Source organism: Flavobacterium kingsejongi (genome assembly GCF_003076475.1).
GTDB lineage: Bacteria > Bacteroidota > Bacteroidia > Flavobacteriales > Flavobacteriaceae > Flavobacterium > Flavobacterium kingsejongi.
Window position 1 is genome coordinate 4149227 of record NZ_CP020919.1, and the last position, 57671, is coordinate 4206897.

At 38.9% G+C, this 57671-nt stretch carries 57 protein-coding genes, 1 other RNA gene and 1 pseudogene (1 of these 59 cut by a window edge); 32 read left to right on the forward strand and 27 right to left on the reverse strand.

Translation table 11 applies throughout. The annotated features are described in order from the left end of the window. Positions 1-3: 3 nt before the first annotated feature. Complete coding sequence (rpmH, locus tag FK004_RS18745; RefSeq protein WP_007136275.1) at positions 4-165, reverse strand: 50S ribosomal protein L34; 162 nt, start codon at positions 163-165, stop codon at positions 4-6. 261 nt (positions 166-426) lie between these two features. Here rpmH and FK004_RS18750 point away from each other — a divergent pair, with 261 nt between their 5' ends. Next, positions 427-942: a hypothetical protein gene (locus tag FK004_RS18750; RefSeq protein WP_108738629.1), complete on the forward strand. Its 516-nt coding sequence runs from the start codon at positions 427-429 to the stop codon at positions 940-942. Positions 943-1014: 72 nt separating this feature from the next. On the opposite strand, the gene FK004_RS18755 is transcribed toward FK004_RS18750, so the two are convergent. Together FK004_RS18755 and FK004_RS18760 are read right to left on the reverse strand one after the other, a co-directional pair. Further along, a complete protein-coding gene (locus FK004_RS18755; RefSeq protein WP_108738630.1) occupies positions 1015-1908 on the reverse strand; it encodes a lytic transglycosylase domain-containing protein in 894 nt (297 codons plus the stop codon). Between the two features lie 78 nt (positions 1909-1986). Beyond that, positions 1987-2652 carry an alpha/beta fold hydrolase gene (locus tag FK004_RS18760; protein WP_108738631.1) on the reverse strand — a complete coding sequence of 222 codons (666 nt, stop codon included), beginning with the start codon at positions 2650-2652 and terminating at the stop codon, positions 1987-1989. A 268-nt stretch (positions 2653-2920) separates the two neighbouring features. Here FK004_RS18760 and FK004_RS18765 point away from each other — a divergent pair, with 268 nt between their 5' ends. The 3 genes from FK004_RS18765 (at position 2921) to FK004_RS18775 (ending at position 4356) form a co-directional block, all read left to right on the forward strand. Next, complete coding sequence (locus tag FK004_RS18765) at positions 2921-3646, forward strand: pirin family protein (protein ID WP_108738632.1); 726 nt, start codon at positions 2921-2923, stop codon at positions 3644-3646. A 2-nt stretch (positions 3647-3648) separates the two neighbouring features. Next, positions 3649-3933, forward strand: a complete 285-nt coding sequence (locus FK004_RS18770) for a GNAT family N-acetyltransferase (protein WP_108738633.1) — start codon at positions 3649-3651, stop codon at positions 3931-3933. 84 nt (positions 3934-4017) lie between these two features. Continuing rightward, positions 4018-4356, forward strand: coding sequence for a hypothetical protein (locus FK004_RS18775; protein ID WP_108738634.1), 339 nt, complete (start codon positions 4018-4020; stop codon positions 4354-4356). Positions 4357-4359: 3 nt separating this feature from the next. Here FK004_RS18775 and mtaB read toward each other — a convergent pair whose 3' ends face one another. Further along, positions 4360-5694, reverse strand: a complete 1335-nt coding sequence (gene mtaB, locus FK004_RS18780; RefSeq protein ID WP_108738910.1) for a tRNA (N(6)-L-threonylcarbamoyladenosine(37)-C(2))-methylthiotransferase MtaB — start codon at positions 5692-5694, stop codon at positions 4360-4362. Positions 5695-6108: 414 nt separating this feature from the next. Between mtaB and FK004_RS18785 the strand changes: the two genes are divergently transcribed. The 4 genes from FK004_RS18785 to FK004_RS18800 all read left to right on the forward strand — a co-directional run bounded on the left by FK004_RS18785 (position 6109) and on the right by FK004_RS18800 (position 10364). After that, on the forward strand, positions 6109-7719 hold the full coding sequence (locus FK004_RS18785; RefSeq protein ID WP_108738635.1) for an ABC transporter substrate-binding protein: 1611 nt from the start codon (positions 6109-6111) through the stop codon (positions 7717-7719). Between the two features lie 86 nt (positions 7720-7805). Further along, positions 7806-8486 (forward strand): response regulator transcription factor, encoded by a 681-nt coding sequence (locus tag FK004_RS18790; protein ID WP_108738911.1) that lies wholly within the window; start codon positions 7806-7808, stop codon positions 8484-8486. 10 nt (positions 8487-8496) lie between these two features. Beyond that, positions 8497-9792, forward strand: coding sequence for a sensor histidine kinase (locus FK004_RS18795; protein ID WP_108738636.1), 1296 nt, complete (start codon positions 8497-8499; stop codon positions 9790-9792). A gap of 119 nt (positions 9793-9911) precedes the next feature. After that, the gene (locus FK004_RS18800; RefSeq protein WP_227871639.1) at positions 9912-10364 is read left to right on the forward strand and encodes a PepSY-like domain-containing protein; all 453 of its coding nucleotides are present in this window, start codon (positions 9912-9914) and stop codon (positions 10362-10364) included. Between the two features lie 98 nt (positions 10365-10462). Here the strand turns inward: FK004_RS18800 and FK004_RS18805 are convergent, their stop codons facing one another. Both FK004_RS18805 and FK004_RS18810 read right to left on the reverse strand, forming a co-directional pair. Beyond that, positions 10463-11638 carry a GlmU family protein gene (locus FK004_RS18805; RefSeq protein WP_108738637.1) on the reverse strand — a complete coding sequence of 392 codons (1176 nt, stop codon included), beginning with the start codon at positions 11636-11638 and terminating at the stop codon, positions 10463-10465. Positions 11639-11785: 147 nt separating this feature from the next. Continuing rightward, positions 11786-12043, reverse strand: coding sequence for a type B 50S ribosomal protein L31 (locus FK004_RS18810; RefSeq protein ID WP_108738638.1), 258 nt, complete (start codon positions 12041-12043; stop codon positions 11786-11788). Positions 12044-12291: 248 nt separating this feature from the next. Here FK004_RS18810 and FK004_RS18815 point away from each other — a divergent pair, with 248 nt between their 5' ends. The 5 genes from FK004_RS18815 (at position 12292) to FK004_RS18835 (ending at position 18168) form a co-directional block, all read left to right on the forward strand. Next, the gene (locus FK004_RS18815) at positions 12292-12834 is read left to right on the forward strand and encodes a DUF4199 domain-containing protein (RefSeq protein ID WP_108738639.1); all 543 of its coding nucleotides are present in this window, start codon (positions 12292-12294) and stop codon (positions 12832-12834) included. A gap of 3 nt (positions 12835-12837) precedes the next feature. After that, a complete protein-coding gene (locus FK004_RS18820; RefSeq protein ID WP_108738640.1) occupies positions 12838-13788 on the forward strand; it encodes a glycosyltransferase family 2 protein in 951 nt (316 codons plus the stop codon). 30 nt (positions 13789-13818) lie between these two features. Continuing rightward, complete coding sequence (locus FK004_RS18825; protein ID WP_108738641.1) at positions 13819-15546, forward strand: phospho-sugar mutase; 1728 nt, start codon at positions 13819-13821, stop codon at positions 15544-15546. Further along, entirely contained in the window at positions 15546-17372 is a 1827-nt protein-coding gene (locus tag FK004_RS18830; protein WP_108738642.1) for an ABC transporter ATP-binding protein, read from the forward strand. The genes FK004_RS18825 and FK004_RS18830 overlap by 1 nt, the downstream gene beginning before the upstream one ends. 94 nt (positions 17373-17466) lie before the next feature. Beyond that, complete coding sequence (locus FK004_RS18835; protein ID WP_108738643.1) at positions 17467-18168, forward strand: DUF2971 domain-containing protein; 702 nt, start codon at positions 17467-17469, stop codon at positions 18166-18168. Positions 18169-18223: 55 nt separating this feature from the next. On the opposite strand, the gene FK004_RS18840 is transcribed toward FK004_RS18835, so the two are convergent. The 3 genes from FK004_RS18840 to FK004_RS18850 form a co-directional block, all read right to left on the reverse strand. Continuing rightward, positions 18224-18946, reverse strand: coding sequence for a hypothetical protein (locus FK004_RS18840; RefSeq protein ID WP_108738644.1), 723 nt, complete (start codon positions 18944-18946; stop codon positions 18224-18226). Between the two features lie 158 nt (positions 18947-19104). Continuing rightward, positions 19105-21573 (reverse strand): carboxypeptidase-like regulatory domain-containing protein, encoded by a 2469-nt coding sequence (locus tag FK004_RS18845; protein ID WP_227871640.1) that lies wholly within the window; start codon positions 21571-21573, stop codon positions 19105-19107. 10 nt (positions 21574-21583) lie between these two features. Further along, positions 21584-23281 (reverse strand): M23 family metallopeptidase, encoded by a 1698-nt coding sequence (locus FK004_RS18850; protein WP_108738646.1) that lies wholly within the window; start codon positions 23279-23281, stop codon positions 21584-21586. Between the two features lie 186 nt (positions 23282-23467). On the opposite strand from FK004_RS18850, the gene FK004_RS18855 reads away from it, so the two are divergent. The 4 genes from FK004_RS18855 to rny all read left to right on the forward strand — a co-directional run bounded on the left by FK004_RS18855 (position 23468) and on the right by rny (position 25838). Then, a complete protein-coding gene (locus FK004_RS18855) occupies positions 23468-23758 on the forward strand; it encodes a hypothetical protein (protein ID WP_108738647.1) in 291 nt (96 codons plus the stop codon). Positions 23759-23768: 10 nt separating this feature from the next. Next, positions 23769-24062 (forward strand): cell division protein ZapA, encoded by a 294-nt coding sequence (locus tag FK004_RS18860; RefSeq protein WP_108738648.1) that lies wholly within the window; start codon positions 23769-23771, stop codon positions 24060-24062. A 53-nt stretch (positions 24063-24115) separates the two neighbouring features. Next, a non-coding RNA gene (gene ssrS / locus FK004_RS18865) (6S RNA) lies at positions 24116-24222 on the forward strand. Positions 24223-24272: 50 nt separating this feature from the next. Continuing rightward, complete coding sequence (gene rny / locus FK004_RS18870) at positions 24273-25838, forward strand: ribonuclease Y (protein ID WP_108738649.1); 1566 nt, start codon at positions 24273-24275, stop codon at positions 25836-25838. A gap of 143 nt (positions 25839-25981) precedes the next feature. On the opposite strand, the gene FK004_RS18875 is transcribed toward rny, so the two are convergent. The 4 genes from FK004_RS18875 to FK004_RS18885 form a co-directional block, all read right to left on the reverse strand. After that, on the reverse strand, positions 25982-26335 hold the full coding sequence (locus tag FK004_RS18875) for a response regulator (protein WP_108738650.1): 354 nt from the start codon (positions 26333-26335) through the stop codon (positions 25982-25984). Between the two features lie 30 nt (positions 26336-26365). Then, complete coding sequence (locus FK004_RS18880; protein WP_227871641.1) at positions 26366-27463, reverse strand: sensor histidine kinase; 1098 nt, start codon at positions 27461-27463, stop codon at positions 26366-26368. 9 nt (positions 27464-27472) lie between these two features. Then, a complete protein-coding gene (locus FK004_RS19540) occupies positions 27473-27892 on the reverse strand; it encodes a PAS domain-containing protein (RefSeq protein WP_227871642.1) in 420 nt (139 codons plus the stop codon). A 95-nt stretch (positions 27893-27987) separates the two neighbouring features. Next, positions 27988-28887: a site-specific tyrosine recombinase gene (locus FK004_RS18885; protein WP_108738651.1), complete on the reverse strand. Its 900-nt coding sequence runs from the start codon at positions 28885-28887 to the stop codon at positions 27988-27990. A gap of 91 nt (positions 28888-28978) precedes the next feature. Here FK004_RS18885 and FK004_RS18890 point away from each other — a divergent pair, with 91 nt between their 5' ends. Continuing rightward, entirely contained in the window at positions 28979-29608 is a 630-nt protein-coding gene (locus FK004_RS18890) for a porin family protein (protein ID WP_108738652.1), read from the forward strand. Between the two features lie 73 nt (positions 29609-29681). On the opposite strand, the gene FK004_RS18895 is transcribed toward FK004_RS18890, so the two are convergent. After that, positions 29682-30317 (reverse strand): outer membrane beta-barrel protein, encoded by a 636-nt coding sequence (locus FK004_RS18895; protein ID WP_108738653.1) that lies wholly within the window; start codon positions 30315-30317, stop codon positions 29682-29684. 393 nt (positions 30318-30710) lie between these two features. Between FK004_RS18895 and FK004_RS18900 the strand changes: the two genes are divergently transcribed. From FK004_RS18900 to FK004_RS18910, 3 genes are all read left to right on the forward strand, one after another. Then, positions 30711-31268, forward strand: coding sequence for a porin family protein (locus tag FK004_RS18900; RefSeq protein WP_108738654.1), 558 nt, complete (start codon positions 30711-30713; stop codon positions 31266-31268). A gap of 115 nt (positions 31269-31383) precedes the next feature. Continuing rightward, positions 31384-31797, forward strand: coding sequence for a type II 3-dehydroquinate dehydratase (gene aroQ, locus FK004_RS18905; RefSeq protein WP_108738655.1), 414 nt, complete (start codon positions 31384-31386; stop codon positions 31795-31797). 38 nt (positions 31798-31835) lie between these two features. Next, positions 31836-34319, forward strand: a complete 2484-nt coding sequence (locus FK004_RS18910; protein ID WP_108738656.1) for a DUF5686 and carboxypeptidase regulatory-like domain-containing protein — start codon at positions 31836-31838, stop codon at positions 34317-34319. Positions 34320-34396: 77 nt separating this feature from the next. Here FK004_RS18910 and murA read toward each other — a convergent pair whose 3' ends face one another. The 3 genes from murA to FK004_RS18925 form a co-directional block, all read right to left on the reverse strand. Then, a complete protein-coding gene (gene murA, locus FK004_RS18915) occupies positions 34397-35704 on the reverse strand; it encodes a UDP-N-acetylglucosamine 1-carboxyvinyltransferase (protein WP_108738657.1) in 1308 nt (435 codons plus the stop codon). 72 nt (positions 35705-35776) lie between these two features. Continuing rightward, positions 35777-36466 carry a DUF4290 domain-containing protein gene (locus FK004_RS18920; RefSeq protein ID WP_108738658.1) on the reverse strand — a complete coding sequence of 230 codons (690 nt, stop codon included), beginning with the start codon at positions 36464-36466 and terminating at the stop codon, positions 35777-35779. A 26-nt stretch (positions 36467-36492) separates the two neighbouring features. Next, positions 36493-36777, reverse strand: a complete 285-nt coding sequence (locus FK004_RS18925) for a DUF493 family protein (RefSeq protein WP_108738659.1) — start codon at positions 36775-36777, stop codon at positions 36493-36495. A 193-nt stretch (positions 36778-36970) separates the two neighbouring features. Between FK004_RS18925 and FK004_RS18930 the strand changes: the two genes are divergently transcribed. The 5 genes from FK004_RS18930 (at position 36971) to FK004_RS18950 (ending at position 41728) form a co-directional block, all read left to right on the forward strand. Then, positions 36971-37510: an AAA family ATPase gene (locus FK004_RS18930; protein ID WP_108738660.1), complete on the forward strand. Its 540-nt coding sequence runs from the start codon at positions 36971-36973 to the stop codon at positions 37508-37510. A gap of 205 nt (positions 37511-37715) precedes the next feature. Then, positions 37716-39608, forward strand: coding sequence for a RecQ family ATP-dependent DNA helicase (locus FK004_RS18935; protein WP_108738661.1), 1893 nt, complete (start codon positions 37716-37718; stop codon positions 39606-39608). 42 nt (positions 39609-39650) lie between these two features. Beyond that, a complete protein-coding gene (gene fmt / locus FK004_RS18940; protein ID WP_108738662.1) occupies positions 39651-40598 on the forward strand; it encodes a methionyl-tRNA formyltransferase in 948 nt (315 codons plus the stop codon). Positions 40599-40775: 177 nt separating this feature from the next. Next, on the forward strand, positions 40776-41051 hold the full coding sequence (locus tag FK004_RS18945; RefSeq protein ID WP_108738663.1) for an HU family DNA-binding protein: 276 nt from the start codon (positions 40776-40778) through the stop codon (positions 41049-41051). A 116-nt stretch (positions 41052-41167) separates the two neighbouring features. Further along, positions 41168-41728: a YqgE/AlgH family protein gene (locus FK004_RS18950; protein WP_108738664.1), complete on the forward strand. Its 561-nt coding sequence runs from the start codon at positions 41168-41170 to the stop codon at positions 41726-41728. Here the strand turns inward: FK004_RS18950 and FK004_RS18955 are convergent. Further along, on the reverse strand, positions 41725-42561 hold the full coding sequence (locus FK004_RS18955) for an aminotransferase class IV (protein ID WP_108738913.1): 837 nt from the start codon (positions 42559-42561) through the stop codon (positions 41725-41727). The genes FK004_RS18950 and FK004_RS18955 overlap by 4 nt on opposite strands. A 56-nt stretch (positions 42562-42617) precedes the next feature. Beyond that, positions 42618-43010, reverse strand: a complete 393-nt coding sequence (locus tag FK004_RS18960) for an START-like domain-containing protein (RefSeq protein ID WP_108738665.1) — start codon at positions 43008-43010, stop codon at positions 42618-42620. Positions 43011-43738: 728 nt separating this feature from the next. Here FK004_RS18960 and FK004_RS18965 point away from each other — a divergent pair. Further along, entirely contained in the window at positions 43739-44140 is a 402-nt protein-coding gene (locus FK004_RS18965) for a hypothetical protein (RefSeq protein WP_108738666.1), read from the forward strand. 18 nt (positions 44141-44158) lie between these two features. Here FK004_RS18965 and FK004_RS18970 read toward each other — a convergent pair whose 3' ends face one another. Continuing rightward, complete coding sequence (locus tag FK004_RS18970) at positions 44159-44530, reverse strand: nuclear transport factor 2 family protein (RefSeq protein ID WP_157956157.1); 372 nt, start codon at positions 44528-44530, stop codon at positions 44159-44161. Positions 44531-44714: 184 nt separating this feature from the next. On the opposite strand from FK004_RS18970, the gene FK004_RS18975 reads away from it, so the two are divergent. Next, positions 44715-45701: an alpha/beta fold hydrolase gene (locus FK004_RS18975; protein WP_108738914.1), complete on the forward strand. Its 987-nt coding sequence runs from the start codon at positions 44715-44717 to the stop codon at positions 45699-45701. A gap of 154 nt (positions 45702-45855) precedes the next feature. Here FK004_RS18975 and FK004_RS18980 read toward each other — a convergent pair whose 3' ends face one another. The 4 genes from FK004_RS18980 to FK004_RS18995 form a co-directional block, all read right to left on the reverse strand. Next, positions 45856-46662 carry a type 1 glutamine amidotransferase domain-containing protein gene (locus FK004_RS18980; RefSeq protein ID WP_227871643.1) on the reverse strand — a complete coding sequence of 269 codons (807 nt, stop codon included), beginning with the start codon at positions 46660-46662 and terminating at the stop codon, positions 45856-45858. Between the two features lie 28 nt (positions 46663-46690). Further along, on the reverse strand, positions 46691-47665 hold the full coding sequence (locus FK004_RS18985; protein WP_108738668.1) for a TIGR03571 family LLM class oxidoreductase: 975 nt from the start codon (positions 47663-47665) through the stop codon (positions 46691-46693). 2 nt (positions 47666-47667) lie between these two features. Beyond that, the gene (locus tag FK004_RS18990) at positions 47668-48882 is read right to left on the reverse strand and encodes an MFS transporter (RefSeq protein ID WP_108738669.1); all 1215 of its coding nucleotides are present in this window, start codon (positions 48880-48882) and stop codon (positions 47668-47670) included. A 211-nt stretch (positions 48883-49093) separates the two neighbouring features. Further along, positions 49094-49663 (reverse strand): Crp/Fnr family transcriptional regulator, encoded by a 570-nt coding sequence (locus FK004_RS18995; protein WP_108738670.1) that lies wholly within the window; start codon positions 49661-49663, stop codon positions 49094-49096. 221 nt (positions 49664-49884) lie between these two features. On the opposite strand from FK004_RS18995, the pseudogene FK004_RS19000 reads away from it, so the two are divergent. After that, a pseudogene (locus tag FK004_RS19000) lies at positions 49885-50277 on the forward strand (helix-turn-helix domain-containing protein); the annotation flags it as partial. Between the two features lie 553 nt (positions 50278-50830). Here FK004_RS19000 and FK004_RS19005 read toward each other — a convergent pair. Further along, positions 50831-51655, reverse strand: a complete 825-nt coding sequence (locus FK004_RS19005) for a S24 family peptidase (RefSeq protein WP_108738671.1) — start codon at positions 51653-51655, stop codon at positions 50831-50833. A 61-nt stretch (positions 51656-51716) separates the two neighbouring features. On the opposite strand from FK004_RS19005, the gene FK004_RS19010 reads away from it, so the two are divergent. Then, the gene (locus FK004_RS19010) at positions 51717-51935 is read left to right on the forward strand and encodes a hypothetical protein (protein ID WP_108738672.1); all 219 of its coding nucleotides are present in this window, start codon (positions 51717-51719) and stop codon (positions 51933-51935) included. Positions 51936-51947: 12 nt separating this feature from the next. After that, the gene (locus FK004_RS19015) at positions 51948-53534 is read left to right on the forward strand and encodes a kinase (protein WP_108738673.1); all 1587 of its coding nucleotides are present in this window, start codon (positions 51948-51950) and stop codon (positions 53532-53534) included. 139 nt (positions 53535-53673) lie between these two features. On the opposite strand, the gene istB is transcribed toward FK004_RS19015, so the two are convergent. Beyond that, on the reverse strand, positions 53674-54411 hold the full coding sequence (gene istB, locus FK004_RS19020) for an IS21-like element helper ATPase IstB (protein WP_056251131.1): 738 nt from the start codon (positions 54409-54411) through the stop codon (positions 53674-53676). A 16-nt stretch (positions 54412-54427) separates the two neighbouring features. Next, positions 54428-55975 carry an IS21 family transposase gene (gene istA, locus FK004_RS19025; RefSeq protein ID WP_108735486.1) on the reverse strand — a complete coding sequence of 516 codons (1548 nt, stop codon included), beginning with the start codon at positions 55973-55975 and terminating at the stop codon, positions 54428-54430. A gap of 789 nt (positions 55976-56764) precedes the next feature. On the opposite strand from istA, the gene FK004_RS19035 reads away from it, so the two are divergent. Beyond that, on the forward strand, positions 56765-57671 hold the 5' portion of the coding sequence (locus FK004_RS19035) for a phage portal family protein (RefSeq protein WP_108738675.1). The gene runs 830 nt beyond the window's last position; 907 of the gene's 1737 nt are visible here — the first part of the coding sequence; it begins with the start codon at positions 56765-56767; the stop codon falls past the right edge of the window.

Here is a 57671-nt window from a genome sequence, read left to right on the forward strand (position 1 = left end):
ACATTATTTTTTGTGTCTTGGTTCACAAGAAACAGTTAATTTGTGTCTTCCTTTAGCTCTTCTACGAGCAAGCACTTTTCTACCATTGGCAGAAGCCATTCTGTCCATAAATCCGTGCTTATTTCTTCTTTTTCTTTTCGATGGTTGAAACGTTCTTTTGCTCATTGCTTTGTATCTTTAAAAATCTTAATTAAATATCTTTTTATAGGTTCGAAATCAATGCTGTTCCAAAACCGAGTGCAAATATACAAAGACTTTTTTTCTGGCAAGTGCTTTTCTAAAAAATATTTTAAATCAATTTAAATATTATTCCCCGGGCTCAGGAAGGGCTAATTATCAGCAAATACCGCGTATTTCTATGCTAAACTTTTTTCTTCTGCTCATTGGATTTTATTACCTTTGCGAACTTAAACACAAAAACATACTATGTTTCATAAAAATATCAAACTTTTTATCGCTGCATTGATTATTGCTACAGCGATCTGGCAATTTACAGAAGGCAATATTGGTAACGGAATTTTCCTACTCTTATTCTCTTCTGTTTTTATCTTCCTGTATTTTAAAAATGAATTGATCCTATTGGCCTTTTTAAGCCTGAGGAAACAGGATTTTCCAGGTGCTTTAAGATGGCTGAACCTGATTAAGAACCCAGAAACTGCTTTGGTTCAAAAACAACAGGGTTACTACAACTACCTTAATGGATTAATGTTATCACAAACGAATTTGGGTCAGGCAGAGAAATATTTCAAAAAAGCAATTGCCCTAGGCCTTAATATGGATCAGGATCTGGCACTGGCCAAATTGAACCTTGCCGGTATCGCGATGACCAAACGCCGTAAACTGGAAGCCACAACATTACTTAATGAAGCGAAGAAACTGGACAAACAGAATATGCTGAAAGAACAGATCAAACAAATGAAAGATCAGTTAAAGAGAATCTAAATACATCCCCGTATAAAACAAAAAAGAACCGCCTGAAAGCGGTTCTTTTTTGTTACAGTCCATTCCAACGGATTAATATCCTTTTAAAGGGATTTCAATGGTATATTTTTTACCTGCTGTATTGGTTAGCTTCCGGTCTCTCAACCATGGGTTATGGATTTTCAAGATCTTATAATTAATGCCCTGGTCTTTTGCAAAAGCAGCCAGATCTTCTATTGAAGAATCAATTTCAACTTTCTTAGTAGGAATGACAGCGTACAAATCCTGCGGTGCCACATTAAAACTATATTGTACCGGATTTTTCATAATCTCTTTCAGCGCCAGGATACGGAACACATAACGGGACGTTTCCTCGGTCAGCAACAGGTCATAGTAATCGGTAACCCCCTGAATGGTGATTTGTTTGTTTACACCACCCATACCCCCATTATAAGAGGCAGCAGCCAGTGTCCAGGTACCGAATTTCTTTTTGGCATCTAACAGGTACCGGCAGGCAGCTTCGGTAGATTTCTCCAAATGGTAACGCTCGTCCACAACATCATTCACTTCCATACCGCGTTCTTTAGCCGTCTCGGGCATAAACTGCCAAAATCCACGGGCTCCGGCAGAAGAAACTGCATTGGTAAGGCTACTTTCGATCACCGCTAAATATTTAAAATCATCCGGAATTCCATTTTTCTTTAAGATCGGTTCAATTACCGGAAAGAAACGGTTGGCCCTTTTGATAATCAGTAAGGTTGATGCATCAAGATTGGCATTTACCAGCAATTCGCGGTCAAATCGTTCTTTGACATCTGTTATCGTTAACGGAGTCTCTTCTCCCGCAAAGTCAATCCTTGCTGAAAAATAAGTCCCTGCTTCATAGGTTTTCGTCTTTTCTAATCCTGCATTCGACGTCGCATGGATCAAAATCCCGCTGACAAATACTACTGAGGCAATCATGCCGGTTTTTTTTATCCAGTCCATTTTCTCTTTTTAATTTATTTAATTTTCTATTGGTACAAAAATCAGTCCAACATCAGTCCCCATTGATTTTTGCTTCTTTTATTTCCCCAGGATCAAATCTGGAAGGTGCTCATTCAGCCATTTGAACTTACTGATAATCATAATATGAGTCCCTGAAGGCACTGCTAAAAAATCACCTTTAATATATTTTGGCGGAAAAACTTCATCAGCATCTCCATGGATATGTATCACATTGGCATCAGCTTCTACCCGATCCCACATAATAATTTGCTCCAGCGCCCAATCTAAGTATTTTCGTTCCCGCATGGACAGAAATTTCTCATAGAGCTTAATCCGCTGTTGCACCTTTTCTCCCCGAAAAGGCAATTTCGCCAAAAGTTCAATATTGCCCATAAACCGTGTAGGAATGAGCTTATACGCCTTAGTCGTTTTGGCAAACCGCATCCGCCTTGGAAATTCCAGATTACTTTTGACACTTGAAATGATAATAATCTTTTTAGGCTTTAAAAACTGCGCCATTTCCTGGACCAGCACCCCTCCAAAAGACACCCCGACCAAAACCGGATTTTCCTGGGTAACCTGAGCTGCCATCCGCTTTGCGTATTGGCTGAGCGTCTCGCCTTCGAGCGGCAATGTCCATTCCAGAAGAATGGTTTCAAAAGTATCCTCAGGCAGCCTGATCCGTTCAAAAATAGCGGAACTTGCTGCTAAGCCGGGCATAAAGTATACAGGAATTCTGCTCATTACAAGTGTTTTAACGCTATTATAACAGGAATTACGGTTTTTTATTACGTAATTTGTATTAAATTTTCTGACAGTATCGGCAGGCCTCAAAGATATCCCCTTCCCGAATTTTAATGTTTAAAGTGGTAGTGCCAATCCAGCTATTTGACACAGTGCCCAAAATGCCATACTACCAACAACAGTACACTATCGTCTTAAAATTTAATACTCAAAAATAGTTTTTTTATTGTAAAAACATCTTCATATTATTTTAATTAATTGATAAAATATGCAATCACGTTTATTCCCTGAAAGCGAGAGAGGAAAAGCCGATATGGGTTGGCTGAAAGCCAATTTTTCCTTTTCGTTCGGCAATTATTACAATCCCGAAAGCGTACAATTTGGAATGCTTCGTGTACTGAATGACGATACTATAGGGGCAGGAATGGGATTTGGCACCCACCCGCATGAAGATATGGAAATCATTACCATTCCCCTGGAAGGTGGGCTTACCCATCGTGACAGCCTGGGCAATGAGGCCACAGTACGTTTTGGAGAAGTTCAGGTGATGAGCGCAGGTACCGGCGTCCGCCATTCCGAAATGAATGCAAGCGCCACAGAAGCCGCCAAAACATTACAGCTCTGGATTTTTCCCGAAAGAGAAGACGTCACACCGCGTTATGACCAAAAATCATTTGACCTCGAGCAACACCGGAACAGCCTCGTAACTATCGTTACCCCCGAAAATAAAAATGACGGCAATGCATTATGGATCCACCAGCAGGCCTACCTGCACCTGGGTATTTTTGATGCCGGAAAAACGACTACTTACACCGTAAAACAAAAAGAGAATGGGGTTTACCTTTTTCTTATAGCAGGAGAAATTGAAATTAATAATCAAACTATTCACCAGCGTGACGCCTATGGCATTGTTGATTTTGAAACTTTCGAAATTAAAACCAATGCCCTTTCCAAAATACTGGTGATTGAAGTTCCAATGAAGCACAGCAATTAATTATGGACATTAAAGACAATGAATTCTCAAGACAATTTGAAACCACTTCCGATGGGCATCTGGTTTCAATAGAATATTCTTTTCAGGAGCGCAAGATTTTCTTAACCCGGATTAATATCCCGGAACAATTTGAAAATCCCGAATTTATTAATGATTTTTTAAAAGAAATCATGGCTATTGCAGAGGAGCGGAAGCTAAAAGTGGTGCCGACACATCCAAAAATAGCCGCTTTTTTCCGTAAAAATCCGGTTTACAAAAACTTACTACCTCCCGGCATCCGGATTTAAAGTTTCAAATAAATTCTATTAAAAACGCCTGTAATTTGATTTACAGGCGTTTTTAGTTTCGAAAAACATTTTTATCTTTAGCACATGGATCAGGAAAAAAACACCCAAATCATTAGTTTTTTTGAAAATATCGAAAAATATTATGGCTCAAAAACTGAAATCACCGAAGGCTTGTGCACCAAAGCAGATGATTTTGACACCCATTTCACCACGTGGAACCTATCTGAATTTACACTTATCCGTTCCGGTTACCGGAAAAATGGAGACCGGATGATGCTGGAAGGTAAAAAGATGTATTATGAAATCTCCGCAGCGCGGATTGTCAATTTTGAGCAAAAGGGACGCAATGTTTTTGAGTTCATAGAAATCTATAGCGACTCCGTATTCCGGATCACGACTTTAAAATTTCATTACAGCCGGTAGCAACTAAGCTTTGACCAGCGCCTCCAAAAATTCCATACGCACCGATCCATCTTCATCAATACGCGTTAGGGTAACCCGATGCAACGTATTTACGAGTTCAGGATTCCATGGTGTTTTCACCTTTACATAGTTCTCTGTAAATCCGTGGATGTATCCTTCTTTATTTTCACTTTCAAATAATACTGTTCGGTCAGTTCCCAACTGGCTTTCATAAAATGCACGCCGCTTTTTAACCGAAAGGCCACGTAACATCTTACTTCTTTTAGCCCGGACATTTCCTGGCACTACCCCCTCCATTAAGGCCGCAGCCGTATTATCACGCTCTGAATAAGTAAAGACATGCAGGTAAGAAATATCCATTTCGTTGAGGAAATGATAGGTTTCTAAAAAGTGCTCATCTGTTTCTCCCGGAAAGCCTACAATCACATCCACACCAATACAGGCATGAGGCATTACTTCACGGATTTTATTCACCCGCTCTGTATAGACTTCACGCAGGTACCGACGGCGCATTAATTTAAGGATATCATTGCTGCCGGATTGTAGTGGAATATGAAAATGAGGTACGAAAGTGCGGCTTTTCGAAACAAATTCAATCGTTTCATTACGCAATAAGTTTGGTTCTATTGAAGAAATACGAAGACGTTCAATCCCTTCCACTTTATCCAATTCCTGAACCAATTCATAGAATGTATGTTCGTGCTTTTTATTTCCAAATTCCCCTTTTCCATAATCCCCGATATTCACACCCGTCAAAACAATTTCACGAATGTTCTTCTCCGAAATCTCTTTGGCATTTTTCAGGACATTTTGCAGCGTATCACTTCGGGAGATCCCTCTTGCCAATGGGATTGTACAATAAGTACATTTATAATCACAACCATCCTGCACCTTTAAAAAAGCACGGGTTCGGTCCCCGATGGAATAACTGCCTACGTAAAAGTCGGCTTCAGAAATCTCACAGGAATGCACTTCTCCAAAATCATTTTTAGAGAGGTCATTGATATAATCAGTAATATTAAATTTTTCCGTAGCCCCCAACACCAGATCCACACCATCAACAGCAGCGAGTTCTTCCGGTTTCAGTTGGGCATAGCAGCCTACAGCTGCCACAAAAGCTTTATCGTTATTTTTCAGGGCTTTCTTTACTACCTGCTTGAATTGCTTATCGGCATTTTCGGTAACCGAACAGGTGTTGATTACATAAATATCGGCTACTTCTTCAAAATCTACCCGATCAAAACCTTCACCCTCAAAGTTACGGGCAATGGTAGACGTTTCTGAAAAATTCAGTTTACATCCCAACGTATAAAAAGCTACTTTTTTTCTATTTTCCATATCATTAATCCTCTTTTCCATTCCTTAATTCCACTGTAAAAAATACCGGCATTAAATCCTTTTCAAAATACACCAACAAACCTACATTTCGACTGCAGCCCGGTTGGTATTGATTTCCTTGTACTTTACAGCTTCTTTTACCGAACCGCAACCATATTTCCAACAGTGGGTTCTCTTCAAAAAAGAGGATGCAAATTTACATACAATAATCAAGAAATAAAACCTAATGAATTATTATATTTGTATAGATTTCAAACCCAATACTGCATGCAACACACTCAAAAACAAAAAGATAATCCTGAATTGCACCTTTAGTGGTGTTGCACAAAACGATTTACCTGTTTCCCAAATTAATATGCGTTGCAAAATCCTTCCGAGTAACCTGCACCTTATAACACCATAGATCCAAATTAAATGCGCTTAGCCCTTTATAGTTTTTATTGTATCCTGACCCTTTCATTCGTTTCCTGTAACAAGGACACCACCACCGATCGTGATGATTTGGTTTTCCGCTATAACGAAAATGCAACGGTAAATTCGTTAGATCCGGCATTTGCAAAAATCCGTCCCTCCATCTGGATTTGCAATCAAATTTTCAGCGGACTCGTACAACTGGATGACAGCCTGAATATCAAACCTGAAATTGCAAAATCATGGACGATTTCGGAAGATGGCAAAACCTATACATTCACCCTCAGGAATGATGTTTATTTTCATAAAAGCCACTACTTTGGACCGGACAGCACCCGAACGGTAAAAGCATCGGACTTTGAATACAGCCTGAACCGGCTTCTTGACGAGGATATTGCTTCCCCAGGCCGTTGGATACTGCAGAGTGTGGCTCATTTTGAAGCTAAAAATGATAGTATATTCGAGATCAAACTCAATAAGACTTTTCCCGGATTCCTGGGATTACTATCGATGAAATATGCCTCGGTAGTCCCTAAAGAAGTAATCGAAACGCCTGGCTATGATTTTCGTTCACAACCTATAGGTACCGGCCCTTTCCAGTTTAAATTTTGGGAAGAAAATGTAAAGCTTGTCCTGAGAAAAAATCCGCTTTATTTTGAAAAAGACAATCATAATGTAGCACTTCCTTACCTGGAAGCCATCGCAGTGACTTTCCTTCCCGATAAACAAAGTGGTTTTCTGCAGTTTGTTCAGGGAAAGTTGGATTTCGTATCCGGTCTTGATCCCTCCTACAAAGATGAGATCCTCACCCAAAAAGGAGCATTGCAACCCAAATACAAAAATGAAGTAGACATGATTACCGGTCCTTACCTGAACACCGAATACCTGGGTTTCAAAATGGATAGTAAAGAAGGCCCGGTACTCGATAAAAGAATACGTCAGGCGATGAACTTTGGCTTTGATCGCAGTAAAATGATCCTTTATTTAAAAAATGGCATGGGAACACCCGCTGTAAATGGGATAATCCCAGCCGGACTACCTGGTTTCGCAGCTATTCCCGGTTATGATTACAATCCTGAAAAGGCAAAAGCACTGGTCATGGATTATAAAAAAAGTACCGGTAAAAATCCGGAATTAATGATGAGCACCACCAGTTCCTATCTGGATATTGCAGAATTCCTACAGCGGGAATGGAGCAAAATAGGCATCAGCACACAAATCGATATCAATCCCCCTTCTACCCTTACCCAGTCCATTTCAACCGGAAAAGTAAGTTTTTTCAAAGCCAGCTGGATAGCCGATTACCCGGATGCCGAAAATTACCTCTCATTGTTTTACAGCAAAAACTTTTCGCCAAACGGCCCGAATTATACCCACTTTAGCAATACCGAATTTGATCGTTTGTATGAACAGGCATTTTCCGAAAGCGATACTCAGAAGCGGTTGTTACTTTACCAAAAAATGGATGCTTTAATGATCGAAGAAGCACCTGTAATTCCGCTATTTTATGACAAAGCAGTACGTTTTACCCGAAAGAATGTATCCGGATTGGGCATTAATCCATTAAATTTACTCGTAGTCAAAAGAGTGCAAAAGAAACCCGAAGCAAAGTGATACAGGACAATTCCTAATTGTTTCCAAAATCAAATGCTATTTTGCGCTCCTATTCATACATTTGAATGGCAAAAAATTTGCACGTTATGAAAATCCTCCTCATAGAAGACGAAGCCGGTTTACGGGAAGTAATCCAGCAATCCCTTGAAAAAGAGCTCTATATTGTCACCACAGCACACGATTATATTTCCGGGCTGGACAAACTGAGCTCCTATGATTACGATTGCATCCTAATCGACATCATGTTACCCAATGGCAGCGGACTGGATCTCGTTGCCGAACTGAAAGCCCAAAAGAAAAAAGAAGCGGTTATCATCATATCTGCAAAAGATGCTGTTGACGAAAAGGTGAAAGGTCTTGACCTGGGTGCAGACGATTACCTGAGTAAGCCATTTCACCTCGCCGAACTTCATGCCCGGATTAAATCTGCTATTCGCCGGAAAAGCCATGATGGTGACAACGAAATCAAATGGAACAATGTGACCCTGGCACCAGAACAACGATCCGTTAGCGTTAACAAACTCCCCCTTACCCTCAACCGAAAGGAATTTGATCTTTTATATTATTTCGTCATCAACCCGAACCGGCTGATCAACAAAACGGCGCTGGCAGAATATGTCTGGGGTGACCATACCGATCAGGCGGACAACCTTGATTTCGTCTATTCTCAGATTAAAAATCTCAGAAAAAAACTCAAAGAAGCCGCTGCCGAAATTGACATACAGGCCGTGTATGGCATTGGCTATAAAATGATCGACCATTATTAGAAAAAGAACCATGTTTACACTAAAAAAAAGAGGCAGTTCCCTACAACATTACACGTTACGCTATTTAGCCATTGCACTGCTGGTCGTCATTGCTGTATGGGCAAGCCTTTTTTATGCTGTAATCCTGGACGAAGTCTATGACAATATTGATGACGGCCTGAAAAACTCTAAAATCATCATTACCCGTGAAGCGTTTGCCAACGAGCAATTGCTCAACACTCCAAAATTCGGGGTCAATCAGTTTATTATCACACCACTGCCCAAAGGAGAGTATTCCTATAAAGATGAGATTAAAACGACCTTTAAATTCATGGAATATGACGATGATGATGAACCTGTGCGTGTCCTAAAAACTGTCTTTAATGATGCCAAAGGCAATCCACACCGTCTGGAAATCCGGGCTTCTATCGTAGAAGAAGACGAACTGCTGGAAGACTTGCTTTTCGCATTGATTTTCCTGTATATCATGCTCGTGATAAGCATTTTAGCCATTAACAATATTATCCTCAAACGGGCATGGAAATCTTTCTACAAAATTTTAGACCAGCTTCGGCTTTTCAGGATCGGAACCGGAACCGCATTCAAATCCCCGGATTCCCATATTAATGAGTTCAAAATTTTAGGCAAGGAACTGGAAGAAATGCTACAGCGCAATGAGGTTATCTATTCGAGCCAAAAACAATTCATCGAAAATGCCTCCCATGAACTGCAGACACCATTAGCCATCAGCATCAACAAACTGGAACTCTTTGCAGAAAACAACCTGTTGCCGGAAGATCAAATGACTGAAATCGGAAAAATCAGTGATACGTTATCCAGGCTTGTCCGGCTGAACAAATCCTTATTAATGCTTTCTAAAATCGAAAATCAGCAATACCCGGATGAAGAACCTATTACTTTCAATGAATTACTCCCAGAGATTACCGATGATTTTTCAGATTTAGCTACATACAAACAACTGACTATTTCGATCGTTCCAAAAGCTTCTCTTGTTTTTAAAATGAACAAAGGCCTGGCCGTAGCACTGATCAACAACCTGCTAAAAAATGCCATTATTCACAATCATCCCGGTGGATTTGTTACGATTACGATTGCCCACAACAGCATCGAAATCACCAATTCAGGACCCGCAAAAGCCTTAGACACCAACTCTATCTTCAACCGCTTCTCCCGGCACACTACACAAGAGCAATCGACAGGATTAGGGCTGGCCATTGTAAAATCGATAAGCACTACGTACCGACTTGACATCCAGTACTCGTTTGATGCTAACCATCATTTTACAATTGTTTTTCCTGTCCGTTAAATTCGTATATTTAAGCTATCCGAACCTGTTTTTTTTGTTTTTTACAGAAAATAAAATCATTCCCAAATGTTTCCAGTTTCGGGATATAGCTTTGTATAGAATTTAAAAACGAATTGATTATGAAAACCATGGACACCCTCAAAAAGTACAGTATTATCGCCGTCTTTCTAATTTTTACAGGCCTTTCTGCAACAGCGCAAAAAACAAGTATTACCGCACAGCAATTGCCGGCGACTGCTCAGGATTTTTTAAAGAAACATTTTACCAACCAGAAAACAGCTTACATCCTGAAGGATGCAGAAACCTTTTCAACAGAATATAAAGTACAGTTGGAAAATGGTATCGAAATTGAATTTGATAAAAAGGGAAACTGGGAAGAAGTAGATGGAAATAAAAATAAAATTCCCTTTGCGATCCTTCCGAAAAATATAGCAACGTACGTAACGACTAATTACAAAAATACAGAAGTGGTTAAAATTGAAAAAGGAAATTGGGATTATGAAGTCAAACTTAACAATGGCCTGGAATTAAAATTCAACGCCAAAGGTGAATTTTTAAGACTGGACGACTAATCCACGCTATCTCAGCATAGCAGCATAGCAGCACTACAAAAAGGTTGACACAAAAAATCCACGAGGAATACCCGTGGATTTTTTTATATGTGAGAAATTTATTCTTTTCTGTATTTTTTTGTTTCTTCAAAAACATGCTCCAAAATGGCAGCATCTTCTGCTGAAAACACTACATCACGTCTTGCCATTACAATCCTTGCGGTTTCAAAAGCTTTTTTGGTAAGGTATGTGGTAAATCCGGAGGCCCCACCCCAGGAGAAACTGGGAACAAAATTACGGGGAAATCCACTACCAAAAATATTGGTACTTACTCCTACGACTGTTCCGGTGTTAAACATAGTATTGATCCCACATTTACTGTGGTCTCCCATCATAAGTCCACAAAACTGCAACCCTGTTTTAGCAAAGCCTTCCGTTTCATAACTCCACAATTTCACTTCTTCATAGTTATTTTTAAGATTGGAGTTATTGGTATCAGCTCCAAGATTACACCATTCGCCCAGGACAGAATTTCCCAAAAAGCCATCATGCCCTTTATTGGAATAGGCAAACAACACCGAATTACTTACCTCTCCTCCAATTCTGGAATACGGCCCTACAGTGGTTGCACCATACACTTTAGCGCCCATTTTCACTTGCGCCCCTTCACACAAAGCAAAAGGCCCCCTAATGATTGAGCCTTCCATTATTTCGGTATCTTTTCCGATATAAATCGGTCCGGTGGAGGCATTCAGGGTTACAAATTCCAATTTGGCACCTTCCTCAATAAAAATATGCTGCGATGCAATCGCATTCACACTGGAAGGAATCGGTTGTGAAGTCCGGTATTCTGTCAGCAATTCATAATCTTCCCGTATTGCCCGGTCATTTTTGGCAAAAATATCCCAGGTGTGCTGAATTTGTATGGCACCTTCTTCATAGGAGATCACTTCATATTCATCAAAATCTACTTCTTCCTGCGATTCCTGAGTATAAAAAGCAATTATTTCTTCTCCCTGGAAAATAGCCTGCATGGGTTCCAGGTTTTTTACCAGTTCTGACAACACTTCATTCGGCAGGAAAGAAGCATTAATCATAATATTATTTTCCATTTCAACCATCGGGAATTTTTCCGATAAGTACTCTTCCGTTACCGTGGTCGTGGTATACCCAAGGTATTTTTCCCATTTTTCACGAATGGTCAGAATTCCTACCCGAATTTCAGCAACGGGACGTGTAAAAGTAAAAGGCAGCAAGGCATTTCTTACTGTTCCGTCAAAAAGGATATAGTTCATTGTTTTATTTTCTGATTTGAAACCCAAAAGTAATTAAAAAAAAGTTCTTCCCGAAGCTTCCGAATAAAGATCGGCTCTATCGTTTTCATTTTTTCCCAATAAAAAAGCCTTCCGATTGGAAGGCTTTTTCTATACAGTACAAACAAACTATTCTTTCTTAGCGTGTTTAGCATATTTAGTTTTGAATTTATCAATACGTCCTGCAGTATCGATAAGTTTAGATTTACCGGTATAAAATGGGTGAGATGTTCTGGAGATCTCCATTTTAATAACTGGGTATTCAACACCATCAACTTCAATCGTTTCTTTTGTATCTGCAGTAGACTTTGCAATGAACACATCTTCGTTTGACATGTCTTTGAATGCTACTAATCTGTAATTTTCCGGGTGAATTCCTTTTTTCATCTTTGTAAATATTATTTTTTTATTTGTTTAGCTGTATTTGTCCTGAAGCTTTTTCCTTATCAGAAAAAGGTGTAAACAGCATACAACTTTTTTAGGTTTAACTTTTTAGGTTATTTTCAGGCTGCAAATTTACAATTATTTTTTAATTACCAAACCATTAACGTCTTTTTTTTCATAAACATGGTGAATGATTTTTACCACACTATGTTTTAGGATTTGCTATATTTGTACCTTAATAAATATACACCATGGATAAAACTGTTTCGCCAGCCAAATCATCGCTCAATTTCGGCATTCTATTTGGCATTATCATGATTCTTGAATTTGTCATTTCTTATGTTGCAGATCTTGATCCTCAGAAAAACCGATCTGTCGGGATTATTACCAGCGTAATGAATTACATGGTGCTTCCTGTTATCTTTATCGTATTAGGTTCTCTCTCCTATAAAAAGAACCACAATGGCGGCTATATTTCCTTTTCGGAGGTCTTAAAAATCGGGATATCCATTACGGTGCTGGCAGCCTTGCTTTTTTCCTTATTCAATGCGGGATTCAATTATGTATTTCCTGAATTTGTAGAAAAATCAATGTCTCAGATTCGTGAAGTGATGCTCGAGCAAAGCCCTAACATGACCGAAGACCAGGTAGAAAATGCTTTAATGATGACTAAAAAATTCATGAATCCACTGATTTCAATTCCATTGACCATTGCGATGTATGCTTTTTTCGGTTTATTATGGTCCCTTATCGTAGGTGCTTTTGTAAAAAATGACAAACCTTCCGGATATTAATATATGAACTTATCTATAGTTATACCCCTTCTGAACGAAGAAGAATCCCTGAATGAATTATACAGCTGGATCACAAAGGTTATGGATGCGAATCGCTTTTCCTATGAGATCCTGTTTATTGATGACGGGAGCACAGATCAGTCCTGGCCTATTATTGAGCAGCTTTCAGCACGGGACACTGCTGTAAAAGGTATTCGTTTTTTAAAAAATTATGGCAAATCACAGGCGCTGCATGCAGGATTTGCAAAAGCATCAGGTGATGTCATCATCACCATGGATGCCGATTTACAGGATAATCCGGAAGAGATTCCAGAATTATATGCAATGATCGTTGACAAAGGCTATGATTTGGTTTCCGGCTGGAAAAAGAAACGATTTGATTCGGTAGTTTCTAAGAACCTGCCTTCCAAACTATTCAATTGGGCTGCACGAAAAACATCCGGAGTAGCACTGAATGATTTCAATTGTGGTTTAAAAGCTTATAAGAAAGTCGTTGTCAAAAACATTGAAGTGTCCGGTGAGATGCACCGTTACATTCCCGTCTTGGCAAAAAATGCAGGCTTTGGGAAAATCGGCGAAAAAGTCGTGTTACACCAGGCCCGAAAATACGGTACTACAAAATTTGGTATGGAACGTTTTATCAATGGGTTCCTGGACCTGATTACCATCTGGTTCCTGTCCCGTTTTGGCAAACGCCCGATGCACCTTTTTGGCGCTATGGGATCCGTAATGTTCCTGATCGGTTTTTTTGCCGCAGCATATATCGGATGTTTGAAACTATACAAATTATATCATAAAGAACCCGCGGTACTTATCACAGATAATCCCTGGTTTTTCATTGCGCTGGCCACAATGATTATTGGAACACAGCTGTTTCTCGCTGGCTTCCTTGGAGAGATTATATTACGCACAAAAAATAACGAGGAACGATATAAAATTAGTGCGACCGTTTAATTTTCATCAATTAAATAAAAACATTATACTATGAATATCAGAAAAGAGATATTAGATCAGGTAAACATATGGCTTTCGCCAATTTTTGATACAGCGACGCATGAAGCGCTAAAAAACATGATGACTACTGCTCCGGCAGAACTGGAAGAAAGCTTCTACAAGAACCTTGAATTCGGAACCGGTGGTATGCGTGGTGTCATGGCCGTTGGGACGAATCGTATCAACAAATATACTTTAGGGAAAAATACACAAGGTATTTCCGATTACCTGAAAACAGTTTTTCCAGGAGAAGACCTTAAAGTAGCAATAGCTTATGACTGCAGGCACAATAGCGACACACTGGCTAAAGTGGTGGCCGATGTTTTTTCAGCCAATGGGATTAAAGTCTTTTTATTCTCTGCTTTACGCCCGACACCGGAATTGTCTTTTGCGCTGAAATACCTGAAATGCCATGCTGGAATTGTATTGACCGCTTCCCACAACCCTCCAGAGTACAATGGCTATAAAGTCTATTGGCAGGATGGTGGCCAATTGGTCCCACCACAGGACGCAGAGATCATCAAAGTCATCGAAGACCTTACCTACGATCAGATCAAATTCGAAGCTAATGAAGACCTGATCGAATATATCGACACTGCTATTGATAAAGCTTTTATCGATTCTTCAATAGCAAATGCCAGTTTTGATACCCCGGCAGCGGCTAAGAAAGAATTGAAAATCGTATACACCCCATTACATGGTACATCAGTCACTGTTATCCCTGATGTATTGGCGCAGGCAGGCTATAGTGATTTTCACATAGTTCCTGAACAAGCCGAACCAAATGGCGATTTCCCAACGGTAAAATCACCAAATCCGGAAGAACCCGAAGCCCTTTCAATGGCTATGGCACTCGCTAATAAAATAGATGCTGATATCGTTATTGGTACCGACCCTGATTCCGACCGATTGGGGGTTGCCGTAAGAGACAACCACCACAACATGATTTTGCTCAATGGAAACCAGACCATGGTCCTGATGACGCACTTCTTATTGGAACAATGGAAAAAAGCCGGAAAAATCACCGGAAAAGAATTCGTAGGCTCTACGATTGTCTCCACTCCTATGATGATGGAACTGGCAACAGCCTATGATGTAGAATGCAAAGTGGGCCTTACAGGGTTCAAATGGATTGCTAAAATGATCAAGGACTTTCCGGAATTAAAATTCATCGGAGGTGGTGAAGAAAGTTTTGGTTTTATGGTAGGCGATGCCGTACGGGATAAAGATGCTGTAGCAGCTTCCCTCCTGATCTGCGAACTGGCTGCACAAGCTAAAGCCAAAGGCAGTTCTGTATATAAAGAGTTATTGGTATTGTATACCGAATATGGTTTTTATAAAGAATACCTCGTATCTCTTGTCCGAAAAGGAATTGAAGGTGCCCAGGAAATCAAACAAACGATGATTGACCTGCGCGAAAATCCGCTAAAAGAAATTGCCGGACTTCGTGTCGTAATGCTCGAAGATTACCAAAGCTCCATTGCCAAAAACCTCTTTACAGACGAAGAAGAGACGATGACCATCCCAAAATCAAACGTATTGATTTATTACCTGGAAGACGGCACAAAAATTGCAGCACGCCCAAGCGGCACTGAACCTAAAATAAAATTTTATGTCAGCGTTAACGACACTCTGGAATCTGTAGCGGATGCCGAGGCTGTCGAACGCATGCTGGATGCTAAAATCCAGTCTATTATTACAGAACTTAAAATCAACTAATGAATAATTTTAAAAAATTAATCCCTTTTGCAAAAAAGTATAAGCGATTCGCTGTATTAAACATCATCTTTAATATACTTTATGCATTATTCAGTACGCTTTCTTTTGTTGCCTTAATTCCAATGATGCAGGTATTGTTCAACGATACTGAAAAAGTTGATAAGAAGCCTGTTTTCACATCCATGTTCGAAATTGGATCGTACAGTAAGGACTATTTATATTACAACCTGACGCAGACGATAAAAAATGACGGTCCGCAGTATGCGTTGCTTTTGGTAATTTCATTGATTATCATTTCCTTTTTACTCAAAAACTTCTTTAATTATCTGGCATCCTATAATATCACGCAGCTTCGTAACGGTGTATTGCGCGATTTAAGGCATACCTTATACCAAAAGATTATCAGCCTGCCTGTATCTTTTTATTCTGAAAAAAGAAAAGGTGACGTAATGGCACGAATGCTGGGCGATGTGGCAGAAGTTCAAAATTCCTTTTTTGCTATTTTCGAACTTATTGTACGGGAGCCCCTTACGATACTGTTTGCCATAATCACTATGTTTACGATCAGTGTAAAACTGACCTTATTTGTTTTCTTTTTTATTCCGATTTCAGGCTTTATCATTACGAAAATTGGTAAAAATCTAAAGCATAAATCCGAAAGAGCACAACAGGAATCCGGGTATTTTATCTCTATTGTAGAAGAAACCCTAAGCGGGTTAAAAATCATTAAAAGTTATAATGCCGAAAGTAACTTCACCAAAAAATTCAACCGCTCTATTGATAACCTGCTACGGTTGTCCAACAGTATCGGAAATAAGAACAACTTAGCCTCGCCATTGAGTGAATTTTTAGGAATCACCACAATTGCCGTATTATTATGGTATGGTGGGAATATGGTATTGGTAGAAAAATCCATTGAAGGGGCTTATTTCTTAGCCTACATGACATTAGCCTACAATATTCTTACGCCTGCCAAAACAATCTCTAAAGCATCGTATGCTTTAAAAAGTGGATTGGCGGCTTCAGAACGGGTCTTTGCGATCTTAGAAGAAGAAAATCCAATGAGCGACAAACCTGACGCTATCAACAAACTGGATTTCGAAAATAAAATTACCATCGAAAATATCAATTTCAGGTATGAAGACGAAAATGTACTGAAAGATTTCTCTATAGAAGTACCAAAGGGTAAAACTATTGCCCTCGTCGGACAATCCGGGAGCGGAAAAAGTACTATTGCTAACCTGCTTACCCGTTTTTATGACGTTAATGAAGGAGATATCAAAATTGACGGTATCAGCATCAAAGACATCACCACTACATCGTTACGGGACCTGATCGGCCTTGTGACGCAGGATAGCATTTTATTTAATGACACTATTAAATCCAATATCCTGATTGGAAAAGAAGATGCTACCGATGCTGAAATTATTGAAGCTTTAAAAATTGCAAATGCCTACGAATTCGTAAAAGATCTGCCTTTGGGGATTGACACTAACATTGGCGATAGCGGAAACAAACTTTCCGGAGGACAGAAACAGCGCCTTAATATTGCCCGTGCTGTACTGAAAAACCCACCGATCATGATTCTTGATGAAGCAACTTCTGCACTGGATACTGAAAGTGAAAAATTTGTACAGGTTGCTTTAGAGAATATGATGCAAAACCGAACTTCGATCGTCATTGCCCACAGGTTGTCAACGATACAAAAAGCAGACAATATCATTGTGATGCAAAAAGGGCGTATCGTAGAACAGGGACGCCATGATGAGCTTATCGCCAAGGATGGCACTTACAAGAAGCTTGTAATGATGCAATCCTTCGAATAATACCAAAAAATGTTTCATTTCGATGAAACATTTTTTTTTGCCCTATGGGTTAGAAATTTTCACAGGATTCTAAATAAAATTGTATTTTTAGATTATGTATATAGAAAATGACCAAATCCTGCTCCCTGAAGATCCAGACACTATCGTATGGAAATACCTGGATCTTTCTAAATTCCTGGATCTGGTCCTATCCCGAAAACTCTTCATGTCGCGTTCGGATAAATTTGAAGACCAATATGAAGGCACTTTCAGCGAACCATCCTTTGAAGAGGTAAAAAAGATTGCCGAAAAAAATCCTACATTTCTGGACTACTACAAAAAGCACCGCAAAAATGTAGTAATTAGCAGTTGGCACATTAATGAATACGAGTCGTTTGCCATGTGGCAGATTTTTACACAAAACAGCGAAGGGCTTGCCATACAATCCACCGTAGGACGAATTAAAGAAGCTTTAAAGCTCGAAACCCATTATAAGCAATACATTGGTGAAGTAAATTATATCGACTATAAGAAAGAGCATACACCTTTCGAGAATAATTTTTTCCCTTTCTTATTCAAGCGTAAAAGTTTTCAATATGAACGGGAAATCCGGATCATTTCGGATCTTTCAAGGCAAAAAATCACCATTAATGAAGGGCTTAAGATTAACGTTGACATCAACTTACTGATCGAAAAAATATACATTCATCCCCGATCCGAAAACTGGTATAAAAACCTGGTTATCGAATTGATCAAACGGCTGGATTTAGACATTACTATAGAGAAATCAGATCTCGAAAGCGATATATTGATTTAACCGCATAAAAAAACTCTAAGTTGCCTTAGAGTTTTTTTTATATGATTTTGGGATATTAAATAGGCTCATAATTGACCACTTCCCAGTTGCTGTCTGCCAGATTTACAAAGTGGTAATGCACCACATCATTCTTATCAAACGATCCATTCTTATTGATATCTTCAATAGTCCTGAAATATAATTTATTCTGTACTTCTACAATGTTCCAGTCAATAAGTTCCTGAAAATCGGACGATAGTTTTTTGAATTTCTTCCCTCCGATAGTACTAATATATAATGATTTGATATCATTGGAATCTAATTTCCCATCTTTATTGGTATCCTGATCGACCAGATTATAAATCAAAACCTGCATTTTCGTCCTGTCGGCAACCGTGTTCAAATAGGTAACGGTTTGAATCTGGATCACCTTATCGGTTAATGGATGAATGGCAGTAGAATCGATGTGCTGGAATTTTAGGTTTTGCAAAAATCCGGTCAGTTCAAAGCGATTGTAATTCGAAATGGAATAACTCACAGAATTGGTATTACTGGAGCCATATCGACTGGACCGGTCTTCATAAAGACGTACATCTCCAATAGGGTGAATCAGGTATTTGGTACCTTCCATATTAATGGGAAGATCCGCGATTTTTATTTGCGATGAATCTCTTTTTACAGGGTTTTTCACTACGTTTTTCGATTCATCATATCGCACTTTTGGGGTATCTACTTCTTTTTTACAGCTTGCAAAAAAAAGTAGCGAAAGCGCAATCAGAAGCAGGTTCGTTTTTTTCATGTTATGAATTCTAATGTTTTCTTTCAAATAGTATTTCAAATATAAGAAAAATTTGAAGTTATGCCTGTTATTTCGACTTGTTAAATCCCATATTCCATCGCAATAGTTACAGATTAGTCCCTATCCTAATAATTCTATATTCCCATAGAACGTACCAATTATATTTTAGCTGTCAATTTTATACTAAAAACCCTTGACGTTAGGTAATTCGGAATACCATACTGGGATTTTGTATACACATCTCTTACCCAGGTATTCGTAATGGCATTTTGATTGTCAAACAAGTTAAAAACTTCCAATCCTAATGACAGGTCGCGGAATGGTTTTAGCCAATGCCCTTCACTAAGTTCTTTCTTTCCCTCGGTAAACACATAGGAAAATCCTAAATCAGCACGACGGTAATCCCGCAAACGGGTTTGGTATAAATAGGGATCGGCATACGATGGAGATCCACCAGGCAATCCTGTATTATATACCAGGTTCAGGTACATTTTGACATTAGGTATGTTGGGCATATAATCCTGGAATAAGATTGCTGCTTTAAAACGCTGGTCGGTCGGTCGTGCGATATAACCCCGGTTTTCAATATTTTCTTCCGTTTTCATAAATCCAAGGCTGACCCAGGACTCCGTCCCTGGAACAAATTCGCCATTCAGTCGCATGTCAAACCCCATAGCATAGGCTTTGGCATTATTTTCGGCACTATAGCGTATCCGCACGTTTTCAAGTGTGTACGGATTCACATCGGTCATACTCTTATAATAGGCTTCCGAAACCAGCTTAAATGGCCTGTCCCACATTTTAAAACTATAGTCATTGCTTAAAACAATATGAACAGATTGTTGCGCTTTTACATTAGGACGCACAGCACCGGTAGCATCGCGTAATTCCCGATACATTGGTGGCTGGCTGTAAATACCTCCCGACACCCGGAACACCATATCTTTATCCCAGTCGGGTTTTATGGCAAATTGCGCCCTTGGGCTAAAAATTACCTGACTTTTTCCATCTAAATTATCACCTTCTACCTGCCATTGGTGCATACGGACTCCGGCATTATACCATACTTCATGTCTTCCCAAATTCCCTCTTCGGTTCCATTGGGCGTAGCCTGAAAAACGATTGATCGTGGTCAGGTTTTTAGCGCGTACATTCTGATACGGCACTAAAGGCCCTGTATAGGGATTATAAGGCTGATCATTTACAGGTAAGCCCAGGTTTGGTGGATTAATGGAAAAACCGGCTGAATCAATGACTTCCCACTCCACAACACGATCACGGATATCCTCACGTGTATATTTAAAACCCCATTCAATCTGGTTTTCGTCGAGATCATGGAATCCTTTTACTTCTGCATTTACAATTAAGGCATCCAAGTCATTCCGTGCATGGTTCAATTGGGAACCAATTCCACGTGAATAGGTCACATTCCCTAAATTCTCCGATCCGATATTCGTATCTACCTCTCCAAGTCGGTATTGGGCAAATATGTCAAAATATTCCTGTTCAGTAGTGTGATAAGCCGAAGCTATAAATTTTAGTGTCGTGCGCTCCGTCAGTTTGTAATTGGCTTTAAAAGCCCCAAAAAGTGTTTCGTATTTATCTTTTTCCTGTCCTTCATACACCACAAGCAAAGCAATCGGATCACTAAGCGTCCCGAAATTGGTCTGGCGGGTCAACGGCTGGTAATCGTATTTGTTTTGGGAAATATTCCCCAAAAAGCTCAATTGCAGTTTCGAAGAAGCATTGTACGTAACATAGGTTTGTACATCCGCAAAAACCGGAGTATAATTCGTTTGGGTCTGTTGGCTGTTTACCAAAAGGCTGTTATTTCTATAACGCACTCCTGTAATCGCCGACCATTTTTGATTTTTGGACACTCCTTCAAAGGAAAGGCTACCTCCTAAAAAGCTCGCTTCAACGGAAGCACCATAACGGGTAGGCCTTCGGTAAGTAATATCAAGTACGGAAGAAAGTTTGTCCCCATACTTCGCCTGAAATCCTCCTGCAGAAAAATCCACATTCTGCACCATATCCGTATTTGTAAAACTCAATCCTTCCTGTTGTCCAGAACGGATTAAAAATGGGCGATACACTTCAATTTCATTCACATACACCAGATTCTCATCATAATTCCCTCCACGAACAGCATATTGTGTACTCAGTTCATTATTGGAATATACACCCGGCAATGTTTTCAGGATATTTTCTACTCCGGCATTTGCGCCCGGGATCATCCGTATTGTGGCGGGGTCGATATTGGTAATCCCTTCAATCCTTTTTCGGTTTTCATCGGTAATTACTACCACACCTAACTGTTCTATTTTTTGGCTTAAAACCGGATTGAATTCACGCTCTTCATCACGTTCTAAAGTAAGTAGCAAGGCACTATTTTTATACCCGGTATGGGAGAAAACCAGTGATTCTTCTTTATTGGCCGGAACAATCAGCAGGTAGAAACCATTTTCATTGGAAATGGAAGAAGCAGCACCAAAAGCAACACTAACCCCCGCGACAGGCTTATTGTTTTCATCTAAAATTACGCCCTTAACCCTTGCTTTCTGGGCAAAAGCAGTTGTACTTACCACCAAAAACAAGACTGAAAAAATAAGGTATTTTGCTTTCAATTTTCTATTGCTATTTAAGTTGAGATCTGAAAAAGTTCGTTTCAAAGGTAGTAGAATTTCCCACATTATCGGTAACAACAATTTTTAGGTCATTTTTACCTTCGGCTACAATAGCTTCGTCGAAATAATGTACCACGCGCCTGGTTTTATAATCATATTCCAGCAAGATCCATTTTCCGTTCATGTAGGCATTATAGCTGCCAATCCCAGACTGGCCATCGCTGATATCAAACTGGATCGTATTTTGTTTCGTCAGCCATTTTCCTTCTGCAAAATTCAAATTTGTAATCCTCGGCGCTACAGTATCTTTAGCAAGCATAAAACGCCCCAACCCTTTCGTCCAGGTCGAAAACACATTGCCTTTAAAAGTGGTCGCATTGTACCGGCTGGAATTGCCATTAGCAGTCGCTATATAGGTTTTGGGCTTATCTGCTTCTGCAATAGAAGCATCTTCAAAAGAGATATTCAGGTTAGAACGGATCGGCACTTCTTCATCCGCCAGAAAAAGGGCATTACCCCTTACATCAAAATTCAGGTAAAAGTCTTCGTAAAATGTGTTTGCGGGAATAAACACCGTGACATTATCTTTTTTATAATTATAATCGTTTTTGGCCTTAAGGAAATAAGGCGTTTTTCCGGCATCGGGATTGACAACTACCTCCTGCTTTTCAAAAGCAATCGGAATTGTTACATCGCGTTTATTTCCATTGAAATCAGAAAGTTCTATTTTATAATTTGTAGTCACATTAGGCAATACTGTGATGATTCCGTTTGATTTCCCAGGCTGTATAATGGTAAGATCATATGGTGATTTCATAAAAAGTTTCTGGTAACGCTGCCCGGTTTTTTTAAATCTCGGATAATCAATCAATGCATTGATGTAATGGCTCTCGTCAAATCCAAAGGATTCAAATTGATACCCAAAAAACGGCGTTCCATTAACAGACGTTTTCACACTATACGTTCCATTCCGGTTTGTAGTAAAATCGGCAAGATCATACGTATTGATCCCAAATCCAATTTTCCCCTGGGCATTCACTTTTTCAGCGATATAAGAACCGTCTTTTTGCTGTGACAATTGCAGGAGTATCGGCTTCTGAGAATTATTCACGCTAGCACTGTCGGATATCGGATAGGCCATTACTCCGGCCACTACCGGCATTTTTGTGTCTTTTACCAAAACATCAAATCCGAATTCCATAGGATTGATAATCCGTTCGGTTTTTGAATCACGGAATTCAAAATGCAGGTGGGGACCACCAGATCCTCCGGAATTACCCGATAAAGCAATAACATCTCCTTTTTTAACTTTTATAGCTCCCGGCTCCGGAAATACATCAATTTCAAAAGATTTCGCTTCATAATGTTTCTTCTTAGCATAGTCATTAATTGCCCCGGCATATTTTGACAAATGGCCGTATAGCGTAGTATAACCGTTAGGATGGGTAATATAAATAGCCCTGCCATAGCCCCAGGTAGAAACTTTGATCCTTGACACATAACCATCACCTGCCGCATACACATTCAACCCTTCTTTTTGCTGGGTCTTAAAATCAAGGCCGGCATGAAAATGGTTGGAACGCAATTCCCCAAAGGAACCGGAGGTGAGCAATGGAATATCCAAAGGCGATCGAAAGTAATCTTTAGGATACTGAGCCTGTGAAAAAACGAAGGTAGAGATGAAAAGAAAGAAAAAAGAAATCCTCATAAAATATATTTCTGCTAATTTAAAAAAATGTTGTTAAAATCATAGTATAAATTACACCTAACTATAACTCATTAGTTGCATTATTCGTACACCAATCGTACTGAATTTACAATTTTTAATTAAAAGTATTGCAAAATTCAGCAGGAATATTAACTTTGTAAAGTTATGTAATGAATATTGGCTCCAATGAGTAAAATTATAGATATAGTTGATTCTCTTGAAAATAAAGTTCGAAAGCTTTTGCAGAAAATGCAAAGTTTAGAGAAACAGAATCAGGATTTAGAATCTGAATTGACTAAATCTATGGCTATTGCTCAAAAGCAATCGCAGGAGATTAATGCACTGAAAGGCCAGTTTGACACATTAAAAGTCGCCAATTCATTACTCGGCAGTGACGAAAATAAGAAAGAGACAAAACTCAAGATAAATTCATTGATTCGCGAAATTGATTACTGTATAGCACAACTTTCTGATTAGAAAGAATTTTATGGATGAAAAGCTCAAAATAAAAATATCAATTGCAGACCGTGTATATCCCCTTAATGTGGATTTTTCGCAGGAAGAAGGACTCCGGAGTGCTTCTAAGAAGATTGATGTGATGATTAAGCAGTTCGAAGAAAATTATGCTGTACGGGACAAACAGGATGTATTAGCCATGTGTGCGCTACAATTCGCCTCGCAATTAGAACAACAACAAATTGACAAATCGACCCTTGGTGATGACACCAAAGAAAGACTTCAAAAAATTAATGATTTACTGATTCAATATCTCGATAAATAAACACGTTCTTTACATAGACTAAAATACTGCCTACATTAGTTCATTTTTGGTAAACTCAACACTAACAAATTAAAATGAGTAAATCTTTGCTGCTAAAGCATGCTGCCCTGCGCAGATCCTTGATACAGCAAGTTAGCTCAAAACTTGTCGACACGAGTTTATACAATCTCTCTAATGTAGGCTTTTTTTATACATAAACCCTTAAACAAAATGGATAGTACATTACTAATAGTTATCGCCACAATTGTTGGCATCTGCGTTGGTTTCGGAATCGCTAAGATGATCGAAAAAAGCAATGTTTCAAATTTGATTAAAAATGCAAAAAAAGAAGCTGCTTCAATTTTGAAAGATGCTAAAGCCGACGCTGAAACTGAAAAAAAACATAAAATTCTTCAGGCAAAAGAAAAATTCATAGAGCTAAAATCAGAACACGAACAAGTTATCTTAGGAAGAGATAAAAAAATAGCAGAAGCCGAAAAAAGAACCCGCGATAAAGAATCTCAAATCTCAAATGAATTAGCCAAAACCAAAAAAGTCAACGACGAAGCGGAAGCTAAAATAAGCGAGTACAATAAAAAATCGGAACTTCTGGAGATCAAACAGGCAGAAGTAGACAAAATGCACAAAAGCCAGGTAGAGCAGTTGGAAACCATTGCCGGCCTGTCTGCAGACGATGCTAAAAACCAATTGATCGACAGCCTAAAAGCGGAAGCCAAAAGCAATGCGATGTCTTACATCCAGGACACACTGGAAGAAGCTAAGCTTACTGCACAACAGGAAGCGAAAAAGATCATCATCAACACAATCCAGCGAGTGGGCACTGAAGAAGCAGTAGAAAATTGCGTTTCCGTATTCAACATTGAATCCGATGATGTAAAAGGACGTATTATTGGACGTGAGGGCCGTAACATCCGTGCTATCGAAGCAGCAACAGGCGTTGAAATCATTGTTGATGATACTCCTGAAGCGATTATCCTTTCCTGCTTTGACCCGGTTCGAAGAGAGATTGCCCGTCTTGCGTTACACAAATTAGTAACTGATGGCCGTATCCACCCAGCCCGAATTGAAGAAGTAGTAGCTAAAACAGCCAAACAAATCGATGACGAAATCATCGAAGTTGGAAAACGTACCGTAATTGACTTAGGAATACACGGATTACACCCTGAATTAATCAAAGTTGTAGGCCGAATGAAATACCGTTCTTCTTACGGGCAAAATTTACTACAACACTCCAGAGAAGTTGCCAAGCTTTGTGGATTGATGGCAGCAGAATTAGGCCTGAATGTAAAACTGGCTAAAAGAGCTGGTCTGTTACACGATATTGGTAAAGTTCCTGATACGGAAAGTGACCTCCCTCACGCAATCCTTGGGATGCAATGGGCTGAAAAATATGGTGAAAAAGAAGAAGTATGTAATGCTATTGGAGCCCACCACGATGAGATCGAAATGAAATCACTACTTTCTCCTATCGTTCAGGTGTGTGATGCAATCTCAGGTGCAAGACCAGGTGCAAGACGCCAGGTACTGGATTCTTATATCCAACGATTAAAAGACCTGGAAGATATTGCTTTCGGTTTTAACGGGGTAAAAAATGCTTATGCTATCCAGGCTGGACGTGAACTACGCGTTATCGTAGAAAGCGAAAAAGTAACTGATGAAAATGCGGCAAGCCTTTCTTTTGATATTTCACAGAAAATCCAAACGGAAATGACCTATCCAGGTCAGGTAAAAGTTACTGTTATTCGCGAAACAAGAGCAGTCAATATCGCAAAATAATATCCGTACTACATACAAAAAGGGCAGTCATAATTTATGACTGCCCTTTTCTTTTATATTTGATCTATTGCTTTTCTATCAACAGGGTAACTTCTGAAAAAAAATCCCTATAACCGGTTTACTATAAGCATTTCTAAAGTGGGTTAATTTAAGAAAATACGGGTGATATCTTCCATGCTGACAGGTTTCATAAAATAGTCCTTTACTTCTTCCTGATACTCTTTAGCACGATTGATATCGACAATATTATTAGACGAGCTAATAAGATAAATGACGGTGTTCTTGATCAGGTCTTTCTTTATTTTGCGGTATTCTTCCAAAAATTGCCATCCGTTCATGATTGGCATATTAATATCCAACAGGATTAAATCCGGCAATTTACCAGGATTCCCTTTATGCTCTTTCAGTCCTTCTAATGCATCCAGCCCATTTTCAAAAAAATGAGAGGTCACTTCTATATTATTTTTTTCAGTAAGTTCTTTAATATAAAGTGATATATTTTATCATCATCTACTACAAAAACATCATTAAATTTCTTCATTATTAAAATATATTTTAAAAACCGTTCCTTCCCCCACAATACTTTTTACTTCTATTTCTCCTCCCATCGCCTCAATCTGGTTTTTGGTTATAAATAAGCCTATTCCTCTCGAGTTGGGATGCTTATGAAAAGTCTTGTACATCCCAAACAAAGACTCCCCATGACGCTCTAAATCAATCCCGAGACCATTATCGGTTATTTCCAGCACATACCGTCGCTGATCCTCACCACACTTGAATCGGATTTCCGGATGACGCTCCGGATGCGAATACTTAATCGCATTGGTCGTAAAATTAAGCAGTACACTTTCCAGATAAGCAGGATTGTACTGAACATGAATGTCTGCCGGAATCTCATCATGGATAACAACCTTATGCTTATTAATCTCTTCCCCCAGGATATTCAGCGTTTTTCTGAAATAATCATGGAGATTCAACGACTCCTTAACTGGTTTCAATTCGGAATGGATCCCTACAAGTTCATTGAGGTGTTCAATAGTCTCACTTAGCTCATTGGAAATCGTTCGCAAATGCAATAATGTAACCTGCTCCTCTTCCCTGTTTTCTGCAGATTCTATCAAATCCAGCAACATTTTAAAATTGCCCGCATGTGACCTTAGGTTATGAGATACTATATGTGCAAAATTCAACAACCGTGTATTTTGTTCACTGACGATCCCTAATGTCTTTATCAATTCATCTTCTTTGATTTTCTGAGCAGAAATATCATTATGCGTACCAATAATACGAAGTGGATTTCCCAGTTCATCCCGAAGTACAACTTTCCCGCGATCCAAGATCCATTTGTATTCGCCACTTTTAGAAAGTACCCGGTGGTAATTCTGATAATAAGGTGTGATATTCTCAAAATGCTTTTGGATATCTGCAAAATAAGCCACCTTATCATCGGGATGGATTCGCTCGTCCCAAACTTCCGGGCTGTCCGCTTTCTCCTCTACTCCAATCTCTAATATCATTCGCGATTGCAACGAATAATATACCTTATTAGTAACCAGATCCCAATCCCAAACTCCCTGCTCATTGGCATCCAATGCAAACTGAAATCGCTCTTCCGAAATTTTCAATTTCAGTTCCTACTCCTTTTTCTCTGTCACATCTGCAATCCTGCCGTAAAAAATCACGCGCCCATCCTCCATTCGCTCTGGTTTGGCACTTCCTAAAAACCAACGGACTCCTTTTTTGGGCAACATCGCCTTAAACTCATTCGACCATGGCTTTAAATCGACCTTTGCCTTGAGTATGGAATGCAAAAAAGGCATGTAGTCTTCTGCCAGGATTCTTTTTTCCAGTACTAAAGAAGCATCCCGCTTTACATCTTCTACCTCCAACTCATAAAGCTCCTTAATCGCAGGACTGACAAACAGGAATTTAAAATCTTTATCAGATGCTATTTCAAGCTGAAAAATAAGATCAGGAACCTCATTAAGTAATTTTTTATAAAAATTATTTAAATCAGAATACCCATCTATGCTTTGACCAGCTTGTTCAATCATCCTTTACGTATTAATTAACTTACGTAAAAGTACAGGGTGAACGAATCTTAATTTTAAAAAAGGGGATGAAAAAATTCCCAATTTCGATGAAATGGCTATTTTCTTGGATGAAATGCATTCATGACTTCTGACAATCGTTTACGGTCAATATGCATATATATTTCTGTAGTAATTATTGACTCATGCCCCAACATTAACTGTATGGAACGTAGGTCTGCCCCGTTTTCCAATAAATGGGTTGCAAAGGAATGTCGAAAGGTATGCGGACTGATTACTTTGTCCAATTGGATTGCAACAGCAAGGTTTTTAATTATCGTAAATACCATCGCCCGCGTCAGTTGCCGACCTCTTCGATTTAGGAAAAGCGTGTCTTCAAAACCTTTTTGAATAGTCAAATGTGACCGTACTGTCTGCCGGTACAGCAGGATATATTTTTGCGTAAATTCACTAATCGGTATAAACCGCTGCTTGTCCCCTTTGCCGGTAATCTTCAAAAAACCTTCTTCAAAAAACAAATCCGATAGCCGGAGCGTGATCAATTCCGAAACACGCAATCCGCACCCGTATAAAGTTTCCAGCATGGCGCGGTTCCGTTCTCCTTCATTGGTCTCCAAATCGATTGCAGAAATCAGAGCATTGATTTCGTCCAACGACAATACATCCGGTAATTTCCTTCCTATCCTTGGGCTTTCAATCAATTCTAACGGATTATTTTCACGGTAGTCTTCAAAAATAAGATAGCTAAAAAAACTCTTTAATCCTGATATAATACGGGCCTGGGAGCGCGCATTTACCTGTTTCGAAACGGCATAAATAAACCCCTGAACCTCCTCTTCTCCGATCACCAAAGGGCTGACATCCATTTGATTTTCAGATAGATAATCACACAACCGTTGCACATCAAAAGTATAGTTATCAATGGAGTTCTTAGACAAACCTCTTTCAATCTTAAGATAGGACTGGTAGGATTTAATGAATTTATTCCAACTTTTCATACAGGTTAAAGTTATGTGAATTAAGAATTCTTTATAAGTACTGCCAAAGTATTAAATCTAATTTTAGATTACAAAACTAAAACTAATTACTATGAAAAATTTGAAATTAATGACAGCAGGTGCGCTAATGTTAGCGGCAGTATCAGTATCAACAGCTCAGGAAGCAAGTAACACGAAATCTATGGCACCGAGTTTCGGGATCAAAGGTGGGGTGAACTTCGCTACTGTAACAGGTGATTTTGATAGTCCAGATTCCAGAACCAGTTTCCATGTGGGCGCATTGGCTGAATTTCCATTGGCAGACATTTTCTCTATTCAGGTAGAGGCATTATATTCCGGACAAGGATTTAAAGCTGATTTTGAAGGGCCTGAAGGAGACAAAGCTGAAGTTCAGTTAGATTACATTAATGTACCAGTACTTGCAAAAGTATACATTGTACCGGGATTAAGCTTAGAAGCCGGACCACAATTTAGCTTTAAAGTAAGAGACAAATTTGAGATTAACCCAGGATCCAGTGATGGAACTGTAAACTTAGATCACTCCAGCCTTTCGGCAAAAGATTTTGAATTCGGAGTTGCTGGTGGTCTTACCTTCCAAACAGAAATTGGATTATTTGCAACCGGAAGATACAATTACGGTTTAACAGAAGTTTTCGAAAACAACAATGTTGGAAAAGTAAACAACTCTGTATTCCAGATTGGTGTTGGATACAAATTCTAAGATCTCGCAAAAATGCCATAAACAAAAAAACCTCTCAGCTTGCTGAGAGGTTTTTTCATATAACAACTTCTGATTAGAATTTGTAAAGCATACCAAATGTTGGAGTATCAAAAAAGTTTTTGAAAACATTCAGGTTACCATTGAATTCATTTACTGATTTTGCATTGTCAGCATCTGATTTATAAGATCTGTAAGATAAGATATCAGACAAACCAAAAGAGATAGCGATTTGTGGTGTGATGAAATAGTTCATACCTAAACCTAAACCAAAATTGATTTCATTAGTATCATCTAAATCTGTAGAAGGTAATCCTGTTGGAGAAACTTTACCACCAACACTAGCATAACCTACTCCAAGTTCAGTATACGTTTTGAAACGTTGTCCTAATTCAAGGAAATAATATCTACCGAATACACCTGCAGAGAAAGAGTTTGTTTTTACTTCACCTGTAGCATCTTCTTTTTTTCCTGATCCAACTCCTAATTGTACACCAACAGCAATTTTGTCTGTTAAGAAATATCCTGCTTTAGGAGTAAAGTTGAAGTTATTTGTTTTTTCGTCAGAATTGTTATCTTTTGTAGAGTTGAAGTTTAAACTTCCTTCTACAAAAATATCACCTTTACCAAAACCAAAAGCTTTAACTTCTTCTTGAGCACTAGCATATCCAAAAGCCATTACTGCTGCAACTGAAAATAAGATTTTTTTCATGATTATTGTTTTAAATTTCGAAAAATGTAACATTTTCAGAATATCCACACTAACAAAACGTTACTAAATCATCAAAAAAAGGTATATTAATTTGTATTTTTTTGAATATTAAACAGTTAAGAAACTTTATACTAACAATTTAGCAATATATGCCTGAAAAGCAACAATTTGCTATCAATATTCGTTTTATACTATGATAATTGCTTTTTAAATCCCAAAAAAAGAAAAAGAGTATCGATTTTAAGGTAAAAAACGCTCAAAAAAGAAGGAGAATAATAGTACAAAAAAACAAATATTAAGAAATATTTAATACACTCGTAGTAGGCTCAGGATTAAATTTGGATAAATTTGTTTCATAAAATCAGAATACCTAACCATTAAAATAACCTAATTATGAAAAAACTGATAGTCGTTGCCTTTTTGATTCTTGCCGGAACGGTAAGTACGCAAGCACAAATTGTACGCTTTGGTGTAAAAGCCGGAGCTAACTTTGCCAATTACAATGGCGGTGTTGACGGTATTGATTACAAATCCCTTACCAGCTACCATGCCGGTTTAGTGGCTGAAATTAATGTAGTACAAAATTTCTCTGTACAACCTGAATTACTATATTCTACACAAGGAGCAACTTATAAATTTGCAGATGCCAGAGACGATTTCAAAAATGAAACCGCTTATATCTCTATCCCTGTGATGGCTAAATTCTACCTATTAACGGATCGTTTGAGCATTGACGTAGGACCACAATTCTCTTTTCTGGTAAGTGAGAAAAATGATGTGAACCTTAGTGACAACCAATCATTCGATTTTGCTGCTGCCGGAGGCGTAACCTTAAAAGTTACAGAAAGCCTTTTTGCACAGGCCCGTTATACAATCGGTCTTACAGAAGCGAATAAAGATGCAGAAGTTAAAAATGCTGTATTCCAGGTATCTTTAGGTTACTTATTCTAGTCTTATACATACCTTATAAAAAAAGCTGTTCTTCCTTTAGAATGGCTTTTTTTATATATTGTGCTTACTTCATTATACTATTACCTTATTATTGGATATACATTAATTTACACTCATGAAAATAATTATCATCAATGGCCCTAACCTGAACCTGTTAGGAAAAAGAGAACCCGAAATATACGGCAGCCAGACTTTCGAAGCTTATTTTGAATTGCTGCAGGAAAAATTCCCAACACTGGAAATGGAATATTACCAAAGTAATATTGAAGGGGAACTTATTGGGAAAATTCAGGAAAAAGGATTTTCCTATGATGGCATCATACTCAACGCAGGAGCCTATACCCATACTTCTATTGGGATTGGCGATGCGATCAAAGCAGTAACAACACCCGTTATTGAGGTACACATCTCCAATACTTTTTCCAGAGAAAGTTTCAGGCACCAATCTTATATTTCACCAGTTGCCAAAGGAGTTATCCTCGGCTTTGGGATGAAAGGTTACGATCTTGCACTGCTTTCCCTTTTATAATTTTTTATTCTTGCTATTAAATCCCCACACCTATATATATGAATAAATTTTACACCTTACTTTTCTTCTTATTATTCACCGCTTTAAGCTTTGCACAAATCCGTGGTAAAGTAACTGCAAAATCAGGCGAAATATTACCTTACGTCAGTATACTGGTCGCCAATACCTATAACGGAAGTTCCTCTAATGATTTAGGGAATTATGAAATCAATATCCGGGAAAAGGGAAAATATACCCTAATCTTCCAGTCCCTCGGCTATAAAACAAAAAAAGTTACGATTGATGTGGTAGCTTTTCCACACCAACTGGATATCGAATTGGAAGATGAGAATTTCACATTGGACGAAGTTGTTATTTCCAATCAGGAAAACCCAGCCAATGCCATTATTAAAAAAGCAATTGCAAGTAAAAAAATTAATTCGGCTAAAACGGACAAATTCAAAGCAGACTTTTATTCGCGTGGGATTTTCCGGGTAAAAGACATGCCTAAAAAAATCATGGGCGTAGAAGTTGGCGATTTCGACGGCACTCTGGACTCTACACGAACCGGAATATTATATTTGTCGGAGACCGTATCTAAAATAATTTACCAGAAACCGGACAAAATCAAAGAAGAAATCATTGCTTCAAAAGTCAGTGGAAACGACAATGGCTTCAGTTTCAATACGGCCAGCGAAACCGACTATGATTTTTATGACAATTATGTGGACTTCAATATCAATATGGTATCGCCAATTGCTAATAATGCCTTCAATTATTACAAATACAAATTAGAAGGTTCTTTCTATGACGATAACAACAACCAGATTAATAAAATAAAAGTCATTGCCAAACGGGATAAGGAACCTGTGTTTGAAGGTTACATCTATATTGTCGAAGACAGCTGGGCGATTTATGCTGTTGACCTCGAAGTATTGGGTTATCGGGCACAACAGCCTATTATGGAAAAAATGACGATTACCCAGAATTACAATTACAACACCCAAACGAAAATGTGGGTAAAAAATCTCCAGACCCTCGACTTTAGTGCTGGGATCTTTGGAATACAATTCACTGGAAAATTCACACACGTTTTTAGTAATTACGAATTTAAGGACGCTTTTGAAAAGAAAACATTCTCCAGGGAGATTGCCACATTTGCTACTGACTCCAATAAAAAAGAAGACAGTTACTGGGATACTTACCGTCCTGTTCCACTAACGGAAGAAGAAGTTGCCGACTACAAGAAAAAAGACAGCATCCAGACGATCCGTAAATCAATCGTCTACCTGGATTCTATAGATGCGAAAGGCAATAAATTTAAAGTTGGAAAAATTTTAACTGGCTACACCTATACCAATACCTTCAAAAAAACACGCTTTAATTACGAGGGATTGCTCAATATCGGATCTCTTGGATTCAATACGGTACAAGGTTGGAATTTCGGGACCGGATTCTCCTTTCGGAAATATGATGAAAGTACAGGTAAATCATCAGCTGCCAGCGTAAATTTTAACTATGGAGTAGCTGAAGACCGTTTGCGTGTGATAGGTGCGTTCTCTCACCGTTTCAATACAAAAAATTATGCCTCCTTTTCGATCTCCGGAGGAAGTAAGGCAGAGCAATTCAATTCAAACGAACCGATCATCAATATCGTCAACTCGGTCAGCACTTTGTTTTTTAAAGACAATTACATGAAGCTTTACAATAAAGAATTTTTACAGTTTGTCTATGGACAGGAAGTGGTAAATGGAATTTATGCGAGTGCTAAAGTTGAATATTCAGCCCGTAAGCCATTATTTAATACTACCGATTATGTCCTGATCAAAAATAACAAAGAGTATACCTCAAACAATCCTTTAGCGCCAAATGACTACAGTACTCCGGCTTTTTCAAAACACAATTTAGTAAAAGCGACTATTGGAACACGCATTCGCTTCGCACAGGATTACATTACGCGACCTGATGGAAAAATGAATATCCCGAACAGCAAATACCCGACACTGTCGCTGGCGTATGAAAAAGGTCTTGCCGGTAGTGAAGACCGTTATAATTATGATTTAATTGCAGGAACAGTTAGCTATCGTACGACCATTGGTAATAAGGGTGATTTTGGCATCAATATTAAAGGAGGAAAATTCTTTAATGCCGAAAACATCGCTTTTATGGATTACAAACATTTCAATGGTAATCAAACCCATGTAGGATTAACCGGAAACTACCTGAATTCATTCAACCTGATGCCCTATTACACCCACAGCACTAATGATGCTTATTTCGAATTCCATGCAGAGCATAACTTTAAAGGGTACATCATGAACAAAATTCCATTACTCAATCAACTGCAATGGAATTTAATTATAGGCGCACACCAGGCCGCTACACCCGATTACAAACCGTATCAGGAATTTACTGTTGGTTTTGATAATGTTGGATTTGGAAAATTCCGGGTATTCCGCGTGGATTATGTACGCTCGTACCAGGGAGGATTTCAGGCCGACGGTATCATTGTAGGATTTAAATTTGGCGGCTTACTGGATTAATACCGCTAATGCTATAAAACAAAAAGCCCGGGTTCCTATTGAATCCGGGCTTTTTTATATGCTTAAGGCTTTCTGAATTATTCCGAAACGATTTTTGCCCCAAGGCTTTTCAATCGTTCTTCAATATTCTCATAACCTCTGTAGATTTGTTCAATATTCTGGATTGTACTCGTTCCTTTAGCAGAAAGTGCTGCAATCAACAAGGATATTCCAGCCCTGATATCTGGTGAAGACATGGTCGTCGCTTTCAGTTGTGATTTAAAATCATGCCCAATCACTACAGCACGGTGCGGATCACACAAAATGATTTTTGCGCCCATATCGATCAATTTATCGACAAAGAACAGGCGGCTTTCAAACATTTTTTGGTGAATCAATACACTACCGCGAGCCTGTGTAGCTACAACCAGGACAATGCTCAATAAATCCGGTGTAAAACCAGGCCACGGTGCATCTGAAATAGTCAGGATAGATCCATCAATATAATTTTGGATTTCATATCCGTCGGTATGAGCCGGGATATAGATATCATCGCCTTTTTGTTCCAGTGTAATACCAAGCTTTCGGAATGTTCCCGGAATTACCCCAAGATTTTCCCAGCTTACATTTTTAATGGTAATCTCACTACGGGTCATCGCAGCAAGTCCAATCCAGGATCCGATTTCAATCATATCCGGAAGTATGGTATGCTCACAGCCATTCAAAGCCGTTACTCCTTCAATTTCCAGCAGGTTGGAACCAATACCGGTGATTTTTGCCCCCATACGGTTCAGCATTTTGCAAAGCTGCTGCAGGTAAGGCTCACAAGCTGCATTATAAATGGCGCTTTTTCCTTCTGCCAATACTGCGGCCATTACGATATTTGCCGTTCCGGTTACAGAAGCTTCATCTAATAACATAGTCGCTCCTTTTAATCTTGGAGATTCAACGCCATAAAAATGATCTTCTTTGTTGTACCTGAATTTTGCCCCCAGATTAATCAGTCCTTCAAAATGGGTATCCAAACGTCTTCTCCCGATTTTGTCTCCACCTGGCTTTGGAATATATCCTTTTCCGAAACGCGCCAATAACGGGCCTACGATCATAATAGAACCTCTAAGGGAACTTCCTTCTTTCTTAAAAGCTTCTGATTCCAGGTATTCCATGTTAATAGCATCGGCCTGGAACGTATACGATCCTTTCGCGATTTTAGTAACTTTTACACCAAGGTTTTTCAATAAGGAAATCAATTTGTTTACATCAATAATATCCGGGATATTGTTGATTGTAACTACTTCCGGAGTAAGCAATACAGCACATAAAATCTGTAAGGCCTCATTTTTTGCTCCTTGCGGAGTAATTTCACCTTTTAAAGGTACATTTCCTTCAATTTTGAAAGTTTCCATATTTTTCTGACGGGATTCTGAAAACCAAGACACACCACGGAATGACCGGGTTGTAGACTTGGCTTTTGCAATTTATTTTCGGGTTATATTTTTATTTGTGTTTTGTTTTCCGTTTTTGGTAATCTTCGGCTTTTGAGGCCCGGATTGAATTTTATTGGACATCCTTTTGTTCGTACGCATCAGGTCCGAGGAATTCGATAATTCTTCTGAAGATGCTTTTAGGTTCAGCTTCCCATCAGACAATTCATAAAGGTGTTCAAAGATAACATCATCTTTTACCGTATCCTTATTCCAGCTCAGGTAGGATTTTTTCATGTGATTGGCAATCACGATAATCAAAGCGCTTTTCATCTCTCCATCTTCCCATTTGTTGGCCACATCAATCATATACTTGATATTATTGCCATAAAAACGGTATTTTGGAAAATTCTGAGGGTAATTAAGCGGATCCGGTTTTTGCTGTAGCAATTCCCGTGAAGGTATTGGGTAGGGTGATTCCACTTCCAGTTTAAAATCAGACATTACAAAAAGCTGATCCCAGAGTTTATGCTGAAAATCAGGCACGTCCCTCAAATGCGGATTCAGGTTCCCCATAACCGAAATAATGTATCGCGCCATTTTATTCCGTTCCGTTGCATCCTCAACCTGGGTCGCCTGGTCAATCAGTTTTTGCAAATGACGTCCGTATTCCGGAATAATCAAATGAGGCCTTTCAGCATTATATTCAAGATGCTGAATAACATCGTGTGGATTTTCTTGCATAATTAATTCTGTTGTTCTTCTTGGTTTTATAGCGAAATAATTCCCTCTACTTTCGAAACTTCAATATATTTTTCGATAATATTGTCAGCGCTTTTCATTCTGACATTGATAGAAATAGCAGTATATTTCCCTGTTTTAGAAGGTGTAGTTTCGATAACAGCGCCCATGTCGTTAAAAGAATTTTCTACATAAAAAATATTTTCCGCAGAAGTCGGAACAATAAATTTATACAAATATTCTATCGGCCATTGGCTGCTTTCGTTTAATTCTTCTTTTAAGCGTGCGTAAAATTCTTCTGTTTTCTTATCCATTGAATGTGTAAAAATAGTCAGCAAATATACAGTTTTAGTAGTGTATATTTTGTATGGTTTTTATTTTTTTGAGTGCAGGATTTAAAGATAAAACCTTTCTTTGTAAAATCATAATTTTGATTCGTTTTTTTAACTCCTTAGCCTTTCAGTTTCCAAAATGTTTAAGTAATTTTGCGCCTTATTTCTCAAAAAATTGGAAAAAGAAATCGTTGTTATCATTGGAGGTCCGGGAACCGGCAAAACCACTATTATAGATGTGCTAATTGCTCAGGGACATTGCTGCTATCCTGAAATTTCCCGTGAAGTTACTATGGAAGCTAAAAAACAGGGAATCGAACAATTGTTCCTCGAAAACCCACTACTATTCAGCGAATTATTGCTGGAAGGGCGGAAAAAGCAATACCGGGAAGCACTGGAAGAAGACTGCAATATCATTTTCCTCGATCGCGGCATCCCAGATGTGCTCGCTTACATGCATTACATCGGCGACGCTTATCCTCCTTTTTTTGACGAAGCCTGCAGGGACCATACCTACACTAAAATATTCATCCTCCCGCCCTGGGAAGAAATCTATACCGGCGATGATGCCCGTTATGAAAACTACGACCAGGCAAAACTCATATACAACCATTTGGTCGAAACCTATGAAAACTATGGCTACCAACTGATTGAAGTACCAAAAGATACACTCGAAAACCGGATCAGTTATATTTTAGGGCGACTCGATTGTTAATCCTGGAGCATAAAACCAGGCATTATCCGCAGCGGTACTTCCCGCCATCCACTTTATTTTTTTTCTTCCGATAACGCCCGGAAGAAAAAAAGATGCCGTTACTGTCGGGGCTACTCTACCGCCATGGCTTTTCCCGAAAGGGCAGTTCATTCCGTAACCCGGGACACTTTAGGCAAATTCTAAAAAAAAAACTACTTTTGAATTCATGCAGAAAGCACAGGAAATCCTAAAAAAGTACTGGAAACACGAACAATTCCGCGGACTACAGCAACCCATCATCACATCGGTTCTCGGCGGGAATGACACCGTAGGGCTTATGCCTACAGGAGGTGGAAAATCGGTTTGTTTCCAGATTCCGGCTTTACTCAACGAAGGTATTTGCCTAGTGATCTCTCCATTGGTCGCACTAATCAAGGACCAGGTACAGAATCTGCAAAGCAAAGGTATTAAAGCCATTGCCATGACAGGCGGTATCAAATCCGATGAAATGATCGACCTTTTAGACAATTGCCAATTTGGAAATTACAAATTCCTATACCTTTCCCCGGAACGCCTTCAGTCAGACTGGATTATGGATCGGATTAAAAACCTGCCCATCAGCCTCATCGCGATTGACGAAGCCCACTGCGTTTCCCAATGGGGCCATGATTTCCGCCCGGCCTTTCTAAAAATCGGTGGACTCAAAGACCATTTCCCAAAAATTCCTTTCTTGGCACTGACTGCTTCGGCAACCCCAAGGGTACGGGAAGATATTATTACCCAACTCGGGATGACAGCCCCCAATGTATTCCAGTCCTCTTTTATACGGGAGAATATCGCCTATATGGTTTTTGAAACCGAGGATAAACTATTCCGCATTGAACAAATCCTACGGAAAAACCCACAGCCATCCATTATTTATGCCCGGAATCGCAAAGCCTGTCATGAGACTGCAGCCCAACTGCAATCCCTGGGTTTCACAGCGACATTCTATCACGGTGGATTGCCTCCAAAAGAAAAGGAGAAAAACATGAACCGCTGGATGAGTGATCAGGTACAGGTAATGGTAGCTACCAATGCATTTGGTATGGGGATTGACAAACCCAATGTAAAAACGGTCATCCACATCCACCTGCCTGAAAATCTCGAAAACTACTATCAGGAAGCCGGACGCGGCGGCAGGAATGGAGAAAAATCATTTGCCGTGCTACTCACCACCCAAAGCGATGTACTCCATGCAGAAAACCAATTTATAGCAGTCCTGCCCGATAAGCAGTTCCTGAAAGAAGCTTATATCAAACTCTGCAATTATTTCCAGATTGCCTATGGCGAAGGAATTAACGAACAATTTTCCTTCAATCTGAATCAATTTTGCAACATTTATAAATTCCCGGTTCTTAAAACCTACAATACCTTTCAATTCCTGGACCGACAAGGTATCATTACGTTGTCCCAGGAGTTTTCAGAAAAAGTCACAATACAGTTCATCATTGACCAAAAAGAAGTGGTACGCTACATGAGCCTGAACCGTAGCGACGAAGAAGTCCTCCTGGCATTGCTTCGAAGTTATCCCGGTATCCACGAAATGCCTTCCGCGATCAACCTGGCCATGATAGCCCGGAAAGCTAAAACAACAGAATCTTTTGTGAAGTCCGTTTTTGAAAGGTTACAACAAAAGAAGATTATAGAATACCAGGCCCAAAGCAATGATGCCCTTTTGACATTTAACGAAGTCCGGGAAGACGATAAAACCATCAATAGGGTTACCAAATACCTTGAAAGGCAAAACAACTTAAAAAAAGAGCAACTACAATCCGTCCTGCACTATGTTACCACCAAAGACAAATGCAAAAGCCGCATGATCCTCACCTATTTTGGCGAAACAGAACTTACCGACTGTGGCCATTGCTCCTATTGCATTACTAAAAATAAGCCACGCAACGATTATAAAAAAATGGCAGATCAATTCCTGGAGCTGCTTTCCGAAAGAGCTTTAACATCAAGAGATCTGCTAATTATTACCAATTATCGGGAAGCGGATATTATCTTTGTGCTCCAGTTGATGCTGGAGAACAAGAGCATCGCCATTAATGCGGTCAATCAATATTACCGCCGCTAACGCATAAAAAACAACTACTAACTTTAAGACTTCAAATACACCATGGAAAAATTAAAAATCGTTTTTATGGGCACACCGGACTTTGCTGTCGGGATCCTGGATGCTATTCTCCAAAACAACTATACTGTTGTTGGCGTGATCACAGCTGCGGATAAACCGGCCGGGCGTGGGCAAAAAATAAAATATTCTGCCGTGAAAGAATATGCGCTGGAACACAACCTAAGGCTCCTACAACCGACCAACCTTAAAAACGAAGCCTTCCTGGAAGAGTTAAAAAGTCTCGAAGCCAATCTTCAGGTAGTTGTCGCTTTCCGTATGCTACCGGAAGCTGTCTGGAAAATGCCAAAACTTGGTACTTTTAACCTCCATGCTTCTTTATTGCCGCAATACCGTGGTGCAGCCCCTATCAATTGGGCCATTATAAACGGGGAAACAAAAACAGGGGTGACCTCATTTTTTATCGACGACAAAATCGATACCGGCGCAATGATCCTGAGCAAGGAAACCCCGATAGATCCCGAAGAAAATGCAGGACAACTGCACGACCGCCTGATGCATCTGGGGAGTGAAACAGTAATTGAAACACTGGCACTCATTGCATCAGGAAAAGCAACCACAACCGTACAGGAAGAAAAAGGAGAAATTAAAACGGCCTATAAACTCAACAAGGAAAACTGTAAAATTGACTTTACCCAGCCAGTAGAGCAAGTCTACAACCTCATCCGGGGACTTTCACCCTACCCCGCTGCCTGGTGCTTTTTTGCTGATAATGAGCAGGAATGGAACGTTAAGATTTATGATGCGCAACTCGAAAAAGAAGCCCACGATTTTCCAGTTGGAAAAATAATTACAACAAAAAAAGAACTAAAAATAGCGGTAACCGATGGTTTAATCAAGGTTAATAGCCTCCAATTTCCTGGAAAGAAAAAAATGAATACTGCTGAACTGCTCAATGGGATTGCATTTTCTGAAAATGCAAAAGCGTTGTAAGGTGCATAAACACTGATAACTAAGGAATTTTGAAAAAAGCAACAAAGTTTATCAACAAATACCTTGACTTATCAACAATTACATCAAAATGTAGGCATTACGTTTGCACGGTAAGGAAATCCGCTTAAATTTGTAGTAGTAACGGAATGTTTAACCAACAATTAATAACTATTTATTATGAACAAATCAGAATTAATCGATGCTATCGCTGCTGATGCAGGAATCAGCAAAGCTGCTGCAAAAAAAGCATTAGAATCTTTTTTAGGCAATATTGAAGGAACTTTGAAAAAAGGCGGAAGAGTTTCTTTAGTAGGTTTCGGATCTTGGTCTGTATCTAACAGAGCTGCAAGAGACGGAAGAAACCCACAAAGTGGAGCGACTATCAAAATTGCTGCAAAAAATGTAGTGAAATTTAAAGCTGGTGCTGAACTTGAAGGCGCACTAAACAAATAATTAGTATCCCCATACTCTAAAAGCTTTCCGCAAGGGAAGCTTTTTTTTTGTTTTTTAACGAATCTATTTGTTTATTTTCAATTTTCTTTTTAAATTTAATAAAAAATGCATCAATTATGATATCTACAAATCTACACAAAGGACACCTTTTGGTTGCAGATCCCTCATTAACAGGTGATTTATCGTTTAATCGTTCGGTAGTCCTGTTAGCAGACTACAATAACGAAGGCTCGGTAGGATTCATTTTAAACAAACCTTTGAAATATACCATACAAGATTTGATTCCCGAAATCAATGCAAATTTTAAAATCTATAATGGTGGACCGGTAGAGCAGGACAACCTCTATTTTATCCACAATATTCCGGAACTGATTCCGGACAGTATAGAAATTTCAAGCGGCATTTATTGGGGAGGTGATTTTGAATCCACCAAAGATCTGATCAATGAAGGTAAAATCAACAAAAATAATATCCGCTTTTTCCTGGGATACACAGGATGGGATGCGCAACAGCTGGAAAATGAAATGCAGTCCAATTCCTGGATCATTTCAGAGAACAGCTACCGCAACAAGATAATTGCGAAATCACCTACACATTTTTGGAAAGAAAAAATTCTGGAACTGGGAGGCGATTACCTGATATGGTCGAATGCACCAGAGAATCCGTTACTGAATTAACCCAAACGAATCTGGGCATTGAGTTTCATTAATAATACTTTTGCCATGCCATTACCGTATTCTTTTTTACGGTATTTGGTAATGGACTGTATCCCCTGAATGACATTGGTAATAAACAATTCGTCGGCCTTTTGCAAATCAAAAGGAGAAATCGGGCTTTCGGACACTTCAAGCCCTTCCGTCTTTTTGGCGATTTCCAACACCTGTTTACGCATTACTCCATTCAGGCACCCTTCTGATACCGGCGGAGTTACTAATTTATCTCCGGTCAGCATAAACAAATTGCCCTGTAACGCTTCAATAACATTCTTTGCATCGTTGAGTAACAGGCAGTTTTGGTACCCGTTTTCATGAGCAAAAATACTTCCTGCGATATTCACGCTTTTATTGGTTGATTTAATCGTCGAAAGCAATTGGCGCGGTACATAAAAATCTTTGAAAAGGTCAACTTCATAGTCTGATGGCTGCATTTCGTATAACGTTTTGGGTAACGGTGCTGCAGTGATGATGTAATCCACTGCATTGGTTTCTGGAAGGTAAAAACCACCGTTTTTACGGCATACGGTAATCCGGATTCGAAACGAAGGATTTTCCTGACCCTCAATGACTGATAACAATTGTTGCTCCAGGAATTCCATGGTAAAATTCATAGGAATCTCCATTCGCAGGATCCGCATGGATGACATGAGCCTGAAATAATGGTCTTCAAGGAATAAAATTTTCCCATCTACCGTTTTTACTGTTTCAAAAACCGCATCCCCAAAGAGAAAACCACGATTGTCAAATAACTCATTCTCCTGTTCTGCAATGCTATTGCCATTGTAATTAATCATAAAAAAGCCTTGAAATAAATCCAAGGCAAATATAAGTGTAATATCCTAAAATAGTACTATACTGATCCAATTACGTGTTTCAAATCCGAAATCTGATTTTCCCATAACTGTTTGGCTTCGTCCACTTCTTTATCATGTGCAAAATCAACTACTACCAGGGAAACATCCTTAGTGATCTCATCTACCTGTATTCTAAGCTCAAAAAAGTATTCGGTATCCTTATCATTATCATCTACCCATCTGTATTTTACTTTTTCACCGCTTTTCTTGGAAGACAGCCTGGCTTTTTCCTCTGAATCATCCCATATAAAAGTAAAAAACTCACCTCTGGAATTGACATTATCGGCAAACCACTCCGAAAGACCCGATGGAGTCGAGATGTAAGTGTATAATAATTGGGGTGAAGAATTTATCGGAAATTCCAATTCATATTTAATTTTTTCTTCCATAACATAAAATAATTTCGCGAAATATATAGAATATAAAATTCATAAAAAAGTATTTCTAAAAAAATTACATGTTTTACACAACAATTTTTATATACTCTTTTTTTTACTTCTTTTCATCACAATCTCAATATAAAGCTATAGTACTCGTTTTGAATACTATACACTTAAAAAAGTGACATATTGCGATATTAATCCTCAAAAACACTATTTGTTTTAATAATTTTATGGAAAACCGTAAGGAAATGCGAAAGAAGTAGCGTATTTTTGTCATATGATAATGACTTTTTAATCAAAAGTATGACAGTAAAACAGACTTAATACAAAGGGGTAATTTGTAGATTAATTATGTTCTATCATTATTTAATAGAGTTTTTTTGTTAAGTAAGGCCATCCGTTTACGGGTGGCTTTTTTACTTTCATAAGAACTGCTAAAATCAATTTAATTTACTTTTGCCCCCAAAACTTTCAGAATGATTACGGTTACTATGTCGCGCACGACTTCTACATCTTTGTGAATGATTAATCCGTTACTCAAGACGATATCCGAAATTTAATTCCAGCAAAAACTATCGGTAAAAAATGAAACACCATAGAAATTGTAGGCTCTACAGCCACCCAATAAAATGCCAGGGTAGGCAGTATTAAAAAGACGTTAAAGTTCCTCATTTACAGATAAATAATAGCGTAAACGGTTAGAATTGATTATATTTAGGTAAAAAATTACGGCTATGACACCCCAAATTTTAATCACTCTTAAAGTGGCCGACTCTATTGCGCTACCATCCTTATGCCATGACGATCTTGTCCCGGTAATTAATGACTATATTTTAAAATTCCTCAAAAGTAACAAGGTACAGGTTATTGACTATTTTGAATCGGAAGAGACTATTGACTCCTACTGGGAAAAAATCACAGAGTACAATCGTGTTCCGGGAGTTGCTACTTTTATTACAGTTCCAAAATTGTTTGAGGAACACTATGCATTTGAAGGCTTTCAACAGCATAATGATGAAATACTGCAACACGTCATTGGACAATTTGAAGAAGATAGTGTACAGCTCGATCTTACCCTCACGCGATTACGGCAAAATCTGCAGGAAATACACCTTAGTTTCAAAGCCAAAAAGTAAAAGCTATTATCTACGGGGCTATACCTTAAGGGCTACCGCTGCAATGACTTGCCATTTTCGATCGATAAACAGCCAGGTTCTGGTATAGAAATAAGAGCCTTTAAAGTGCATGCCCAGGTATTTTCCTTCGATATGATTCAGTACATTTACAATGGCTACAGTATTGAAGTTTGAAATATGCTCTTCCAACACGTCCATTATCTCAAACTCAATGAGACTGGAAACCATGCGATCTGCCCGGTTAGCCGAAGTAAAAATCCTTCCAGCTTCATCGGTATAAACGGCTTCAGGGTGAACCAGTTTATGAAAGGAATTTAAATCTTTCGTAACAATCGATTCAATGAGCCTGCGCTCACACTCTTGTATTATTTCTTTATGTGTTTTTGCCATGACCATCACAAGGTACTAATTCTTCTACAATTCGTTGAAACAATACCCCTGATTGTAATGTTATTTTGGCTTGCTTATCGACTATAGTTGTGAGTATTTATAAAAAAAGTATCTTTAACTCTTTAAAAATAAGAATACAATGTTTTCTTTTACCATTCAAAAGGTAACCATGCCCCTACACATTATGAAATCAAAAAAACTTCTGTTCTTTTTGCTCTTGCTATCCAACGCTTATGGAGCTACCGCTACAGCCCTGAAAAAAAGTAGCCTGGCTACTACGGGGATTGATACCACTGTAATTGTACCGATCGGGGGGATTCAGCAGTACCTCAGTTTCAAAGGAAAAGATATCACAAAACCAGTACTGTTGTTTTTGCATGGCGGACCGGGATCTTCCCTGATGAAGGTCGCTGATCAATTTACCCAAAAGCTGCAGGATCATTTTATAGTCGTACAATGGGACCAACGGGAAACCGGAGCAACACTGGCTTTAAATGCATCACCTGATAAACTGACAGCCGAATTGCTTCAAAAGGATACGGAAGCAATGATTACTTATTTGCTTCAGCATTTTAACCAAAAGAAATTATACCTCGTCTCCCACTCCTGGGGTTCAGTACTGGCTTTTGACATTGCGGTAAAACATCCTGAATTGCTGTATGCCTACATTCCTATCAGCCCGATTATAGACCAGCAAAAAGGAGCAGCACTCACCCAAACGATGTTAGAAAAGTGGGCGCAGAAAACAAAAAATGAAACGGCGATCCAGGAATTGGCACTCGTACATATCCCGTTTGAAAAACCTGATGATTTATTCTACTCCCAAAAATGGCTTTTTATCCATAATGGAGTTGATTTTGCCCAGAAGGATGATTTTAAAGCCACCTATTACAAATGGCTGGACATTTGGTTTCCGATGTGGAAAGCGTCGGTTCAGGGTTCCCTGTTCACAAAAGTTCCCGAAGTACACTGCCCCATCTACTTTTTTGAGGGGAATGGCGACAAACAAAAATCCCATGACCTGGTAGCGGACTACTATCGATTTTTAAAAGCTCCGAAAAAGAAACTCTTTTGGTTCCGGAAATCCGGCCACACTGTATTTAATACCGAACCGGATAAGATACAACAACTGCTTATTGAAACTGTATTACCTGAAACCTATATAAATTAATCCGGCATTACGATACTACGCTAACAAAAAACCTTTTACCGATACAACGGTAAAAGGTTTTTTGTGCTTTGTATTTTTTTAGAATACTGTCTACTGTAGACAACGGCCTGTTTTGTTGCAATATGCATCTGTATTGCATTTTAAACTATTATCCTTATAATTTTTGCAATTCGGATAGTACTGCTTTGCCTACCGCTTCCCCTGATTGTGGATTCTGCCCTGTAATCAGGCGTTGATCGCTTACCACATGCACCTGCCACTTACCGGATTTCTCAAATTTAGCTCCTCGTGCAATCAATTGATCTTCCAGTAAAAAAGGGACTACTTTGGTCAGTCCTACTTCCGCTTCTTCTTCATTGGTGAATCCGTTTACTTTTTTACCGGTAACCAGGTATTGGCCATCACTTAGCTTAATATTTACAATTCCCGCCGGACCGTGGCATACCGCACTTACAATTCCGTTATGTTCGTAGATTGTGGAAGCTATTGTTGCAATTTCGGTATTCTCTGGAAAATCCCACATCGCTCCATGACCTCCGGCATAATGTATGGCTACATAATCCGCAGGATTAACTTCTGACGGACGTAATGTATTTTCTATTTTTTTATGGTATTCCGGATCTTCCCAAAATTTCTTATTGATAGGATCTTTCAGGTCAAAACCATCTACTGGTGGATTTCCACCTTTAGGACTGACAAAATCAATTTCATAACCTGCTGCAGTGAGAATTTCCCATGGATGGGATACTTCGCTTAGGTAATACCCTGTGGGAGTTCCGGTAGTACCTTTTACACCGTGGCTGGTCACTACAAAGAGAATTTTCTTTTTGCCGGATGGCACCTCCGATTTTTCAGAATCTGCTGCTACTGCTGTTTTTTTATCCGGCTGGCAGCCCGTAATTAAGGTAGTCCCTATAACGATTAACAGCAATGCATTCATACGTTTCTTCACGTTTTTCATAAGAATAACTATTAAAATTAAAAAAGGTTTATAGTGTTGGTGTTGGAAAAAGAGGCAGTGCCTGCTCCCCTATTTTACGAATCGCTTCGGCCAGCGGGGTTTCTGATTTCCTGAGATGTAATGCCAGGTGATTCACACCAGCTTCTTCATACTGCTGTAAAAGGATAAGCAATGCTTTTACGCCCGATGATCCCCCGAAACGGTGTGGTACAAAAGGAGCATCATCATCTACCAGCAGGTTCAGGTGAAAGGCAGTAATATACGGCTTTGATGCCTGGTTGTTATCATACAATGCATTTTTCCAACCAATGACCATCTGAGCCGTTTCTGCAACCGTCCTGGGATAATTGAACCAACCCTGCATGTTTTGTGCAATCCAGTCCATGTCCTGCCCGGCCTTTCCGGCAACGATCCACGAAATTGATGCAGTAGGTTTTGGGTATACCTGTATGGCATCATTCAGTCCCGGATAAAACTTGCTGAGCTGGCTTTGATCTTTCCAGGCTTCCAGCAGGATACTGTGATTGGTCACAAATCGCTCCCGACGGGATTCAAAATCATACCCGAACAACGGAAATTCTACCGGGCGGTCCCCAAGCCCTACTCCAAAAAGCAGGCGGCCTTCGGAAAGGTTTTCGACTGTTGCGATAGCTTTTGCGAGTTGTAATGGATTATGGAGTGGTAGTACAATAGCAGCGGTGCCAATTACAATGTTTCGGGTGATCCCAGCAATATACCCGAGATATGCAATGGTATCAAACAACTGGGCACCATCGCCAAAAGCAGGATCATATACCGGAACTTCCCGCATCCACAAAGCGGAAAACCCTAACGTATCGGCTAACCGGATATATTCTGCATGCCGGCTAACATCGGGGATCCCAAATGGGCGTCCCTGCTGTTGCCTTTTTTGCTCCCCGGCCAATGACCAATCGTTATCCAGTGGAAATTCCAGTCCCAGTGTCATTTTACCAGGAACATGTATTTTACAAATGGTTTCCATAATCAGTTCTTTTTTTCTTTACTATAACTTTTATAGGTCAATACTACTCCGAAGAGTACTAATATTGCTCCAATCCAGGGTGTCGCAGCGACTCCCAGTGTTGACTCAACCACAATACCGCCAATAAATGCCCCGATGGCAATTCCTACATTAAAAGCAGCGATGTTAAGGGATGATGCAACATCTTCGGTCCCGGGCAGGTATTTTTCGGCCATTTGCACAATATAAAGCTGCAGACCCGGTACGCTGGAGAATGCCAGTATTCCCATAGCAAAGAGTGTCAGTACGGCTGTGACCTGGCTGTAAATCGTAAAAGATAATACGAGTAAGACAATAGCCTGTAATACGAACATCACCATTAATGCTTTTGCAGGTTTATGGTTGGAGACTTTTCCCCCAATCACATTGCCTATGGCGATGGCCACTCCATAGATCAGTAATAATAATCCGGTAGCATCAGGAGAAAACCCTGCAATATCTACCAATAAAGGCGTCAGGTAGGTAAACGTTACAAACGTCCCGCCGTAACCAAAAGCTGTAATGGCCAATATCAGCAGTATGGATGGATTTCTTAACACCCGGGCCAGATCTGACAGGCGCAACGGATTGCTTTTTTTAATCGTATTGGGTATCAATATACTACTTGCAATGGCGCCAATAGCCCCAAGAATTGCCACACCGATAAAAGTAGCACGCCATCCGAAATGCTGCCCGATGTACGTGCCCAGCGGCACTCCGGTGACAATGGCAACTGTAAGTCCGGAAAACATGATGGCAATGGCACTGGCGCGTTTATTTTCCGGAACCAACCCGGCAGCGATTGTCGCCCCAATAGCGAAAAATACCCCATGGGCAAATCCGGTGAGGATTCGTGCAATAACCAGAGTAGTAAAAGATGGTGCGATCGTGGCTAAAGCATTCCCGATACTAAAAAGTACCATAATCCATAAGAGTAGTTTTTTTCGATTGATGCCACTCGTTACTGCTGTTAAAACCGGTGCCCCTATCGCCACGCCCAAAGCATATAAACTGACCAATAATCCGGCAGTAGGAATTGAGGTTCCTAAATCCTGAGCTACTGTAGGCAATAGCCCTACGATTACAAATTCGGTGGTTCCAATGGCATAAGCACTAATGGTAAGTGCCCATAAAGCAGCGGGTAATCCCGTACTTTTACTTTTAGACTGTATAGCAGTAGTGTTTGTTGTTGTTTTCATATCGTTGTACTGTGGTGAATTTATTATGGTACAAATTTCCGTCAGAAAACACTGCTGTGCGAGGAAGTAGATCACCAATAAAAAGTGACCTGCATCACATCTTTTGTGGCAACAGAAAAAGTAAGGCAGAATAATTCCGATAATCCTTTTGATTAAGGACTACCGCAATAGGAAAAAAAGGAATTAAAAAACAGTACTGACTTATAAAAGCTTATCCTTTGAGGCGGCTCAGTGTTTCACGGGTCACCCCTAGATAGGAAGCCAGTAATTTCTTAGGTACACGCTGTATCAGCCGGGGTAATTTTTTGATCAGCTTACTGTAACGTTGCTCTGCGGTTTCTGTGAGTAAGGACAGTATGCGTTGCTGTAAGGCAATATAACCCAGATTGGATTTGGTCCGGAAAAAATTGGCCATAGCAGGAATCTGCTGGCACATGTATTCCCGATCTTCTAACTTCAGGCAAAAGAAATCGGAATCTTCAATACAATCGACATATAAGGTTGCAGGTACTTTATTCTGGTAGGCATAATGATCGCTCACCCAGTAATTCTCCATGCCAAACTGCAGTATATGTTCCTTTCCATCTTCATCAAGGGCATAGGCTTTAATGAGTCCCTGTATGATCCAGAATTCAAATGGTACAGGATCTCCCTTTTGTACCAGGAATTGATGCTTCCTAAGTTTTTTATGATGGAAATACCCCCGGACAAATTCCCACTCCTCATCGGTGAGTGTACAAATTGCTTCAATATGGTTTCGGAGTAAGGTATAATGATCCATAAGGTTTTGATGCTGAATTGGTCTCGTAATTGTAATTTGATCCCACAAAAATACAGTATCTATTTTGAATTTAACCCATGCCTTTTGACCTCAACCAAAAAAATGAATTAAATTTAGCCTGCCTGCAAATCACCCCTATCCATCATTATTGCATTACCGCAAGTTTCGGATTGCAATCGTGGCATCGCATGCAGATCTTTGTAGTCCTAAAGCACAAGACAATGAACGAACAGGAAATCATTAATTATAATCGTATTGCCGCAGCAATTGACTATATCAGCGAGAATTTCAAAACACAGCCCAATTTGGATGAAGTAGCCGAAAAAGTACATTTGAGCCCATTTCATTTCCAGCGGCTGTTCACGGAATGGGCCGGAACAAGCCCTAAAAAATTTTTACAATTTATCAGTATCGAACATGCCAAAAAACTTCTGAAGGAAAATCAGGCATCCTTATCCGATGCCGCTTATGACACCGGACTATCGGGAACGAGCCGCCTTCATGATCTTTTTGTTTCTATTGAAGGCATGACCCCGGCTGAATACAAACACAACGGTAAAAACCTGGTGATCAATTATAGTTTTGCCGAAAGCCCCTTTGGCAACCTCATCGTATAAGGGCTATAAAATGAATTGTACAAAAAGACATTAAATAAAAAAGGTCGAAAAACCCAGTAAAATAAGGACTTGACAATAAAAAAGGTCAAAATCAAAAAAATAATGAATTGTACATATACTACCATATACTACTATTATACTACCATTTAGATTTATAAAAAGGTTCAGTACTGTTTAAATACTACCATTGAGCCAATGTAACCCATGTTAAAACCCCCTAAAACACTGATAAATCGGAGTTTTAGGGGGTTTTAAAGTGTATAAGACCTTATGAGTGGCTTAGTTTATTTACGCCTCTTTACAGAGGCTTTTTTATGCTTTGAAAAGTGGGTTAAAAATGTAAAATATTGATTTGCGCATTCAGTTGGGCATTCAGTTGGGCATTCAGTTGGGCATTCAAAAAACCTAAATTTAACAGTTTAAAAGATATAGAAAAAGCCTAAAACAGATCATAAATGATGTGTTTTAGGCTTTAAGTACCTACTTATGTACCTACTAAGCATCGACAATGTTTTGTTAAACACCTGTTATTTAGTTCATTAGCATTATGTTATTTACTTCTACTCTCTAAAAAATTAACTTTGGCTTCTAAATCGTTAATTCTCTCGTATATATCAGCAGGATTGGAAAGTTCCCAGGTTAATGCCATTTTAAACTCCCATACTTCTAATATTTCACTTGGTGCCATAGCGAAACTGGGGTATTCGCGCCTATTGTCACTTTTACAATATATTGTACCATACTTTGAAATACGGTTCAGACAACGCTTAATAACTATACCTTCATTTTTGGACACAAGTATAAAAACTCGATCGTCCTTTATGTCCTTTATCCAATTTTCTACAAATTGGCCTACTACATAAGCCCCACTGTGTAGGGTTGGGTACATTGAATGTCCATTAACCTGAAACATTCTAAAAACCCCGTTCTGAATATTAGGTATTGAATATGTAGGTAAGCTTTGTATAAATTCCGGATCACCAAAACCATTCAAATAACCAGCAGCAGCTTTTACAGGAACCAGTACTATATTTTCCTTTCCACTGTTATCAACCGTGACCACTTTTGGCACCTGACTACTTCCGTTTTTATGTAAAAATACTTCATTCGAGGGGGTAATTATATTTACCTCCTCTGCTTTTTTGTCGTCATTTACGATTATTTCGCCTCTACCGGTCATTAACCATTCAATGTTTATATCAGGATAAATGGTCAATATTTCTACTATAGCATTTGAATTAATAGGTGTTTGTTTCGATTTTCCTTTAAAATTACCGTAGGTCATACCTATAGACTCAAAAAATTTCTCTTTGCTAATCTTTTTATAATCAGCTATTTGAAGTATTCTTTCTTTAATATTGGTAGATTTATCCACTTTAATTTTGTTTATTAGAAGATTTATTTACTACATTTGTCCTGTACAAAAGACAAACCACATGAACAAAGAAACACAAAAAAGGAATAATTACAATACGGAAATACTCAATGCCCTCGAAAATAAATATGGTGTAAGTATTGACTACATAAGAAAATGTTTAAGAGGTGTTCGAATAGGTGTAGTACCGTCAAAAATTATTTCCGAATACGAGGAAGTAGCAAAGCAAATCGACGAAGCCGCAGCACCAATCATTACCAAACTTATTAATGATAACTAAATCAACCAAAAAATGTTCGAATACTATAACAACAACATTTTATGCGTACAGGCAGCCTGGCTGATAGAAGAAGGTATATTAACAAAGCCAAATGTTGATAGCCTAATACTAAGGGGGCAAATTAAAAGGATGCAGCGCGGGGGAAATGGAAGGGTCGCACTGATAGAGTACGAAACGATCCGCCCCGATATAAAAGAAAAGATCATCGCCCTTGTTGGCGATCCAACGGAAAGAGCAAAGCACATACATTTTAGTGACTACCTTAAAACTGATCAAAACGCGGTCGACTTCTTTAACAACTATACGCTTGACAGTAACGACCCACTGCCTGACAAGAATATAAAAGAGTATATCGCCAACGCCGAAGTACTAAATGCCATTAAAACGATTTTGGAATCGACAATGAGCAAACGAAAGGCATTAGGTTCAAAAGTGAAACCCTGGGAAAAGATCACAACAATTGTACAGGAATTACCTCGCCACACGTGGCCGCATTCTTTGCCAGCAAATGAAAGAAGGTTACAGGATCGGTATAAGATTTACAACGTTGAGGGATATGTAAGCCTGATACATAAAGGATTTTGTCATAAAAATTCGGAAAAGCTGGCCGACGTGGCAAAAAGCTGGGTTTTAGCCCGCTGGAGTGATAGAGTAAGGAAATGCGCAAGTTTCGCACAATTACTGAGGGATTACAACGAACATGCTACCGGTTTAGACTGGCCGACGCTAAAAACGGAACTATCCCTGCGGAATTTTCTCCAAGACCCGAAAATAGAAGCCCTTTGGTATGGGTACCGATACGGGGAATTGAAAGCAAAAGAAAAGTACACCTATCAGCATTCAACCAAATTACCAAGTATGCGCGATTCTCTATGGTACTCAGATGGTACAAAGTTGAATTACTACTATTTGGAAAACGGAAAAATGAAAACGTGCCAGGTTTACGAGGTTTTCGACACTTACAGTGAGGTTTTTGTTGGTTACCACATTAGCCAAACAGAAGATTACGAAGCCCAGTATTTTGCCTTTAAAATGGCTTTACAAACGGCAGGCCACAAGCCATACGAAATCAAGTTTGACAACCAGGGCGGCCACGGTAAGTTAGAGGCATCAAGCTTTTTAAGTAAGATTTCAAGAATTACCAATAAAACGCAGCCTTACAACGGTAAGTCTAAAACAATTGAAAACGCGTTCGGAAGATTCCAGGCGGAATACTTGAAAAGAGACTGGTTTTTTACTGGGATGAATATTACCACCAAAAAGCTGGAATCGCGGGCAAATATGGAATTTATCCTGGACAATGTTAAAAACCTTCCATCCCTCGACGAGGTGAAACAAGTGTACAAACAACGCCGGGAACAATGGAACGCTGCGCCGCATCCAAAAACAGGGGTTTCACGATTAGAAATGTATTTAAACAGTCAGAACCCAGCCACGCCGGAAGTTTCCATTTGGGATATGGTAGATATGTTTTGGATCACCAGGGAAAAACCAGTTACAGCCAATGCCTACGGTATTTCGTTCACTGAGAAAAAGATTAAGTACGATTTCATGGTAATGAAAAATAACATGCCTGACTGCAAATTCCGGTTATATTGATCACCCCATTCCGTTTTAAAGTGAGCACCTGATTCCAGTTCAAAATGACCACCTAATTCCGGTGCAAAGTGAGCACCTCCGTTTTGATTAAAAACTATATTTTTTCATCTGTTAATTAGTATTCAAATATAATAAAATATCACTCTTTGTTTATTCCTCTTTTCTTTCTCATGGATTCTCCATGTAATTCAAGCCTATGAGATTGGTGTATAAGTCTGTCTAATATTGCATCGGCTATCGTTTTTTCTCCAATTATATCATACCAGCCTTGAACTGGTATTTGTGATGTCACGATTATAGAGCCGTTATTATGCCTGTCCTCTATGATCTCTAAAAGAGTAATTCGGTTATGGCTGTCAAGTGCCTGGAGTCCAAAATCATCAAGTATTATAACATCCTGTCTTTGTATTTTGGTAAGTTCCCGTAGATAAGTACCATCTGCTTTAGCCATTTTTAGTCTAGCGAACAATTTTGAGGTATTAAAATAACTTACCTTAAAACCCTGTATACAGGCTTGATAACCTAATGCAGTACCTAAATAACTTTTACCGACACCGGTGCTTCCAGTGATTAAAATGTTTTCGTTTTTCTCTATAAATTCGCATTCTGCCAGACGCAGTACCATGTTTCGGTCCAGGTTACGTGATACATCAAAATTGATACTTTCAATATTTGATTTGTAATGGAATTTGGCATTAGTGATACTTCGTTCAATACGACGATTGTACCTTTCATCCCATTCTGCATCAATAATCATCGATACAAACTGGTCAAGGGTATAATGATCTGTTTTCCCGCTTTCAATGGCTGTTTTAAAAGCATTAAACATGCCATAAAGCTTCATTTGTTTCATTTTGGTTACTGTGGATTCATTCATTTTTTCAAGATTTAATTTAGTTATAATAGTGTTTTCCTCTTATGTTACTGTGATCGGGAAGTTCCTGCTCAGGTTCTTGATCAAAATCAATATGATCCAAGTTGTTTTCTAAAATGTTTTGTATGGTCTTAAAATTGTAAATTTTAAAATCAAGTGCCCGCCTGCAGGCATTTATTAATCGCTGTCTGCCTACCTTTTTTTCAAAATTCAGTATTCCTAAACAGCTTTTATAAGCCTGTTCTGGATGATTTCTGCTTTCGATTATCTGCATTATATATTCTCCTACTGACTCATCAATATTATTAGCCCATTCAATGAAGCGGGCAGCACTCCATTGGGCTACAAATTGATGTGTACTGGCTAAATGCTCAGGAGTTGTTGTATAGACATAAGGTTTGTAGTTTCTTGGATGTACAGCTATTCGATTGTATTTATAATAAATCTCTACTGTTGATTTGGTATATAACAGCTTGGCTTTCTTCTTTACATATTGATACGGAACGCTGTAATAGTTTTTGTCCTGGCTTAATTGAACATGACCGTTTTGCATTACTGTTGCAAAAGACTGGTATTTAATTTCAAAACGATCTTGTGGGAGTGGACGCAGTTTTTCTTTCTCGTCTTCTAAAAATAATTCAAAGCGGGAATAAGGGCGTCCTGTCAGTTTTCTGTTATTGTGAGAGTCAAGTAAATCCCAGATCTGCTGGTTTAATTCTTCCAGAGAAAAGAACTTAGTTTCTTTTATGGTTACATAAATCCTTCGATATAATATCTTAACAGCTCCTTCAACTAGTGACTTGTCTCTGGGCCTGTAAGCTCTGGCAGGTAAAATTGTGGTTTCGTAATGTTCTGCTAAATCAGCCAGGGTTTCATTGATTGTCGGTTCAAAACGACTGCTTTTTATTACGGCAGATTTTAAATTATCTGGAACAATGGCGGCAGGAGTGCCTTCAAAAAAGCGCATGGCATTTTCTACCGAGTCAACAAAGTTTTCCTTTTGCTGGCTCATGGAAGCTTCAGCATACGTGTATTGGCTAGCGCCCAATATTGCTACAAAAAATTGTACTTCTTTGACTTCTCCAGTATCTATATCAATAATTGAGAGTGTCTTTCCGGCATAATCAACATACATTTTATCACCAGCCTTATGGTTCATATGCATGACCGGATTAACTCGTTTGCCCCATATATTGTAATGATAATGAAATTGTGAAGTTCGATAACCATCAGGATTTACAGCAATATATTGTTCCCACATATGCTGTACGGTAACGCCAACTTTTTTTAGTTCACGTTCCATTTTAGGAAAAAAATCATAAAGTGTCTGTAATCTCGGGCTAATGGCCTCTACACTAGTCTGGGAGAATAAAAGTTCCAGCTCTGCATCGGTTTTTTGGTCGATTAATTCAAAGCTTAATTCGAGAACTTCAAATAAAGAAATATATTTCTTTACCGTATTTCTTGAAAGGGATAAGTAGCTACTTATAAATAACTTACTCTTTCCATTACAATAGAATTTAATTACTTTTCTAATTTTACTCATGTCTGTTATTTTGTTTGCCATAATCCGTAAATTTTTAACGAATGTATGGTTCTAACAACATGAAAAAATCAATAGTTTTTAATACTTAATTCACCACAAAACTTGGTGGTCAATTTGCTCCGGAATTAGGTGGTCAGTTTGCTCCGGAACGGGTGGTCAATTTACTCCGGAATTAGGTGGTCAAATTGACCGGTTTTTCCAGATTACAACGGAAAAATATTTTTATCTGGTACTGAAAACGGAGCTGAAAAAACAAGTGGTACCAGAGTTACGGGTGGAGCAAAAGGTGACATGTACGGTTTTACAATGTCAATTAATGCGCAAGAAAGAGAACCGGCACCCTTATTGTCTACAGCAGCTATCACTTCATTAAAAGCAATCGTATCTGATGATTATATTGATGATGGCACACCATCTGTTTAAAAAAATATCATCATTCAAAATTTAAACCACCTCATACAGGGTGGTTTTTTTTGGCTACAAATGTAACGTACTCGATTATATATGTATGAAGATATTTAACCCAAACATATTATCAAACATAATCGTAATAATACCGCGCAATCCTGCGGATTATGTTAATGTGATAATTCGGGAAGAAATAACAAATACCGAAACAATATTTGAAAATATTACCTCATCCTATTCACACGGTTATTTGACTTTTGAATTGGAAATTATTACCAAAGAAGGTCGAAGTTATGAAATAACAGTCAATGATACGTCTGGAAAACTACTATGGCGGGGTAAAGGATATTCAACTGCTCAAACTGATTTAGAGAATTACAAATTGACAAAAAGATAAATAAAATGGCAGATTCAAAACCAATAGATAATACTACATCAAGTATAGAAGTATTTCAGCTCAGTTCCGTCCCGGTGCCGGTGATGGAAGAAATTAAAAGTCGATCTGGATGGATGAATTTTGGATCAAACAATTGCCACTATAATTATATTTTGGACAGATACTACGGAAGTCCTACCAATAAAACAATTATTGATTCGTACTCTGACTTTATTTGCGGAAAAGCTATCACAGCCCCGGATAGGTCTATGAAGCCGGATCAATATGCACAAATGCTTTCAATCATAAAGCTATCGGACCATAGAAACATTTGCACGGATCTTTCAATATTTAATGAATGTTGTTTCGAGGTCATACTTTCAAAGTCCACTGATGACGTTGTAGAGATAAACCATTTACCAAAACAAAATGTAGTCCCAGGATTGCCTAATAGTAACGGGGTAATAACAGATTACTGGTTCTCATATAATTGGAGTAAACTAAGAGATTACCCTGCAGTAAAAATACCCGTGTTTGATATTAAAACTAAAGTAAAAAAAACAATTTTCATCATTAAGCCGTACCAACCTGGTAAAGTATTTTTTAATGTACCTACTTATTTCGCGGGTTTACGTGCTGCTTACTCAGAGGAACAGCTTGAAATCTATTACAACAACCACATTGACAACGGACTTTCATTCGGACACATTATTAATATCGTTGGAGATGCTGAGGAAGAGGTTAAAAAAGCGCATATAAAGGAAGTTAAAAAGCAATTGACGGGGGCTAATAACGCGGGAAAGGTAGTGATATCTTACAATTCAGATAAGGATAATAAAACGACTGTAGAAGCCTTAGAAGTAAGCGAAGCGCACAAACAATATGAGTTTTTATCAAACAATTCGAAACAGCAAATAATGATATCTCATCGGG

What these genes read in the sequence shown, in the direction of transcription:
- rpmH (WP_007136275.1), bottom strand. Translation starts at nt 165, where the DNA reads ATGAGCAAAAGAACGTTTCAACCATCGAAAAGAAAAAGAAGAAATAAG.
- FK004_RS18750 (WP_108738629.1), top strand. Translation starts at nt 427, where the DNA reads ATGTTTCATAAAAATATCAAACTTTTTATCGCTGCATTGATTATTGCT.
- FK004_RS18755 (WP_108738630.1), bottom strand. Translation starts at nt 1,908, where the DNA reads ATGGACTGGATAAAAAAAACCGGCATGATTGCCTCAGTAGTATTTGTC.
- FK004_RS18760 (WP_108738631.1), bottom strand. Translation starts at nt 2,652, where the DNA reads ATGAGCAGAATTCCTGTATACTTTATGCCCGGCTTAGCAGCAAGTTCC.
- FK004_RS18765 (WP_108738632.1), top strand. Translation starts at nt 2,921, where the DNA reads ATGCAATCACGTTTATTCCCTGAAAGCGAGAGAGGAAAAGCCGATATG.
- FK004_RS18770 (WP_108738633.1), top strand. Translation starts at nt 3,649, where the DNA reads ATGGACATTAAAGACAATGAATTCTCAAGACAATTTGAAACCACTTCC.
- FK004_RS18775 (WP_108738634.1), top strand. Translation starts at nt 4,018, where the DNA reads ATGGATCAGGAAAAAAACACCCAAATCATTAGTTTTTTTGAAAATATC.
- mtaB (WP_108738910.1), bottom strand. Translation starts at nt 5,694, where the DNA reads ATGGAAAATAGAAAAAAAGTAGCTTTTTATACGTTGGGATGTAAACTG.
- FK004_RS18785 (WP_108738635.1), top strand. Translation starts at nt 6,109, where the DNA reads ATGCGCTTAGCCCTTTATAGTTTTTATTGTATCCTGACCCTTTCATTC.
- FK004_RS18790 (WP_108738911.1), top strand. Translation starts at nt 7,806, where the DNA reads ATGAAAATCCTCCTCATAGAAGACGAAGCCGGTTTACGGGAAGTAATC.
- FK004_RS18795 (WP_108738636.1), top strand. Translation starts at nt 8,497, where the DNA reads ATGTTTACACTAAAAAAAAGAGGCAGTTCCCTACAACATTACACGTTA.
- FK004_RS18800 (WP_227871639.1), top strand. Translation starts at nt 9,912, where the DNA reads ATGAAAACCATGGACACCCTCAAAAAGTACAGTATTATCGCCGTCTTT.
- FK004_RS18805 (WP_108738637.1), bottom strand. Translation starts at nt 11,638, where the DNA reads ATGAACTATATCCTTTTTGACGGAACAGTAAGAAATGCCTTGCTGCCT.
- FK004_RS18810 (WP_108738638.1), bottom strand. Translation starts at nt 12,043, where the DNA reads ATGAAAAAAGGAATTCACCCGGAAAATTACAGATTAGTAGCATTCAAA.
- FK004_RS18815 (WP_108738639.1), top strand. Translation starts at nt 12,292, where the DNA reads ATGGATAAAACTGTTTCGCCAGCCAAATCATCGCTCAATTTCGGCATT.
- FK004_RS18820 (WP_108738640.1), top strand. Translation starts at nt 12,838, where the DNA reads ATGAACTTATCTATAGTTATACCCCTTCTGAACGAAGAAGAATCCCTG.
- FK004_RS18825 (WP_108738641.1), top strand. Translation starts at nt 13,819, where the DNA reads ATGAATATCAGAAAAGAGATATTAGATCAGGTAAACATATGGCTTTCG.
- FK004_RS18830 (WP_108738642.1), top strand. Translation starts at nt 15,546, where the DNA reads ATGAATAATTTTAAAAAATTAATCCCTTTTGCAAAAAAGTATAAGCGA.
- FK004_RS18835 (WP_108738643.1), top strand. Translation starts at nt 17,467, where the DNA reads ATGTATATAGAAAATGACCAAATCCTGCTCCCTGAAGATCCAGACACT.
- FK004_RS18840 (WP_108738644.1), bottom strand. Translation starts at nt 18,946, where the DNA reads ATGAAAAAAACGAACCTGCTTCTGATTGCGCTTTCGCTACTTTTTTTT.
- FK004_RS18850 (WP_108738646.1), bottom strand. Translation starts at nt 23,281, where the DNA reads ATGAGGATTTCTTTTTTCTTTCTTTTCATCTCTACCTTCGTTTTTTCA.
- FK004_RS18855 (WP_108738647.1), top strand. Translation starts at nt 23,468, where the DNA reads ATGAGTAAAATTATAGATATAGTTGATTCTCTTGAAAATAAAGTTCGA.
- FK004_RS18860 (WP_108738648.1), top strand. Translation starts at nt 23,769, where the DNA reads ATGGATGAAAAGCTCAAAATAAAAATATCAATTGCAGACCGTGTATAT.
- rny (WP_108738649.1), top strand. Translation starts at nt 24,273, where the DNA reads ATGGATAGTACATTACTAATAGTTATCGCCACAATTGTTGGCATCTGC.
- FK004_RS19540 (WP_227871642.1), bottom strand. Translation starts at nt 27,892, where the DNA reads ATGATTGAACAAGCTGGTCAAAGCATAGATGGGTATTCTGATTTAAAT.
- FK004_RS18885 (WP_108738651.1), bottom strand. Translation starts at nt 28,887, where the DNA reads ATGAAAAGTTGGAATAAATTCATTAAATCCTACCAGTCCTATCTTAAG.
- FK004_RS18890 (WP_108738652.1), top strand. Translation starts at nt 28,979, where the DNA reads ATGAAAAATTTGAAATTAATGACAGCAGGTGCGCTAATGTTAGCGGCA.
- FK004_RS18895 (WP_108738653.1), bottom strand. Translation starts at nt 30,317, where the DNA reads ATGAAAAAAATCTTATTTTCAGTTGCAGCAGTAATGGCTTTTGGATAT.
- FK004_RS18900 (WP_108738654.1), top strand. Translation starts at nt 30,711, where the DNA reads ATGAAAAAACTGATAGTCGTTGCCTTTTTGATTCTTGCCGGAACGGTA.
- aroQ (WP_108738655.1), top strand. Translation starts at nt 31,384, where the DNA reads ATGAAAATAATTATCATCAATGGCCCTAACCTGAACCTGTTAGGAAAA.
- FK004_RS18910 (WP_108738656.1), top strand. Translation starts at nt 31,836, where the DNA reads ATGAATAAATTTTACACCTTACTTTTCTTCTTATTATTCACCGCTTTA.
- murA (WP_108738657.1), bottom strand. Translation starts at nt 35,704, where the DNA reads ATGGAAACTTTCAAAATTGAAGGAAATGTACCTTTAAAAGGTGAAATT.
- FK004_RS18920 (WP_108738658.1), bottom strand. Translation starts at nt 36,466, where the DNA reads ATGCAAGAAAATCCACACGATGTTATTCAGCATCTTGAATATAATGCT.
- FK004_RS18925 (WP_108738659.1), bottom strand. Translation starts at nt 36,777, where the DNA reads ATGGATAAGAAAACAGAAGAATTTTACGCACGCTTAAAAGAAGAATTA.
- FK004_RS18935 (WP_108738661.1), top strand. Translation starts at nt 37,716, where the DNA reads ATGCAGAAAGCACAGGAAATCCTAAAAAAGTACTGGAAACACGAACAA.
- fmt (WP_108738662.1), top strand. Translation starts at nt 39,651, where the DNA reads ATGGAAAAATTAAAAATCGTTTTTATGGGCACACCGGACTTTGCTGTC.
- FK004_RS18945 (WP_108738663.1), top strand. Translation starts at nt 40,776, where the DNA reads ATGAACAAATCAGAATTAATCGATGCTATCGCTGCTGATGCAGGAATC.
- FK004_RS18950 (WP_108738664.1), top strand. Translation starts at nt 41,168, where the DNA reads ATGATATCTACAAATCTACACAAAGGACACCTTTTGGTTGCAGATCCC.
- FK004_RS18955 (WP_108738913.1), bottom strand. Translation starts at nt 42,561, where the DNA reads ATGATTAATTACAATGGCAATAGCATTGCAGAACAGGAGAATGAGTTA.
- FK004_RS18960 (WP_108738665.1), bottom strand. Translation starts at nt 43,010, where the DNA reads ATGGAAGAAAAAATTAAATATGAATTGGAATTTCCGATAAATTCTTCA.
- FK004_RS18965 (WP_108738666.1), top strand. Translation starts at nt 43,739, where the DNA reads ATGACACCCCAAATTTTAATCACTCTTAAAGTGGCCGACTCTATTGCG.
- FK004_RS18970 (WP_157956157.1), bottom strand. Translation starts at nt 44,530, where the DNA reads ATGGCAAAAACACATAAAGAAATAATACAAGAGTGTGAGCGCAGGCTC.
- FK004_RS18975 (WP_108738914.1), top strand. Translation starts at nt 44,715, where the DNA reads ATGAAATCAAAAAAACTTCTGTTCTTTTTGCTCTTGCTATCCAACGCT.
- FK004_RS18980 (WP_227871643.1), bottom strand. Translation starts at nt 46,662, where the DNA reads ATGAAAAACGTGAAGAAACGTATGAATGCATTGCTGTTAATCGTTATA.
- FK004_RS18985 (WP_108738668.1), bottom strand. Translation starts at nt 47,665, where the DNA reads ATGGAAACCATTTGTAAAATACATGTTCCTGGTAAAATGACACTGGGA.
- FK004_RS18990 (WP_108738669.1), bottom strand. Translation starts at nt 48,882, where the DNA reads ATGAAAACAACAACAAACACTACTGCTATACAGTCTAAAAGTAAAAGT.
- FK004_RS18995 (WP_108738670.1), bottom strand. Translation starts at nt 49,663, where the DNA reads ATGGATCATTATACCTTACTCCGAAACCATATTGAAGCAATTTGTACA.
- FK004_RS19010 (WP_108738672.1), top strand. Translation starts at nt 51,717, where the DNA reads ATGAACAAAGAAACACAAAAAAGGAATAATTACAATACGGAAATACTC.
- FK004_RS19015 (WP_108738673.1), top strand. Translation starts at nt 51,948, where the DNA reads ATGTTCGAATACTATAACAACAACATTTTATGCGTACAGGCAGCCTGG.
- istB (WP_056251131.1), bottom strand. Translation starts at nt 54,411, where the DNA reads ATGAATGAATCCACAGTAACCAAAATGAAACAAATGAAGCTTTATGGC.
- istA (WP_108735486.1), bottom strand. Translation starts at nt 55,975, where the DNA reads ATGGCAAACAAAATAACAGACATGAGTAAAATTAGAAAAGTAATTAAA.